Origin of the sequence: Aureimonas altamirensis (assembly GCF_001463885.1) — a bacterium.
Taxonomy (GTDB): Bacteria; Pseudomonadota; Alphaproteobacteria; order Rhizobiales; family Rhizobiaceae; genus Aureimonas; species Aureimonas altamirensis.
Genome location: NZ_BBWQ01000015.1, coordinates 170699 through 228241, shown reverse-complemented (window position 1 = coordinate 228241; position 57543 = coordinate 170699). Strand labels below are relative to the sequence as shown.

Sequence of the window (57543 nt, the reverse complement as noted above, 5' to 3'; positions counted from 1 at the left end):
GACGCAGATCTCGAAGATGGTTAACGCGTCGGCGGCCAAATGGATCTCGGCTAGCGATAAATTGATCGCCGCGCCCAAGGAACTTCCTGCCCGCCCCTTCAAGTGAAGGGCCGCTCGATCCTATATCGCTGCAAGCAGTTACAAGAATCGGAGGCCGCAGCATGGCTGCACTGCACAAATATCGTTTCGGGGCCCTGCTCGCGATCTTCACGCTCGTCTTTTCCGTCGTGGCGGTGGACTACGCAGAGGCAAGGCGCGGCGGAAGCTTCGGCAGCCGTGGGGCGCGGACGTTCCAGTCGGCGCCCGCCACCAACACGGCGCCCTCGGCCGCACCCGTGCAGCGCTCGATCACGCCGGGCACAGCGGCGCAGCCCAATGCCGGCCGCGCGGCAACCGGCGCTGCCGCCGGTGCCGCGGCCAACCGGGGCCTCTTTGGCAGCCCGCTGATGCGTGGCCTGATGCTGGGTGGCCTCTTCGGCCTTCTGATGGGCGCCGGTTTCGGCGGCCTTGGCGGTTTCATGGCGCTTCTGGTCCAGATCGCACTGATCGCCGGCGTCATCTGGCTGGCGATGCGCCTGTTCCGCTCGCGCCCGCAGACAGCAGCGGCCGGCAACCAGCGCGCCGCCGGAATGAACTATCAGGGGCAGCAGCCGGCTTCCGGCGGCGGGCAGGATTTCCGCCACCTCGGTGCGGGCCTCGGCGGCGGCGCAGCCACAGGCACAGCGACTGGCGCGGCGTCCGCGCCGGCCCGCAACGGCAACCCGGACGAGCTCGGCATCACCCCGGACGATCTCGGCATTTTCGAGCAGCGCCTGTACCAACTGCAGGACGCCTTCGGACGTGAAGACTATGCCGCGATCCGCGAGATCACGTCGCCGGAGATCATGTCCTACCTGTCGGAAGAGCTGTCGCAGAACGCCACGCGCGGCGTGAAAAGCGACGTGCGCGACGTCAAGCTTCTGCAGGGCGACATCGCCGAAAGCTGGAAGGAAGGCTCGCGCGAGTTCGCCACTGTGGCGATGCGCTACTCGATGATCCAGGTTCTGCGGGACAGGCAGAGCGGCAAGATCGTCGAGGGCTCGGACAGCGAGCCGGTCGAATCGACGGAAGTCTGGACGTTCCTGCGCGATCACCACGACGAGTGGAAGTTGACCGCGATCCAGGAAGCCTGAGGCTTATCCCGAAGTGCTAAGTTTGGGCCGGTCGCCAGCGACCGGCCCTTTTTTATACCCCGGCGAACCGCGCAACGATCACGATGGCTGTCCCGATGGCGACGGTGGACAGAAGCGACAGGCGAATGGCCAGTACACCGCACAGGACAAGCACACAGCGCTCCAGCCAGCCGCCATCCACGAAGGCCGGCACGACGATGGTGGGCAGCACGGCAGCAGGAACGGCGTTCAGCACCGCGTCGAGGCGCGGCGATATGCGGCCCATCCGCTGCAGTACGAGATAGCCGCCGACGCGGGTTGCGTAGGTGGTCACCGCCGCCAGCACCACCAGAAGCCAGATCTCGCTCATGCGGGGTCTCCCGGCAGGGGCCGGACCGCCGCCACGATCAGGCCTGCCAGCCCGCCCAGCGTCACGTGCCAGGGCGCGCCGATCGTCATGTAGACAAGGGCGGACACGGCGAAGCTTGCTCCGGCCACCGGAAAGAACCCATCGCGCTTCTGGAAGGCCATGGTCTGCGCCAGGAAGTAGACCGGCAGCACGAAGTCCAGCGCAAAGACACGGGGATCGTCGATCAACCCGCCAAAGACGACGCCAATGGCGGTGGACAATTGCCACACCACGTAAAGCACCAGCGCGTAGCCGAAGTAATAGGTCTTCGTCAGGCGGCCGCCGAGCGCCCGGCCCTCGGCCGCGGCATAGGAGGGGTCGACCAGGAAGAAGAAGCCGATCGTCTTCTGGAGCGGGGTGAAGGCGCCCAGATGCCGCCCGATCGACGCCGAGTAGAGCACATGCCGAAAATTGAGGATGAACATCGACAGGACCACCGCCCAGAGCGGTGATTCGATCGCCAGCAGTTGCAGCGCCACAAGCTGTGCGGCCCCGGCATAGACGAAGGCCGACATGCCGATGGCCTCGGCCACGGTGAAGCCGCCATCCATCGCCAGCGTGCCGTACAGCGCGCCGAAGGGCAGCATGGGCACCAGCACGGGCGCCACGTCGCGCACGGCGGCGCGCAGTTCGCGGGTGTCGAGCATATCCGTCAGCGCCCGACGAGGGTGAACCAGCCGTCCTCGTCGATGACCTCGATGCCGAGTTCCGTCGCCTTCTTCAGCTTGGAACCGGCACCCGGCCCCGCCACGACGAGATCGGTCTTCTTCGAGACGGATTCCACCGCCTTGGCTCCGAGCTCGTCCGCCATCGCCTTCGCCTCCTCCCGCGACATGCGCTCCAGCGAACCGGTGAAGACGATCGTCTTTCCGGCAACCGGAGAGCTCACCGAGGCCGCCGGCCGCGCCTCGTCCTGCGGGTGCACGCCAGCCGCCAGCAGCGCATCGATGGCATCCCTGTTATGCGCTTCGTGGAAAAATTCCACCACGGCGCCGGCGACGATGGAGCCGATGCCCTCGACGCCGTTCAACTCCTGCCAGGCCTCGTTACCGGCATCCTTGCGGTCGTCGGGCACGATGGCGGCCTCGGCCGCCGCCCGGAAGGCGCTGAAACTGCCATAATGGCGGGCAAAGCGGCGGGCGTTGGTTTCCCCGACATGCCGGATGCCGAGCGCGTAGAGAAAGCGCGGCAAGGGCGGGTTGCGCCGCTGATCGATGGCCTCGAACAGGTTTTGCACCGAGCGTGCGCCGAATCCGTCGAAATTCTCCAGACGGGTCAGCGACTTTTCCTGCCGCCTTTCCAGCGTGAAGATATCGGCCGGAGAGCGTATCCAAAGGGCAGGATCGTCCAGCCCATGGAAGAACTCCACCTGCCTGTCGCCAAGCCCTTCGATATCCATGGCGCTGCGCGACACGAAGTGGCGGATGCGCTCTACCGCCTGCGCCGGGCAGATCAGGCCGCCGGTACAGCGTGTTACCACTTCGCCTTCTTCGCGCACGGCATGGCTGCCGCAGGTTGGACAGCGATCCGGAAAGACGAAGGGGGCGGAGTCGGCGGGACGCTTCTCCAGCACCACGTCCAGCACCTGCGGGATCACGTCGCCGGCCCGCTGCACCACCACCGTATCGCCGACGCGGATATCGCGCCCTTCGCGCAGGGTCTGCCCGCCCTGCCCCGTACCCTTGATGTAATCCGCATTGTGCAGCGTGGCATTGGAAACGACGACACCGCCCACGGTAACCGGGTCCAGCTTGGCAACCGGTGTCAGCGCGCCCGTGCGCCCGACCTGAATGTCGATGGCGCGCAGCACCGTCATCGCCTTTTCGGCCGCGAACTTGTGGGCGATGGCCCAGCGCGGGAAACGGGATACGAAACCCAGCCGCTTCTGCAGCGCAAGGTCGTCGACCTTGTAGACCACGCCGTCGATATCGTAGCCCAGCGCGGCGCGCTGCTCTTCGATGGCATGGTACTGCCCGATCAGCCCGTCGACGCTGTCGAAGCGTTTCATCAGCGGGTTGGTCGGAAAGCCCATGCGGCCGATGGAGGCGACAACTTCGGTCTGCGTATCGCCGGGCACGGCGCTGCATTCGCCCCAGGCATAGGCAAAGAACCGCAGGGGACGGGCTTTGGTGATGGACGGGTCGAGCTGCCGCAGAGAGCCGGCAGCCGCATTGCGCGGATTGGCGAACAGGGGAAGCCCCGCTTCCGCGCGCCCTTCATTGAGCCGGGCGAAATCCGCGTGGCTCATATAGACCTCGCCGCGCACTTCCAGAATATCCGGAACCTTGCCCTTCAGCTTTACCGGGATATCATCCACGGTGCGTGCGTTGGCAGTCACGTCTTCGCCGACGCTGCCGTCGCCGCGCGTTGCCGCGCTGACCAGTACGCCGCCTTCGTAGCGCAGCGACAAGGAGAGACCGTCGATCTTCGGTTCGGCGGTGATGGCCAGCGGCGCATCGTCGTTAAGCTTCAGGAAGCGGCGCGCGCGTCTTGCGAAATCGGCGACGTCTTCGTCGGAAAAGGCGTTGTCGAGAGACAGCATTGGCACCGAATGGGTGATCTTGCCGAATTTCTCGGACACCTGTGCGCCGACCGTTTCGGATGGCGTATCCGCGCGCTTCAACTCCGGGTATCGCGCCTCGATTGCCAGGTTGCGTCGGCGCAAGGCGTCGTAATCCGCGTCGGATACCTGCGGGCTGTCCTTCAGATAGTAAAGCTGGTCGTGATGCCGGATTTCACCGGCCAGCGCGGCGAGTTCCTCTGCCGCCTCCTCCAGCGTCAGGTTTTCCACCGGCTTGTCCCGCAGCATCACCGCCCCCGCTTCCTTCGCCCATCAATTGCGCGGCAGCAGCGCGCGCAGCCTCGGTGATGCGCTCGCCAGCCAGCATGCGGGCTATTTCCTCCCGCCGCGCATCCATGTCCATTTCCGCAACGCGAGTCGACACGCGTTCCTCTCCGGATTTGGAAATCAACAGATGCGTGTCGGCCCGCGCCGCGACCTGCGGCGCATGGGTAACGGACAGAACCTGCACCCCTTGGGCCAGGCGGGCAAGCCTGCGGCCGATGGCATCGGCAACGGCGCCGCCGACACCCGTGTCGATCTCGTCGAACACCAGTGTCGGTGCGGAGCCCCTATCGGCCAAGGCCACCTTGAGCGCCAGCAGAAAGCGCGACAACTCGCCCCCGGACGCCACCTTCATCATCGGTCCCGCGCGCGAGCCGGGGTTGGTGCGCACCCAGAACTCCACCGTATCGAAGCCGAAGGGCGACGGCGTCTGCGTGTCGGTGCCGATTTCCACGATGAAGGCGGCCCGCTCCAGCTTCAGATCCGGCAGCTCGGCCATTACGGCGCGCTCCAGCTCGGCCGCAACCGCCGTCCGCCGCTCCGAAAGGTCCGATGCAAGGCCGCGATAGGCGTCCAGCGCTTGCTCTGCTTCCTGCTCCAGTGCGGCCAGCCGCTCTTCCCCGGCGTCGAGCTCGGCCAGCTCTGCGGTCATGCGCGCGCACAAAGCGGGCAGTTCGTCCACCGGCACGGAATGCTTGCGGCCGGCGGCGCGCAGCGCAAACAGCCGCTCCTCGGTGGCTTCCAGCGCACGCGGATCGAACTCGATCCGGCGCAGGGCCTCTTCCAGTGCGGTCTGCGCATCGGAGAGCTGATCCAGCGCGACATCCAGCCGTTCGATGGCGCTGTCCAGAAGGCCCGGCAGCTCGTCGCGACGCCGATCCAGCCGCCGCAGCAGGCTGGCCAGCCCCGGAATGGGCGATCCCGCACCGGACAGCTCTTCATTGGCTTCGTTGACGTCGCCGGCGATCTTCTCGGAGCGCATCATCGTCTGCCGCCGCTCGGCAAGGATGTCTTCCTCGCCCGTTTCGACGGCCAGGTCGGACAGCTCCTCGACTGCGGCGCGCAGGTAATCCGCTTCGCGCGCGGCCGCGTCGATGCGCTCGCGCTGGTGGCGTATGGCTGCCTGCGCGCTGCGCCACGCCTCGAAGGCGGCGGCAACGGATTCGGCTTTGGACGTCAGGCCACCGAAGGCATCCAGCAAAAGGCGATGCGCACCGGTATCCACCAGCGCGCGGTCGTCATGCTGGCCATGGATCTCGACCAATGTCTCGCCAAACGCCCGCATCAGGGCCACGCTGGATGGGCGATCGTTGACGAACACCCGCGTGCGGCCGTCCGCGTTCTGCACCCGGCGCAGAATGATGTCGCCATCGTCGTCCAGCCCATTGCTGGTCAGCAGAAGCCGGGCGGCATGGCCTGCCGGCACGTCGAAGACGGCCGTCACCTCGCCCTGCTGGGCGCCGTGCCTGACGAGAGAGCCATCGCCGCGCCCGCCGAGGGCCAGCGAGAGGGCATCGAGAAGAATGGATTTTCCGGCGCCGGTCTCACCCGTGAGGACGGACAGGCCGCCCGCAAGGGAGAGATCCAGCTTTTCGATCAGGACGATGTCACGGATCGCGAGGTGTACGAGCATCTATCGCGCCACGCCCGCCGAACCGTCAGCCCTGTGGCGCGGCCGGAGGCTGTGCGCCGCCGCCGACAAGCCGGCGCGATGCGTTGCTGAACCAGGAGCCGGCGCCAGCCGCCTGCGGGGCAAGCCCGTCGCGCTGCAGCAGGGCATAGGCATCCTTGTACCATTCGGATTCGGGGAAGTTCTGCCCCAGCACGGACGCCGCGGCCTGCGCCTCGGGGCGGATGCCCATGGCCAGGTTTGCCTCAACCAGGCGGTAGAGAGCCTCTTCCACGTGGCGCGTCTGGCTGTAGTTGTCGACGACGTTCTTGAAGCGGTTCACCGCGCCGATGTAGTTGCGCCGCTCCAGGTAATAGCGGCCGACCTGCATTTCCTTGCCGGCAAGCTGGTCGCGCGCCTGGCGCAACTTGGTGCGCGCATCTTCGGCATATTCGGAATTGGGGTAGCGGTCCACCACCTCCTGCATGGCCAGCGCCGCGCGTGCGGTATCCGTCTGGTCGCGGGTGACCTCGGGCATCTGGCGGAAGTAGGAAAGGCCGATAATGTACTGGGCGTAGGCCGCTTCCTCGGAACCGGGGTAAAGCGACAGATAGCGCCGCGCCGAGGACACCGCCTCGTCGTAGTCGCCGTTGCGGTAGGAGGTGAAGGCGCGCATCACCAGCGCCTTGCGTGCCCACTCCGAATAGGGGTGCTGGCGGTCGATCGCCTCGAACTTGGCGGCAGCTTCGCCAAGGCGCCCGGCTTCCAGATTGGCAAGCCCCTGATTGTAGAGGACGTCGGCCGGCTCGGTCTGCGAAGCGAGGGCCAGCGCGTCGATGTCGTTGTCCTTGCCGGACATGCAGCCGGCGAGGCCGGAGACGGCGCCCGCCAGTAGAACGACGGCAAGCGGCCGTACGATGCTGGACCGGCCGATTGTGGGCAAGAATTGGCGCATTAGAACGTTCCCCTGCTGCATCCCCGGCGGCGGATCGCCCGCCCTGACGCCCTTCTACTTGCAGCGAAGGGAGCCGACAATGTTTCAAGGCCGTTCAACGCGCCTTTTTTGAGGCGGCCCCCATAGCCATCCACGACGGGACTAGATTTTCTGGGCTTCGAAAGCCGGCACGGCGACGGCCACGGCGGGCTCCGCACGGGTGCGGCCACCCGAGCGCACGGGCACCTCGACGATCTCGAACGCCGCCGGATCGGACAGAAGTGCCTGCAGCGCCATGGCGTTGAGGCGATGGCCACCGCGATACGACCGGTAGCACCCAAGGATACGGGCACCGGCAAGGGCCTGGTCGCCGATCGCGTCAAGCGTCTTGTGACGCACGAACTCGTCCACGTAACGCAGTCCACCGGGATTGATGACCTTGTCGTCGTCGCCGATGACGACCGAATTCTCGAGCGAGGATCCGAGCGCATGGCCGGACGCCCACAGGCGCTCGACATCCTTCATGAAGCCGAAGGTGCGCGCGCGGGAAATCTCGTCGCGGAACAGCGAGGGGGTGAGATCGCCGGCAAAGCTCTGACGCCCGATAGCGCCGGAAGCAAAGTCGATATCGATTTCGAATCGCGTGCCGTCATGCGGCCGATACTCGCCAAAGGCACCGCCCATTTCGACGCGAACCGGCTTCAACACGCGGATATGACGCCGCGCAGCCAGCTGCGACACGAGGCCCGCCTCGTCGATGGCTTCCACGAAGGCCGTCGAGCAGCCGTCCATGATGGGGATTTCGCCGCCATCCATCTCGACGATGACATTGTCGACGTCCATCGCGTACAGCGCGGCCATGAGATGCTCGATCGTGGCGACGTGCGGTCCGCCCGGCTCTCCGACCACAGTTGCGAGGTCGGTGGAGGAGACGTTGGCCGAAACGGCTGCGATCTCGCGCACCCGCCCTGCCCCGTTGCCGAGATGGAAAACGATGCCGGTGTTCGCGTCGGCCGGATGAAGCGTCATCTCAACGGCCGAACCGGAATGAACGCCGACACCGCGAAAGCCGATGCTGGCTCCAATCGTTTGCTGCTGCTTCGCCACACTCGTATCCTTGAAATCGCCCATGGTCCGCCAATGGCATGCATTCGATGAAAAGCATGTCGGGCTGTGGCCCGGGCGCCGGCCGCCATATACGCGCAGCCGAAACCGATTTTGTTGCTGGGAAACTAGGAGTTACGGCCTTTCGGGCCAAATCACGCTTCTTTTCCCCATGTTACCGGCGACAAGCTTAACCGAGTGTAAAATCCAGTCTTTTCATAACCTTAATAGAAAGGGCCCGCCCCTTTCGAGGCGGACCCGGTCATCTCATGCGACTATTTTGTGAAGACTGCTGAAAAAGCTCAGCTCGATTGACGGCGCAGGAAGGCCGGAATCTCCAGTTGTTCGTCTTCCGACTGCGGCCGCACCTGGCTGACGGGGCGTGCCGCCGAGTCTGCCGCAACGCGCCGCGGCGCATAGGGGCTGTGCTCGGGCTGCTGGCGACGCTCGCCGTGATGAGGCTCCACTTCTTCCACCTCGCGGCGGGAAAGGCCGCTGGTCAGCTTGCGGATGAGGCCGAGTGCACCACGCTCTTCTGCGCCGTCGTCGTGGCCGCTGCGACGGTCCATCTCCGACTGCACGACCGGCGGGAACTCGTCCACACGGGGCATGCGGGTCTGCTGCTGGACAGCCTGTCGTGCCGGAGCCGGCGGGGCGACTTCCGAGATTTCCTCGGTCAGCATGCGGCTGAAATCGTCATCCAGGTCGAAGCTGGAGGCAGCAGGCTGCGGCGCCGGCGTCGCCGGCTGCTGGTAGGCCGGAGCCTCCTGCGTCGGACGGGCGGCCGGGGCTGCCGCAGCGGCCTGGCGGGCGACGGCCGCCGGACGCGTCTCGGGCTGGCGGTCGAAGGCTTCGGCTGCCGTCTTGTCGATGCCGGTCGCCACGACCGACACGCGGATGACGCCTTCCAGGCTTTCGTCGAAGGTGGCGCCCAGGATGATGTTGGCGTCCTGGTCGACTTCTTCGCGGATGCGGGTTGCCGCCTCGTCCACCTCGAAGAGGGTCAGGTCACGGCCACCGGTGATGGAGATGAGCAGGCCCTTGGCGCCCTTCATGGACGTTTCGTCCAGCAGCGGGTTGGCTATGGCCGCCTCGGCTGCGGCCATGGCACGGCCTTCGCCGGAGGCTTCGCCGGTGCCCATCATGGCCTTGCCCATCTCGCGCATGACGGAGCGTACGTCCGCGAAGTCGAGATTGATGAGGCCTTCCTTGACCATCAGGTCGGTGATGCAGGCAACGCCCGAGTAGAGCACCTGGTCGGCCATGCCGAAGGCATCGGCGAAGGTGGTCTTGTCGTTGGCGATGCGGAACAGGTTCTGGTTCGGAATGACGATCAGCGTATCGACGTTCTTCTGCAGCTCCTCGATGCCCAGCTCGGCGATCCGCAGGCGGCGCTGGCCTTCGAAGTGGAACGGCTTGGTCACGACGCCGACGGTCAGGATACCCTTTTCACGCGCGGCGCGGGCCACCACGGGTGCGGCGCCGGTGCCGGTGCCGCCGCCCATGCCGGCCGTCACGAAGCACATGTGCGAGCCGAGCAGGTGATCGCAGATCTCGTCCAGCGATTCCTCGGCGGCGGCGCGACCGACTTCCGGCTGCGAGCCCGCGCCAAGTCCCTCGGTGACGGCGACGCCCATCTGGATCACGCGCTCGGCGCGTGACGAGCGCAGTGCCTGCGCATCGGTGTTGGCGATGACGAACTCGACGCCTTCGAGGCCGGCGTTGATCATGTTGTTGACGGCATTGCAGCCGCCGCCGCCAACGCCGAACACGGTGATGCGGGGCTTGAGTTCCGTGATGTCCGGCTTCTGCAGGTTGATGCTCATGTCAAAGGTTTCCTTTTCGCAGTTGGCCGCCTCGGCGCGCGCCTCAGTTCGTTTCAAAGTTTTGCCAGTGCGTATGAGTGCACCGTACAATCGGTGGCCCGCCTGAAACTTGCGGACCGGTTATGCGGACCTCAAAAACTGCGCCGGAGCCAGGAGCCGATCCGACCGACCCGCGTGGTTTCGTCGAAGGCGAAATCCAGCGGAGACGATTCGGCGACATATTCCTGCCAGGCAATCTGGGGGTAGATCAGCAGCCCGACCGACGTTGCGAAGATCGGGCTCTTGTTGGTCGTGCTCAGGCCGGCAACCCCGACGGGGCGCCCCAACCGCACGTTGCGTTGCAAGATGTCGTGGGCCGCGCCGGCCATGCCCGCAAGCTGGCTGGCGCCGCCGGTCAGAACGACGCGCTTGCCGATGACGTGGCCAAGGCCGGAGCTGGCCATGCGGTCGCGGATCAGTTCCAGCGTCTCTTCCACGCGGGGACGAACGATGCGCGCGATAAGAGAGCGCGAGACATGCACCTCGCCCTCGCCGTCATCCTCGGCCAGCGGCTCCACCGTGACCGGCTCGCCATCGTCCATCAACTGGGTCAGCGCGTTGCCGTGCATGACCTTCAGCCGCTCGGCCTGCTCTGGGCGGATCGACAGGCCGCGCGCCAGATCCATGGTGATATGCTGGCCGCCCATGGCAATGGCGTCGGCATAGGCGAAATGCCCGTTCTGGAAGATGGAGATGGTGGTGGTGCCGGCGCCCATGTCGATGCAGGCCGAGCCCATCCGCGCTTCATCCTCGACCAGGGTGGCAAGGCCCGACGCATAGGGAGCGGCCACGAAGGCCTCGACCACCAGATGCGCGCGGTTGATCGCGGCCTCCAGGTTGCGCAGGGGCGTTTCTTCCGCCGTCAGCACATGCAGCTCGGCGCCCAGCATCTCGCCCATCATGCCGATGGGATCGTCCAGCCCACCCTCGCCATCGAGCGAAAGATCGAAGGGTACGGAGTGCAGGGCGACGCGGCCCTGCGACATCTGCGTGCGCGCCGCCTGGTTGAGGACGCGGCGCAGGTCGGCCGGGCTGACCTCGGCGCCGGCCACGGTTAGCTCCGCCTTGCCGCGCAGGCTCTTGAGCCGGCCCGCCGTGACCGACACGATCAGGCTTTCGATGGTCAGGCCGGCCTGGCGCTCCGCCGTATCGACGCAGGCGCGGATGGACTGCTCCGCCGCTGCGATGTCCACCACCACGCCGGACTTGATCCCGCGCGACCGCTGATGCCCGATGCCGATGACCTCGGCCACATGCGTACGGTTTGGCAGAACCTCGCTTTCGGGGCGCGGACGCAACCGCGCGATGAGGCAGGTAACCTTCGACGATCCCACGTCGAGGATGGAGAACAGATGCGTCCGCCGCTGCGAAAGCTTTTCGATGCGCGGCAGCGCACCCTTTCCGCCCAAAAACAGGCTCATGCCGGATTCCCCCTCTTGGCCTGGCGTGCGAGCTTTGCTCGCTCGGCGGCCGCGTCGTCGCGCCGCTGTTTCGCCTCCGGCGTAAGCTTGATGGTGATGCGGTCGGGAAGACGCATGTCGACCGCCGCGATATCGCGGGCGAGAAGCCCGTAGCTGCGGTCCATGCGCACCACTTCGGCGGCGGCTTCCACTGGGTTCTCTTCCGGCAGACGGACGGTGACGCCGTTGTCGAGTCGAAGGTCCCAACGCCGCTCGCCGATGCGGACATAGGCGCGGATGCGAGGCTTCAGTTCGGGCACCAGCTCGATCTGGTCCAGAAGGTCGGCCGCGGCGGTATCCGCACCGACGCCGACGACCAGCGGCAACTCGGTGTAGCGCGTCGTTGCAAACGGCACGATCGGCACGCCATGGCGATCGATGATCGTCAGGTCCTGCCCGCGCTGCCAGATGGCAAAGGGCTGCTTCTCGACCACCTCGACCAGCAATTGGCCGGGATACACCTTGGAAATGGATGCCGTCTCGATCCACGGCATCGCTTCCAGCGCGATACGGGCCGCATCGACGTTGAGCGCCGGCAGCGTCTGTGCGCCGACGCCGTACACGGTCTGCAATATGTCGATCTGCGACGTCTCGGAAGCGCCGGTCACATCCACCCTGTCGATGGCGAAGCCGACGGGCTCGGCCAGGGTGTCGATAACCTTGGTCGTGTGTCCGCCACTGGACATGCCGTAAAGCGCGCTGGAGCCGAGGACGACGGTGGCCAGAACCGAGAAGCTCGGCAGCGGCAATGCCTGCAGGCGGCGCGCATAGCCGGAAACCCGGCGCAGCGCGATCTGGACGCGCATCGCCAACCGGCCGGCGGGCCGCATGTCGGAATGGTCGTGGCGCTGTCTTACCGGCGGCATGACGCGTCCCTCACCATCCAGTCGAGCAGCTTTCCGAACTCCAGGCCGCGGGCGCGGGCGATATCGGGCACCAGCGACGTCGGCGTCATGCCGGGCTGGGTATTGACCTCAAGCCACACGACTTCGCCGGCCGCACCGTTGCGGTCGTCGTAACGGAAGTCGGATCGCGAAACGCCCCGGCAGCCGACGGCGCGGTGCGCGGCAAGGGAAAATTCGGCCACCGTCGCGGTGATCTCGTCCGGCAGCTCGGCCGGCACGATGTGGGAAGAGCCGCCCGGCGCATATTTGGCGTCGAAATCGTAGAAGGCATGGTCGTTGGAGACGATCTCGCAGACGCCGAGAACCTCGTCGCCCATGACGGCGCAGGTCAGCTCGCGGCCCGGCACATAGCGCTCCACCATCACCATATCGCCGAAGGTCCACTCCACCGCCGACAGTTGCTGCGGCGGATGGGCCTCGCCCTCGCGTACGATGACGACACCGAAGCTGGAGCCTTCCGCCACAGGCTTCACCACATAGGGCGTGGGCATCGCATGCTGCCTGGCGATCTCCATTCGATCGACAAGGATGGACTCCGCCACGTTGACGCCGAAGCCGGCCACGACCGCCTTCGCCTTCTCCTTGTTCATCGCAAGGGCCGAGGCCAGGACGCCCGAATGGGTATAGGGAATTTCCAGATATTCGAGGATGCCCTGTATGGTGCCGTCCTCGCCGAACGGGCCGTGCAGCGCGTTGAAGGCGACGTCAGGACGCAGCTCGGACAGGACGGAAGCGACATCGCGCCCGACATCGATGCGCGTGACACGGTAGCCCTCTGCCTCGAGGGCATCGGCACATGCCTTGCCAGAGGAAAGGCTGACGGGTCTTTCACTGGAAAGGCCGCCCATCAGAACCGCCACGTGCCGCTGCATCGACTCCGCACTCCATCAACAGAAGGTTACGCACCCCCATTCATGCTGTGCGGATGGTTAAGCGGTGGTTAACCCGGCGCGGCGCTGGCAATAAAATCGTAAGCCAATTTCTTAAGAGGCCCGGTCACGTGCTTCGTTCACGGCTTGAACGGGGCCACGTCCTGCCCCGGCCGGAACCGGCCGACGCGCTGGATTTCCCATTCCAGGAGGATGCCCGACGTCTCGAACACCCGGCGGCGCACCGTTTCTCCCAGAAGCTCCAGATCGTGGGCCGTTGCCGAGCCGGTATTGATCATGAAGTTGCAGTGCATCTCGGACATCTGCGCATCGCCGATCCGCAGCCCCCGGCATCCGGCGCGGTCGATCTCTTTCCAGGCCGAGGTGCCCGGCGGGTTCTTGAAGGTGGAGCCGCCCGTCTTTTCCCGTACGGGCTGGGTCGTCTCGCGGTGGTGCTGGACGGCGTCCATCGCGGCGCGGATGGATTCGGCCCCGTCCGACGGACCCGCCAAAAGGGCCGATGTGAAGATCAGCCCATCATCCGCGCCGGAATGCCGGTAGCGGAACGCCATGTCGCCGGAAGTCAGCTCAACCAGCCGTCCCTGTCTGTCGACGGCGGTGGCCGACACGAACCGCTCGGATGTCTCGACGCCGTTTGCCCCCGCATTCATCCGCAAGGCGCCGCCGATAGAGCCGGGTATGCCGTGCAGAAAGTGAAAGCCGCCGAGCCCCAGGTCCAGCGCAACGGCGGCGACCCGCTTGTCGGATGCGCCGGCACCGGCGCGCAGCCGGCCATCGCCCGCAGCCTCGACCTGCCCGAAGCCCTTCGGGGGCAGGCGGATGACGATCCCTTCGATGCCGCCATCACGAACCATGAGGTTGGAGCCGATGCCGACCACGGTGACCGGGATGTCCAATGGGACAACACCCAGAAATTGCGCCAGATCCTCTTCGTCGGCGGGCTGGAACAAGAGTTCCGCCGGACCGCCCGTGCGGAACCACGTCACCTTTTCCATGGCTGCGTCGGGCGTCAGCCGGCCGGCAAGCGGCGGCAGGCGCAGGCGCTCCGCGAGGCCGGTTGCGTCCATCAGGCGGGTTCCGACGCCAGTGCCTCGAGTTCCTTCGGCAGCGCATAGGCCCATTGGGTGACGGAGCCGGCGCCGAGGCACACGACCATATCGCCCGGTGTCGCGATGCTGGCCACAAGCGGCGCCAACTCGGCCGGACCGCCGATCAACCGCGCGTCTCGGTGGCCACCGAGTTTCAGCGTATCGAGCAGCGCGCGCGAATCCACACCGGGGATCGGCTCCTCGCCCGCGGCATAGACCGGCGCCAGGATGACCGTATCCGCATCGTTGAAGCATGCGGCGAAATCGTCGAACAGGCTTTGCAGCCGGGAAAAACGATGCGGCTGCATGACCGCGATCACCCGCCCCTTGGCGGCCGAGCGCGCGGCCGACAGCACGGCGCGGATCTCGACCGGATGGTGCCCGTAATCGTCGAACACCTCGATGCCGTTGGCCGTACCGGTATGGGTGAAGCGGCGCTTGACGCCGCCGAACTGCCCTAGGCCCTTGCGGATATCCGCCTCCGACATGCCGATGCGATGCGCCGTCACGATGGCGGCGGTGGCGTTGGACACGTTGTGCCGCCCTGGCATCGGCAGCACCAGATCGCGCATTTCGATCGCCTCGCCGGTGATGCGGTCGCGTATGGCGACATCGAAGGTCGAGCGTGCGCCGGAGGCCCGCACATTATGGAAACGCGCATCCGCCTGCAGGTTTTCGCCATAGGTGATGACGCGCCGGTCTTCGATCTGGGCCACCAGCTTCTGAACTTCCGGATGGTCGAGGCACATGACGGCAAAGCCGTAGAAGGGCACGTTCTCGACGAAGGCGCGGAAAGCCTCCCGAACCTTGTCGAAGGTGCCGTAATGGTCGAGATGCTCGGGGTCGATATTGGTGACGACGGCCACGTCTGCGGGCAGCTTCAGGAATGTGCCGTCCGATTCGTCGGCCTCCACCACCATCCAGTCGCCGCCGCCCATGCGGGCATTGGTGCCATAGGCATTGATGATGCCGCCGTTGACCACGGTCGGGTCCAGCCCGCCGGCATCCAGCAGCGTCGCCACCAGCGATGTCGTCGTCGTCTTGCCATGCGTACCGCCGATGGCGATGGCCTGGCGGAAACGCATCAGCTCGGCCAGCATTTCGGCGCGGCGCACAATGGGCAACAGCCGCTCGCGCGCGGCGGCCAATTCGGGGTTGTCGCGGCGGATCGCCGTCGACACGACCACCACTTCCGCCTGGCCAAGATTGGCTGCGTCGTGGCCGACATGCACCGTAACGCCCTTGGCGCGCAGGCGCTGCACATTGGCATTTTCGCTCTGGTCCGATCCCTGCACCGTATAGCCGAGATTGACCAGCACCTCGGCGATGCCACTCATGCCGATGCCGCCAATGCCGATGAAATGCACCGGGCCGATATTGCGCGGCATCTTCATGGGAATTTCCTTTCCAAGCATTCGATCTATGACCGGGCCGTTCGGGGCGGCATAGCTTCTACGAGATCGGCGAGCAACTCCGCCGCATTGGGAATGCCGGTTGCGCGTGCCGCCTCGGCCATGCGGGCAGCCTCGTCCGGTGCATCGGCCAGTTGCGCCAGGATCGTGGCCAGCCGCTCGCCCGTCAGGTCGGCCTGCCGCGCGACGATGGTGCCGCCCTGCGCCTCCAGCCGGGCCGCGTTGGCGGCCTGGTCATGGTCGAGCGCATAGGGATAGGGCACCAGGATGGACGGTCGGCCGATGACGGCCAGTTCCGAAACGGTGGACGCACCGGAGCGGCTGATGACGAGGTGGGCGGCGGCCAACCGGTCGGCCATGTCGGAGAAGAAGGGCGAAACCTCTGCCGGGATGCCGGCGTCGGCATAATAGGTCCGCACGCGCGCTTCGTCGTCGGTGCGTGCCTGCTGCGTCACGCGCAGGCGCTCGCGCACCGAAGGCTCCAGAAGCGAGATCGCCTCCGGCAGAACCTGCGAGAAAAACGCCGCCCCCTGGCTTCCGCCGAACACGACAAGGTTGAACGCCTCTCCGGAAGCGCTTGGACGATATGGTGTTTTTGCCGCTTCCAGCACCGCCGGTCGCACCGGGTTGCCGGTCACCACGATCTTGTCTCGCAGCTCCGCCGCCGCCTTGTCCTGCGGGATACCGGCGGCGATGCGGCCCACGCGGCGCGCCAGGAAGCGGTTGGCGCGGCCCATCACGGCGTTCTGCTCGTGGATCATGCTGGGCCAGCCGGCCTGCGTTGCCGAAAGCACGGGCGGAACGGACGGATATCCGCCAAAGCCGATCGTTACATCAGGCTTGAGGCGGCGCAGCAGGGCGCTTGCGGTGCGCAGGCCCGTCCACAGCTTCAGGAGAGAGCGCGCGACCGCTACGGGATTGCGCGATCCGAATGTGGCAGAAGGTACGATATGCGTTTCCGCTGCCGGAAAGCCGCCGGAAAACCGTCCGGCCCGCTCATCCGTGGCCAGATGGACCTCGTGCCCGCGCCGCGCCAGTTCGTGCGCCAGCGCCTCTGCGGGGAAGAGATGGCCGCCGGTTCCGCCGGCGGCCAGAAGGATGCGTTTTGTCATGGACGAGCCTGTCTTCAGCGCGGCTGCAACGTGCCGCCGAGAGCCAGCGTGCGCGTCATCAGCCTGTCGATCTGCGACGAGTTTTCGGCGCGCTTGCGCGTCAGCGCCAGAACGAAGCCGGCCGAGATGGCGACGGCCAGCATGGACGAGCCGCCATAAGAGATGAAAGGCAGCGTCATGCCCTTGGCGGGCATCAATTGCAGGTTCACCGCCATATTGATGATCGACTGCATGCCGAACAGCATGACGAGGCCGGATATGGCCAGCCTGGCAAAGGTGTCGCGCTGCTGGAAGGCCACCTGCAGGCCACGCATGACGACGAAGCAGAACACCGCTGCCAGAAGCATGCAAGTGATGATGCCGAACTCTTCCGCGATGACGGAAAAGGCGAAGTCGGTGTGGCTGTCGGGCAGGATGCGCTTGACGGTACCCTCGCCCGGGCCCTGCCCAAGCCAGCCGCCGCGCATGATCGCCTCGCGCGCGGTGTCGGTCTGGAAGGTGTCGCCCTCGCCCGTCAAAAAGCGGTCGATACGGCTGGCGACGTGCGGAAAGGCGACATAGGCGCCAAAGAAGCCCACCCCGCCGATGCCGCCCAGCACCATGATCCAAAGCCATGGCATGCCCGCCATGAAGAACAGGCCGCCCCACGCGCCCGCCGTCAGGATGGTCTGGCCAAGGTCCGGTTGCGCCACCAGCAGCGCCGCCACCACGATCAGCAGCATCAGGGACAGAAGATTGCCAGGCACGTCGGGCCGACGCGCACGCTCGGCAAACAGCCAGGCGCAGACGATCACGAAGGCCGGCTTCATGAACTCGGACGGCTGGACGCTGAACGGGCCGAACGACATCCATCGCCGGGCACCCTTGACTTCCATGCCGAAGAACAGCGCCAGCACCATCGTCACCAGCGCCGCGCACAGCATGATCAGCGACATGCGGCGGATGCCGTGCGGCGTCAGAAGCGAGGTGGCCAGCATCACCGCGATCGAGGGAAACAGGAACAGCGCATGGCGCTTGACGAAGTGGAACGGCTCAAGCCCGATCCGTTCCGCAACCGGAGGGCTGGCCGCGAAGGACAGCATCATGCCGCCCAGCATCAGAATCAGGAAGGCGGCCAGAAGCCAGCGGTCGATAGACCACCACCAATCGGCAATCAGGCCTTTTTTCGCGCGGCTCACGGCCATGCCACACCCCCTTTTGTCGTGTCAGATGGGCCTGAAACCCGGCAATGCGGAAACCGCATCGCGAAAGGCCGCGCCACGAACCTCGAAATTGCGGAACTGATCGAAACTCGCACAGGCCGGAGACAGAAGAACGACTTCCTCCCCGCCCGTGCCCGACGCATCACGCGCGGCGCTTGCCACCGCTTGCTCCAGAGTACCGGATATTTCGTAAGGAATTCGTTTACCAAGAGTGGCCGCAAAGGCCGGCGCCGCCTCGCCGATCAGGTAGGCCTTGGCCACATGATCGAAGAGCGGCTCCAGCGGAGCGATGCCGCCCTCTTTGGGCAGTCCGCCGGCGATCCAGTGGATCCTGTCGAAGCTGGCAAGCGCCGGTGCTGCGGCATCGGCGTTGGTGGCCTTCGAATCGTTGATGAAGAGCACCTGCCCGACATGGCCTACCTGTTCCATGCGGTGGGCAAGCCCCGGAAACACGGCAAGCCCGGCGTCGATCTCCGCGTCCGAAAGCCCGGTTGCCGAGAGCGCGGCGATGGCGGCGGCGGCGTTCTGCCCGTTGTGGCGGCCGCGCAGCGAGCCGATGCCGGCAATGCGAAAGCGCCCGGCTTCCGCGCCGCCGACCCGGCGCACGACATCCGTTCCATCGAAGCCGTAGCCATTGGCCGGCAGCTCCTGCCGGGAAATGCGCAGCACATCGTGTCCGGCGGCCTCCAGCCTGTCGGCGATGGCGGCGCAATAGGGATCGTCGATGCCGATGACGGCGGTCTGCGCGCCGGCCACCAGCCGTTCCTTGATGGCGGCGTAGTTTTCCATCGTCCCGTGCCTGTCCAGATGGTCGGGCGACAGGTTGATGAGGATGCCGACGGTGGGCCGCAGCGACGGGGCAAGGTCGATCTGGTACGACGAGCACTCCACCACATAGCAGGGGTCGCCTTCCGGCGGGGCGAGCGTCAGCACCGGCACGCCGATATTGCCCCCAAGCTGCGCATTGCGGCCGCTGGCTGCGATGCAGTGGGCGATCAGCGCCGTGGTGGTGGACTTGCCATTGGTGCCGGTGATGGCGATGAAGGGCGCGTCGGGGGCCCTTTCCGCCCGCTCGCGCGAGAATATCTCCACGTCGCCGATGATCTCGACGCCGGCCTGACGGGCAAGCTCGGCGCTCCAGTGCGGGCGCGGATGCGTCAGCGGCACGCCCGGCGCCAGAACCAGCGCGTCGATGGCGCTCCAGTCCAGATCGTGCAGGTCGCCGACCGGAAGGCCGGCCGCGGCGGCAGCGGCCACCGCCGCCGGATTGTCGTCGAAGGCGGTCAGCAGCGCGCCGCCCTCGGCCAGCGCGCGCGCCGTGGCGTTGCCGGAGCCGCCGAGGCCGAACAGGGCGATGGAGCGATCCTTGAAGGTGCGTGCCGCGATCATGCCCGCCTCACCGCAGCTTGAGCGTGGACAGGCCGACGAAGGCCAGCATGAAGGCGATGATCCAGAACCGCACCACCACCTGGCTTTCCGTCCAGCCGAGCTTTTCGAAGTGGTGGTGGATCGGCGCCATCAGGAAAACCCGCTTGCCCGTCAGCTTGAAGCTGGCCACCTGGATGATGACCGATAGCGCCTCGATGACGAACAGGCCGCCGATGATGGCAAGCACCAGCTCGTGCTTGGTGGCGACGGCGACGGCGCCGGTCAGCCCGCCGAGGGCCAGCGACCCCGTATCGCCCATGAAGATGGCAGCCGGCGGCGCGTTGAACCAGAGGAAGCCGAGCCCGGCACCCAGCACCGCGCCGCACAGCACGGCCAGCTCGCCCGTGCCGAGCACGAAGTGGATCTGCAGATAGTTGGCAAAGTTCACGTTGCCGGCGAGATAGGCGATCAGGCCCAGCGCGGCGGCGGCGATCATGATCGGCACGATGGCCAGCCCGTCCAGCCCGTCGGTCAGGTTGACGGCGTTGCCGGCCCCCACCATCACGAAGGCGGCGAAGCCGACATAGAAGATGCCGAGATCCAGCAGGAACTGCTTGAAGAAGGGCACCGGAATGGACGTCGCCAGATCGTCGGAGCCGGCATAGACGATGATGGCCGAGGCGATGCCCGCGATCAGAAATTCCAGCGCCAGCCGGGCCTTGCCCGAAAAGCCCTTGTGGCTCTGCTTCGTCACCTTGAGGTAGTCGTCATAGAAGCCGATCGCCCCGAAGCCGACCGTCACCAGCAGCACCGCCCACACATAGAGATTGCGCAGGTCGGCCCAGATCAGCGTCGCCGCGATGACGCCGGACAGGATCATCAGCCCGCCCATGGTGGGGGTGCCGGCCTTCTTGAAATGCGTCTGCGGACCATCGGCGCGGATCGGCTGCCCCCGTCCCTGCCTGATGCGCAGCGTCGCGATGATCGACGGGCCGAACAGGAAGACCACGATGAACGAGGTGATCATCGCCGCACCGGTGCGAAAGGTGATGTAGCGGAACACGTTGAAGACCTGCGCGTCTTCCGCGAAATGGGCAAGGTATGTCAGCACGCTCAGGCCTCCGGCGCGGGCACGCGCGGCGCCGCTTCCTGTCTTGTCGAACTATCGGTCCGGGGCTCTACCATCGCGTCGACCAGCCTGGAAAGGCCAATGCCGTTCGATGCCTTGAACATCACCACGTCGCCGGGGCGCAGGTAAACGGCCAGCGCCCGCCCAAGCGCATCGAGGTCGGGCAGCCATTGCACGTCGGCCTGGCCGGCGATCGTATCCAGCAGCGGGCGGATCTCCGGCCCCGTCAGGAAGACCGCGTCCACCGCCGCCGCCAGCAATGGCTCTGCCAGCTCGGCGTGCAGCCGCGCGCTGTTGTCGCCCAGTTCCCGCATGTCGCCCAGCACCGCCACGCGCCGCCCGTCGCTGCGCGGCTCCGCCCCAGCCAGAACGGCGATCGCCGCGCGCATGGAGGCGGGATTGGCGTTGTAGCTTTCATCGATGACGCGGATGATGCCGCTGCCGGCCGGCACGTCGTGGCGCGCCCCGCGCCCCTTGCCCGTACGCCAGCCCGACAGCGCCTCCGCCGCCTTGGCGAGATCGGCCCCGACGAGGTCGACCGCGCCCAGCACGGCCAGCATGTTCTGCGCGATATGGCGCCCGGCGGAAGCGATGCGCACATCGACATTGGTGCCGTCGATCCGTGCTTCCATATTGGCTCCGTCATCCAGCTTCTGGAAGCGGATCAGGCGGAAATCGGCGGTGCCCGCCTCGCCGAAGCGGGCAATGCGCGTGACGCCCGCCGTCCGGGCCAGGTCTGCCAGATGCGGCCCATAGGGGTCGTCGGCATTGATGATGGCGCTGCCGCCCGGCACGACGCCCTCGAATATCTCGCCCTTGGCGTCGGCGATCTCTTCAAGGTCGCGGAAATGGCCAAGATGCGCCGGCGCAATCAGCGTTACGATGGCAACATGCGGCTGCACGAGCTTGACCAGCGGGCGGATTTCGCCCGGATGGTTCATGCCGATCTCGAAGACGGCATAGTCGGCATCCTGCGGCAGCCGCGCCAGCGACAGCGGCACGCCCCAATGATTGTTGAAGGAGGCGGCAGAGGCATGCACCGTGCCGCAGGCCCCCAGCGCGTGGCGCAGCGCTTCCTTCGTCGTCGTCTTTCCGACGCTGCCCGTCACGGCGATTATCTGTCCCGTTGCACGCATGCGCGCAACGGCGGCAAGCCGCTCCAGTGCCTTCAACACGTCGTCCACCACCAGCAGCGGGGTGGTCAGCCGCTGCAGGGCCGGCAGCTTGCGCTCCGAGACGACAAGCAGGCTCGCCCCGGCGGCGGCGGCGGCACTGAGAAAATCATGCCCGTCGAAGCGGTCGCCCTTGATGGCGAAGAAGGCTTCGCCCGGCCCGACGCTACGCGAATCGATGGAAATGCCCGTTACCGAGGGCGGCAGGCTGCCGATCGGGCGGCCACCCGTGGCCGCCAGCAGCGCCTCGCCTGTCCAGAGCGGCTCCGTCATCGGCTGTTCTCCGAAATAGCCCGCGCCACTTCCTCGTGGTCGCTGAAATGGTGGGTCGTTTCGCCAACGGTCTGCCCCACCTCGTGTCCCTTGCCGGCCACGACGACCGTATCGCCGGGCACGGCCAGGCGCACCGCTTCCACGATGGCGGCCCTGCGGTCGCCGATCTCGATGGCGCCCGGTGCGGCCGCCAGTATCTCGGCCCGTATGGCATCAGGATGTTCGGAGCGTGGATTATCGTCGGTGACGATGACCGTATCGGCCAGACGCGTGGCGATCTCGCCCATGATGGGGCGCTTCAGCCTGTCCCGGTCGCCGCCGCAGCCGAACACCACGATGACCTTGCCGGTGGTAAAGGGGCGCACCGACGACAGGACATTCTCCAGTGCCTCGGGCTTGTGCGCATAATCCACGAAGACCGGGATGCCGCCGGGCTTTGTGCCGGCAAGATCCAGTCTACCCGGCGCACCCTGGATATGCTCCAGCGCAGCCAGCGCCTTGCCGACAGGCGTCCCGGTGGCGATGGCCAGCCCTGCGGCCACAAGCGCATTCGACATCTGGAACTCGCCGGCCAGCGGCAGCACGACCCGGTGGATGGCGCCGCCGCCCTCGATCTCGGCGATCTGCCGTGCGCGCTCGAGTTCCAGCCGCTTCAGACGCAGAAGGTCTCCGCCGCGCCCCACCAGATGCACCGTCAGCCCTGCCTCGCGCGCGGCCCGCGCCGCCGGCTCGGAGAAGGCGTCGTCGGCAAAGATGACGGCCGGCGCGCTCTTGGGCAGCAGCGTATCGAAAAGCCGCATCTTGGAGCGGAAGTAATGCTCGACCGTGGGGTGGTAGTCCATGTGGTCGCGGCCGAGATTGCTGAAGCCGCCGGCGGCAAGCCGCACGCCATCCAGCCGACGCTGGGTCAGCCCATGGCTGGATGCTTCCATGGCTGCGTGGGTGACGCCTTCGTCGGCCAGTTCCGCCAGAAGCCGCGCCAGATCGACCGGATCGGGCGTCGTCAAGGTTCCGTATTCGTCGCGCGTCGGGCTGACGACCCCTGTGGTGCCGATGGATGCGGCGGCCTGCCCGCAGCGCGCCCAGATCTGCCTAATAAACGCGGCGATGGACGTCTTGCCGCTGGTGCCCGTGACGGCCACCAGCGTGCCGGGCTGCCGCTGGTAGAAGCGGGCCGCCATCACGGCCAGGGCATGGCGGGCATCGGCGGCCCGCAGCACCGGCAGCCCATCGGCCACATGGACATCGCCTTCCACCAGAACGGCGGCGGCCCCCTTGCGCCGCGCCTCCGCCACGAAGACAGATCCGTCGAGCCGGGTTCCGGACAGTGCGGCAAACAGGAAACCCGGCTCCACCTTGCGCGAATCGGCGGTCATGCCGGCCACCGGGATCGCCGCCGTTTCGGGCGCCATGTCGGCCAGACCGTCGGCCAGGTCAGATAGCTTCATGTCAGGCATATCGGGCGTTCTCTTCACTTATGCCGGGCTGCGACCAGCGGCTGCCGGCAAACGATTCGCCCGATAGCATAGAATCAGTAGCTCACCAGAAGCTGTCGTCCGCCGGTGCCGAAATCGGGACGAATATCCAGAAAGGCGGCGGCGCGGCGTATGATATTGGCCGTCGTGGGCGCGGCGTTCCAGCCGGCCGTGGCATAGGGCTCTCCGGCGGCACGCTGCGGCTCGTCGATCATGACGAAGACGACATAGCGCGGGCTCGCCATCGGAAAGGCGGCCATATAGGCGTTCAACCGCTTGTCCGTGCGATAGCGCCCAGCGATCATCTTTTCGGCCGTTCCGGTCTTGCCGCCGACGTCGAAGCCGTCCACGCGGGCGGACTTGCCGGAGCCCTGCTCCCCGTTCAGGCGGAACAGATAGCGCATTTCGTCGGATGTCCGGCCGCTGACCACCGGTACGCGGACGGCTTCCGCCTCCGCCCGGGAGCGGGCCAGAAATGTCGGCTGGACCAGATAGCCGCCATTCATCAGCGCGGCGCCGGCCGCGGCAGTCTGCAACGGGGTGGTGGCCACGCCATGCCCGAAGGAGGCTGTGATAGAATGGACGGCCTGCCATTGGCGCGGCTGCACGGGCGTCGCCGTTTCGGGCAATTCCGTCTGCAGACGCGACAGAAGCCCGATGCGCGACAGGAAGGCGCGATGCCCCTCCACACCCACGGCCTCGGCTTCGCGCGCGGCACCGATATTGGACGAGTACATGAAGATTTCGGGCACCGTCAGCGACCGCTTCTGCCCGCCCGTATCGGAAATGGTGAAGCCGTCGATGCGGATCGGCGCGCGGGCGTCGAACGTATCGTCCAGGTCTACCTTGCCGCTTTCCAGCGCCATCGCCGTGGTGAACGTCTTGAAGGTGGACCCCATCTCGTAGGTCGCAGCCGACATGCGGTTGACGCCGCTGCCGGCCGCGGCGCCGTCCGGGTTGTTGGGATCGTAGTCCGGCAGCGAGGCCATGGCGACGACCTCGCCCGTCTCGACGTCGAGGACGACGCCGCCGGCAGCCATTGCCTGATACTTCTTCATTGCGGAGGCGAGCTCGTCCCGCAGAACGTGCTGAACCCGCAGGTCGACCGACAGGCGCACCGGCTCCGGCTGGCCGGCTGCATCGATGCGGCGTCCGTTGCGGGCCTCCGCGTCGACGAATTTCTCCATGCCCGCGACGCCGCGATTGTCGGCATCGACATGGCCGACCACATGGGATGCCGTGCTGCCGCCCGGATAATAGCGCCGCTTTTCCGTGCGAAGGCCGATGCCGTCGAGACCGAGCTTCGAAACCGCCTGCGCCTCGGCCGGTGTGACGTTGCGCTTGATCCACGCGATGCCACCGCGCTGCGACAGCCGCTTGCGCACCGTTTCTCCGTCGAGGCCGGGCAATGCGGCGGCCAGGCGCTCGGTTGCGACATCCATGTCGCGTATGCGGCTTGGCTCGGCGAAGACCGACGCGCTGCGGATATCCGTTGCCAGCACCTCGCCGTTGCGATCCAGAAGGTTCGGACGCGCTGCCGGCTCCATCTGCCGCTGGGCCGACGCCTCGGCCTCCGGCATCGTGCCCCATGCCATCAGCCGCCCGCCGATCACCGCGTAGACGCCGCAGAATACGATCATGGCAATGGCGAGCCGCGACTTGTTCAACGGTGGCTCATCGCGAAGGCGGCGGCGCAGCTTCATCGAAGGACACCTCGCTGATTGGCGGCCAGGCCGCCCTCCAGGGCGCTCGGCTCCGGGGCAACCGGCACCGGCTCGGACGGCAGGTCTTCAGGGCCGACGATCTGCGTCGGCGAAATGGTCTTCAGGTTCAGGTCGTCGGCGAAGATGTCGGCCAGCCGCTGCAACCGGTAAGGCTGGTTGAGCAGGCTCCAGTCGGCCTCCAGCAGGGAGATGGTCTCGCGCTCCATGGCGATCTCGGCATCGACCTTGCGCAAACGCTCTTCGATGGATTCCGCTTCGTGCTTGACGCTGAACGTCCATGTGGCCGCGCACAGCATGATGGCGACGAGGATGATATCGAGCGTCTTCAGCATCAGCGTTGTGCTCCGGATTGCGGCAAAGCCGCCAGCGCAGGTAAATCGAAGAACCGGTAGGCATGCGGCCCCTGCCGCGCCGGAACGGAGGTACGCACCGCGGAACGAAGCTTGGCGGAGCGGGCGCGCGGGTTTTCCGCGATCTCTTCCGCCGTGCCGCCTTCAGCCTTGTTGCGCGTCGCGAATGTCGCATCCTCATGGCTAAGATCGGGTAAATGCCGTGACTGTGAAGCAGCTTGCGAGCGATCGCGCAGAAACCGCTTCACGATCCGGTCTTCCAGAGAATGGAATGTCACGACCACCAGCCGGCCGCCCGGCTTCAGAATGGCCTCGGCAGCCACCAGCGCATTCATCAACTCGCCCAGCTCGTCATTGACGTAGATGCGCAGCGCCTGAAACGTCCGGGTGGCCGGATCGATCTTGTCCTGCGGTCGGCGGCCCAGCACCTTGCCCACCAGCCCGGCCAGATCCGCCGTCGTCTCGAAGGGGCGCTCGGCGCGCCGTGCCTCGATGGCGCGGGCAATGCGACCGGCCTGGCGCTCCTCGCCCAGAAAGGACAGCACCCGGGCAAGATCACCCGGCTTGAGGCGGTTGACGACATCGGCGGCAGAAGGCCCGGCCGCTTCCATCCGCATGTCCAGGGGGCCGTCCTTCTGGAAAGAGAAGCCGCGCTCGGCCGTGTCGATCTGCATAGAAGAGACGCCGATATCCAGCACGACGCCGTCGACGGGCCCGTCGACATACTCGGCCATGCGAGAGAAGCGCCCTTCCACCAGGCGCAGCCGCGCGCCGAACTGTGCGCGCATGGCGCCGGCGTCGGCGATGGCAGTCGGGTCGCGGTCGATGCCGATAATCGTGGCACCGGCATCCAGAAGAGCCCGGCTGTAGCCGCCGGCCCCGAAGGTTCCGTCCACGATAATGTCGCCGGGCGCGGCAGCCACGGCCGCACGCACCTCGTTCAGCAATACGGGCAGATGGCGAAGCCCGCTCATTGCGCAGCCCCCGGCCGCATGGCCTGCAGGCGCTGCCGCGCCTCGGCGCGATGCGCCTCGAACCGCTCCGGCTCCCAGAGCTGGAAGAAGTCGTTGCGCCCCACGAAGACGACCTTGTCCGTAATCCCCGTATGGGCGCGAATGAAGTCCGTCACCGTGATCCGCCCCTCGGCATCGAATTTCAGAAACGCCCCGTCGCCGTAAGCGAAGAGCGACATGTCGGCGAAGGTCTCGCCAAAGGGGTCTTCCCGGGCCATCCGGGACTCGTAGCGCTCCAGAAGGTCCATGCCCCCGACGTCGATGGCGGGATGGGCAATGGATTGCAGCGCATAGAGATCGGAAAAGCCCTTCGCCGCCAGAACCTGGCGGAACATCGCCGGGACGGAGACCCGCCCCTTGGAGTCGATGTTGTTGACCGCGTTGGAGAGAAACCGGTTCATCAAGCGTCACACTTGCCTTTCCGACCGGTTGCATCTCATGCCACCCCCGCTTCAGCGAAAAATTCGACAAATCACACCCGACAGCGGCGCGTATGAACGCACCGCACCCCGCGCCGACTGCGCCCGAATGCCGAAATTTCGAACTGATGTTCGCCCGCCAAAGCAGGCACCCCGAATTGTCATTTGGTTTACCATGGGATCACGTGGGCGTCAATGGGAATTGCCCCCACGCCTCACCTCGCCGAACGGTGTCGGTCGACATGACAATCGGCATTACCGTAATTGAAACAGATGCTTACAACTGCCAATAGACAACGGGAGGGTGCAGAACGCACCTCGGTTGTCGCGCACCTGACTCTGTAAAAAACTGAAATAATTCATGCGCCTGGGGCTGGCGGCTGCAGCCATCCCATGGCCACCCATTTTAATGGGGCAGAAATTTTCGGAGCAGATCGGGGGCTTTGGGTCGAAGAGCCAGCCGGCCTGTAAGCCGGGTTCTGTGCACCGGCCTTGCAGCCGGGCGGCGACCATTCATCTGGGACGCGGCTCGCACCGCGCCTCAAGCAACCTACCCGAACGACGGACCCGGAGAAGGCTGGCGCAAGCGCCGTGTCGTTCCTATTCGGTTTTGCTTCCGGTGGGGTTTACCTTGCCACGCCTGTTGCCAGGCGCGCGGTGGGCTCTTACCCCACCCTTTCACCCTTACCGGCATGCCATGCGGCGCGCCGGCGGTTTGCTTTCTGTGGCACTTTCCCTGAGGTCACCCTCGCCGGGCGTTACCCGGCACCGTTTCTCCGTGAAGCCCGGACTTTCCTCTTCCGCGGCCTTTCGGCCCTTGCGGCAGCGGTCGCCCGGCCGGCTGGCGCGCGGAACCTGTGCCCACGCGCCGCCAATGTCAAGCGAGCTCGGCGCTCAGTAGCTTGCCATCTGCACCTGCACCTTGCGACAGTACTGGCGAGAGGTCGGGTTGGAGCGCTTCGCATAGTGGCCGGCATTGTATTTCAGGATCGTGCCGCACAGGGTGCCGCCGCCCTTTTCCTTGGCGCCCGCCAGATAGCGCATGCCGTAACGAAGGTTGGTGGCCGGATCGTACAATTGCTTGCGGGTGCCCTTGAAGCCCATGTCGCGGGCGGTGGCCAGCTTGATCTGCATCAGGCCGACCTCGCCCGCCGAGCCGGTCACGTCGGGCCGGTAATTGCTTTCGACGAAAATCACCGCATGGGCGAGCTCCAGTCGCACGCCGGCACGCTCGGCCTCGGTAGCGATCAGCTCGGCATAGGGCATGTCGGTGAAAGGGGTTTCCACGGTTCTTGTCGGCTCTCCGGTTTCCATCGGCGCTGTGGAGGTGGAAGAAGCGGTATCGGCACGAGCGGCTGGGATGAGGGCAAGCGACATCATCACGACCCCAGCCAGAAGGGGCAGTCTGTTCATCATCGTCCTGTCGATATCGCCGGCTGCAGAACACGCATTGATGCCGGCACACTGGTTGTTGCGGCGGCAAGAAACGCTGCGACGCCGAAGCGGCATCGGCGCCGCAAGCGACGCCAGTGCCGTTAGGGCGGTTTCTCGTCAGGAAAAGAAACGGCAATGTGTCGGTGCGTTCACGGAATGTTAACGCCCGTTACAATTACGGCGCAGGATGGGGCTTCGGCTTGATCGATAGACGCTGCGACAGAAGCCGGTGCATCGTGCCGACCGTGCTCGTATCGGCGATGCCGTCCAGCAGCGTCGGGCGATGATGGCGCTGGAAGGCCAATGTGGCCAGACGCGTTGCATCACCGTAGTTTCCGTCTGCCGCCATATCGAAACCATAGGCCGCCAGCATCGCCTGCCAGGCCGCGACGGGCTCGCCCTTGTCCCCGTGCGACAGGAAGCGCCCACCGGACACCGGAACCGGCTCCACGGTCATGCCGATACCGGCCGCCGAGAGTTGATCCCACGGAAACAATTCGCCGGGATCTTCCTTGCGGGACGGCGCGATATCGGAATGCGCCACCACGTTTACGGCAGGGATTGCCCATCTGACGACACAATCCCTGCACAATTCGATCAGGCGGGCGATCTGCACGGGCGGAAACGGCCTAAGGCCGTGATTATGGCCCGGATTGACGATCTCGATGCCGATGGACCTGGAATTGATGTCACGTTCGCCGCGCCAGAAGCTTTCCCCTGCGTGCCAGGCCCGGAGCGCTTCCGGCACCATCTGGACGATCTCGCCGTCCTCCATCACCAGATAATGGGCCGACACCTCACTCTGCGGGTCGGTCAGGCGCTCCAGGGGAGAATCGCCCGGCCGCATGCCGGTATAGTGCAGCACCAGCATATCGGGCTTGCGGATGCCGCCGCGACGCTCTCCATGGTTGGGGGATGGCACGACCCGGTCGACACTTGCGCTGTCGCTGCGAAAACTCACGTGGCCGGCACCCGCGAGATGCTATCCCAGGCGGCGTTGATCGCCTTCATCCGCTCTACCGCGATGGACATGAACTCCTGCGGCACTCCCCTTGCGGCCAGTCGGTCGGGATGGTTTTCGCGCACCAGCTCAAGGTAGCGACGGCGGATCACCGGCATCGGGTCGGTGGGAGAAACACCCAGCACGGCGTAGGAACTGCCCTCGCCTTCATGGACATGCAGCGCCTTGATGCGTGCGAACTCGGCTTCGCCGAGGCCGAAGATCTGGGCAACCCGCTCCAGAAACGCCAGCTCCCGCTCGTGCACGATCCCGTCGGAGCCGGCAATGAAGAAAAGCCCGTCGAGGATATCCGTCAGCATCGCGCATTCGCCATCGCAGGAATTGCTGCAGAGGCCGCGTAGCTTGGCTGCATAAAGCTCGAAGCCGGCCGTATCCTGCCGCGCAAGATCGTAGAGGCGAAAGACGTTGCGCTCTTCCTCGGCGGGAATTGCGAAGATGCGGCGAAATGCGGAAATCTCGTTCTGCGTGACGACGCCATCCGCCTTGGCCATCTTGGCGGCAAGGGCGATCATCGCAACGGAGAAGGCAACGCGGCGGCGTGTTTCCGCGTCGCGCTCGTACAGCGCGCGCAGCCTTTCGAAGATTGCCTCCAGTGCCTGCAGACCCTGAATGGCAACGTCCCGCATCAAGGCGCCGAGAGTGGACAGAATCGACATGCGGCAGTTTGCACCCTTACGCCGGACAGACCGGCTCGGAATCACGGCGCCCATCATAAACGGTTGGCGTCGTGGATTGAAACCTACCGAAGATAGCAAAGAGCCGGCAGCGATATCGCTGCCGGCCCAGTCAGGCGTACAAGCCGATTGTCTTACTGGTTGGTCGTCCCGGTGGAACCACCCATGGTTCCGCCCGTCGTGCCGCCTGTGGTGCCACCCGGGGCCGGCTCGGCAGCAGGCGGAGCCGTCGTGGCCGGCGGGGTGGTCGTCGTCGCGGGTGGCGTCGTACCGCCGGCAGGCGGTGCAGGCTGTTCAGCCGAATTGTTGTCGGAGCACGCTGCAAGGCCAAGCAGCGCAGCAGCGCCAAGAGCGATAAGGGGCTTCCTCATAATTTTCTTGTCCTGTTCAGTTCGTCCTTCAGCACCACAACAGTGCCAGACACGCAGGAGTTGCAGTTTCCCGATCAAAGCATGTTGCAGAATCTTACGAACGTGATCGCCTCGGCCGCAAATTCGGCTCAAGGCTGACGAAAGGCTGCTTGGCCATTTTCCAGGGATATCGGGCAGGATCGGGATACCGCATGAAACTGAACAGGCGCGTCATCGCGACAGGAATCCTGCTTCTGGCGGGCGCGCTCGGCATTACGGGGTGCCGCACGGCAAGCCTCGATCCGGTCGAGCTTGGCCTTACCCGCATCGCCGGAGAGCGGCCGGATCATTACCCCGTCCACGGTATCGACATTTCCAAGTATCAGGGCGATGTGGATTGGCGCGCAGCGCGGGCCGATGGCGTCGAGTTCGTCTATATAAAGGCCACCGAAGGCGGCGACCGCCTCGACGAGCGTTTCCACGAAAACTGGCGCGGCGCCCGCGATGCCGGCATTCCGCATGGCGCGTACCACTTCTTCTATTGGTGCCGGCCGGGCATCGAGCAGGCGCGGTGGTTCATCAAGAACGTGCCGCAGGACGCACTCTCCCTGCCGCCCGTCCTCGACGTGGAATGGACACCCCATTCCCCCACCTGCACCCGCAGGCCAGACAGGGCCGAAATGCAGCGCGAAATGAGCGCCTTCATGGATGCGCTGGAGCGCCATTACGGCATGCGCCCCATCATCTACGCACCGATCGACATTCATCGCGACCGGCTGGTGGGCACCTATCCCAACCACCGCTTTTGGCTGCGGGCCGTGGCAGACCACCCGGACAATGTCTACGAAGCGCGTGATTTCCACTTCTGGCAGTACACGGCAACGGGCACCGTGGCCGGTATCAAGGGCGACGTCGACCGGAACGCGTTTTCCGGATCGCGCCAGGAATGGCAAAGGTGGCTGGCGTCGCACACACGGCGATAAACCGCCCGTGCATTGCGATGGTCATCTTCAAACGGCCATGATCGCGGCGTTCAGCCCTGTCAATTCGATATGTCGGGAACCGGAATCATGAAAACCGTCAAGCGGCTCGGCGCCGCGCTTCTTCTTCTGGGGGCCAGCTCCTCGATCGCCATGGCGCAGGGCGCCGCATGCGGTGGCGATTTCGGCGCCTTCATGCAGGGTGTCCGCACTGAGGCCATCGGCCGTGGGCTTTCCCAGGCCGGCGTCGACAAGGCGCTGGCTTCGGTGCGGCAGGACCCCAAGGTCCTGCAGCGTGACCGCGCCCAGGGCGTGTTCCAGCAGGCGTGGCTTCAGTTTCAGGGCCGCATGGTGAACAAGAACCGTCTGGCCAACGGCAAGCAGCGTATGCAGAAATACGCATCCGTCTTCCGCGAGGTGGAAGCGCAGACCGGCGTTCCGGCCGCCGTAATCACAAGCTTCTGGGGCCTTGAGACCGATTACGGCGCCGTGCTGGGCGATTTCGACACGCTGAACGCACTGGCCACCCTGTCGCATGATTGCCGCCGGCCGGACCTGTTCCGCCCGCATCTGATGGGCGCGATCGCGCTGGTCGACCGCGGCTATCTGCAGCCATCCGAAATGCGCGGCGCCTGGGCGGGAGAGCTCGGCCAGACGCAGATGCTGCCCGAGGATTACCTGGCCTTCGGAACCGACGCCGACGGCAACGGCCGCATCAACCTTTTGACCGACGTGCCGGATGTGTTGATGACGACCGGCAAGTTCATCCAGCATCTGGGCTGGCAGCGTGGCCAACCCTGGCTGGAGGAAGTGCGTCTTCCCGCCGACTTCCCCTTCGACCGGGCCGCCCTCGTCGCCAAGGAGCCGCGCGGCAACTTCGCGGCACTCGGCGTCACCAAGGCCGACGGCACTCCGCTGGAGCGCGACAACGTCCCCGCTTCCATCGTGCTGCCGCAGGGGCGCGGCGGGCCGGCCTTCCTGGCCTTCCCCAATTTCGACGTGTACCTGACCTGGAACAACTCGCTCGTCTACGCCCTGACGGCCGGCTATTTCGGCACGCGCCTGGCGGGGGCGCCCGCCGTGCATGAGGGCAACCCGCAGCCGGGCCTGGACGGCGACCAGATGAAGCAGCTTCAGCAGCGGCTGGTTTCACGCGGATACGATGTCGGCAAGGTGGATGGCATCCTGGGCGCCAACACACGCGCCGCCGTACGGCAGGAGCAGATCCGGCTGGGCATGCCGGCCGATGGCTGGCCGACGCGCCAGTTGCTGTCCGCCCTCTAAACGAAGGGCTAGAGCGGCGGCCGGAACCGAAATCCGGTCGCCGCCTCTTTTTACTGCTGGTTGCAATGCCCACATCTGCAACGTCAAGTTGCTGATGGGAGCGCCAGATGGCCACTGTCGAATATATCCTGCCGGGTGAAGCCGTTCGTGGCATGAGCCGCGACGAAAAGCTGCGTCGTATCCGCCGTCTGGCGATGGTGGCGCGCGTCATGGACACGGCCTTGCGCCTGCCCGGCACCAATATTCGCTTCGGTGCGGATGCGCTGATGGGCATGGTGCCGATTTTCGGCGATGCCGCCGGCGCGCTTGTCGGCCTTTTGATCGTCAACGAGGCGCGGCAGCTTGGCGTGCCGAAGCGCAAGCTGATGACCATGCTGTACAATATCGGCGTGGACACCGCCTTCGGGGCGGTGCCCGTCGTGGGCGATGCCTTCGACGTCTACTACAAGGCGCATCGCCGCAACATCCAGATCATCCTCGATCATCATGGCCTGGAAGAGGGCGACACCCGCCGCTGACGCTCAGTCGGCCATCGTTTCAAGGCTGGCATAGCCTTCGGCGGCATCGCCGGCACCGAACGGTGTCGTCACATGGACGAACGTATCGGGATAGAAACCATTGAAGCGCGTGCGCAGCGACAGCGAGTACGCGCCGATGTGGCCAATCTCGATCCAGTCGCCGGTGTCCACCGTCTCGGGCAGCCAGAACGGGCGTGACAGGATATCGACACTGTCGCAGGTTGCGCCGCATACCTTGAAGGCGGCGATCTTGCCCGCATCGCCATGGCGACGCTTGCGCGCCGGATCGGGAATGAACCGCGCCGGCAGGGTGATCTTTCCCGTCCAGGAATCCGACAGCGAAGCCCAGATGCCATCGTTGATGTATAGCCTGCGCCCCTTGCGCAGCAGCACGCGCACGATCAGCGAAAAGGCCCTGGCAACGATGACCCTGCCCGGCTCGGCCACCAGCGGGACATTCGAAAAGCCCCATTCGTTCAGGTCGGCCCGCAGCCGCGCCATGATCTCCGGAAAGCCCGGCATGTCCGGCTTGCGCCTTTTGGGGTCGTATCCATACTCGGCCGGGAAGCCGCCGCCGACATCCAGCCCGGCCAAAGGCACATCGGCGCGGTTGCGCACCCAGTCGGCCGAGGCCAAAGCGCGCTCGTAGGTCTCCGGGTCTTCGATCTGCGAGCCGACATGGAAGCACAAGCCGGTCTTGAAGCCGATGCGGTGGCACCGTTGCAGCAGCTCCACCGCATGGGCGGGCGCGGCGCCGAACTTCTTGGACAGTTCGTAGGCGGCATGCCCCTTGGTCTGCAGCCGGACGAACAGGGTGATCGTTGCCGGGTCCATATCCAGCGCACGCACGACACGCAGGATCTTGGCGACCTCGTCTTCGTGGTCGAGAGACATGACCCGGATACCGTAGGTTTCCAGCGCCAGCCTGATATCCGACTGCGCCTTGATCGGGTGCATGTACAGCATGCCGGCATCGGGGGCGACGGCCCGCACCGCAGCGAACTCTCCCGGCGAGGCGACGTCGAACAAGGTTACCCCTGCCTTCGCCAACGTATCCAGAACCATGGGTTCGCCGTTGGTCTTTACCGCATAGGCTGTTTCGCCGGGAAACGCGTCCATGAAAGAGCTCGTATCCTGCGTCAGCACCTCTGGCCTAAAGCAGTATACGGGAACGTCCGGACGCAAGGTATGAACGGCCTCGATGGCTGTATCGAACTTCTGCAACGCGACCCTCTCTCATGCGAATCCAGACACCCTAGATGGTGCATACTGCGGCAGGATGAAGCCGATTGCGTGACGAAGCCGTGCTTTTGCACCGCAAAAGACGGGAGGCCGGCGATGTCGTTCACGGAAAAATATCGTCGGATATTATCGTTTTAAATTAGGCGATTGCGACATTTGCGCCCATGGATGCCGCCCTGCCGCAACGTTTTGCCCTTTACCGTCATTCAGGATTGATTAACACTGTAACACACCGTGAGAAGGGAGTTACATCCGATGGAAATCACGCGATCGCTCAACATAGCTATGATTGGGGCCGCATTCTTTTTTATCGGTGCGTTGGTCACCGGGGTCATCTCCTGATACCCCTTTCGGCTATTGCCGCTGCTCCTGATAATCGACGATAAGAAACCGGGGTCATGTACTGGCCCCGGTTTTTTAATGCCCGCTCATTGCCGATGACGCCTGCTCAGGCGGCGGCCTCACCCGGTGCCGGCACGGCATCCGACCTTGGGCGCATGCCCAGGATATGGCAGATCGAGTAGACGAGGTCGGCGCGGTTCATCGTATAGAAATGGAAATCGGAAATACCGCGCCGCGTCAGGTCGAGCACCTGTTCGGCGCATACGGCGGCTGCCACATGCGCCCGTGTCTGCGGATCGTTTTCCAGCCCCTCGAACCGCTCGGCCAACCAGATCGGAATGCTGGCGCCAATGGCGGAACAGAAGCGCTGTATCTTGGTGAAGTCGTGGATCGGGACGATGCCCGGTACGATCGGAACGTAGATGCCGGCGCGCCGCACGCGCTCGACGTAGCGCTCATAGGTGTCGTTGTCGAAGAAGAACTGCGTAATCGCCCGGCTGGCGCCATTGTCGACCTTGCGTTTCAACAGGTCGATGTCGGTTGCGAAATCCGGGCTTTCCGGGTGTTTTTCCGGGTAGGCGGAAACGGATATCTCGAAAGACGGGTCGATCGCCTTCAGGCCCGCCGTCAGCTCCGCCCCGTTGCGATAGCCATCCGGCCGGGCGACGAACGCGGTCCCTGCCCCCGCCTGGCTGTCCCCCCGCAGCGCCACGAAGTGGCGCACGCCCGTATCGCGGTACTGGCGGACGACGTCGTCCACCTCGCCCTTCGAGGCGTCGACGCAGGTCAGGTGGGCGGCCGGTGCAAGATCCGTCTCTTCCAGGATGCGCTTCACCGTCTGGTGGGTTCGCTCCCGCGTCGACCCTCCCGCACCGTAGGTAACCGAAACGAAGCTTGGCTCCAGTGGCGCAAGGCGCTGGATGGAAGACCAGAGCGTTTGTTCCATCGCCGGAGATTTCGGCGGAAAGAACTCGAAGGAGACACGGAGGTTCGACCGTTGGGCCGGTGACGTAGCGGACATGAGGTTCGTTCCTGTCATGCGTATCGAGCCGGCGGCGCCGCTTCGACCAGGTTGGAGCGGGCGGGTTTGCGGGCGGTGGATATGAGTACGGTGAGCTGCCCGCGCTCGCCGGGATGCAGCGCACGGACGTCGGTCGCCTCCAGGCCGGCCGCTTCGAAATAGCCGGCCAGCATCGTCTGGCTGAAGCCCAGCCGCGCATGGGCATGGTCTTCGCGCAGGAATTCGCAGTCATGGGCGTCGAAATCCACCACCACCAGGCGTCCGCCGGGGCGCAACGCCCGCGCCGCTTCCTGCAGCGCCGTGGCCGGCTCGTCCAGGAAGTGCAGCACGTGATGCAGGACGATCAGATCGTGGCTGAGCGGCTCGACCGGCAGATTGTAGGCGTCGCCCTGCCGGACAGAGACATGCGATAGGGACGCACCGTCCAGCTTGGCGCGGGCGATGGCCAGCATCTCGCGCGAGGCATCGACGCCGACGGCCTGGCGGGCACGCGGTCCGATGAGTTCGAGCATACGGCCGGTGCCGGTGCCGATATCCAGAAACCTGTCTATCGGATCGTCGCCGAGAACGTCCAGCAACGCGGCTTCCATCTGGGCATCGGGCACATGCAGGGCGCGGATACGGTCCCACTCGGCGGCGTTGTCGGCAAAGTAGGCCGCCGCCCTTTCCGCCCGCTGCGCACGCACCACGGCCAGCCTGTCCCTGTCGTGGGCCGGCGGGCCATCCGCCGCGCCCACCAGCGGCAGCATCCGCCGCACGAGCTCGGCACTGTCGTCTCCGCTCAGCCGGAAGTAAGCCCAGGCCCCCTCCTGGTAGCGTGCGACGACGCCCGCATCCACCATCAGCTTGAGATGGCGCGATATGCGGGGCTGCGATTGCCCCAGGATCTTCACCAGATCGCTGACGGTCAGGTCGCCCTGCAGCAACAGAAGGGCAAGCCGCAGCCGGGTCGGCTCGGCGACCGCCTTCAGCATGTTGACCGTTTCGTCGAATGGCAGTGACGATGCCACGACATCTCCGTTGCATTATGATATAAGGAAATCCTTATATCTCCTGCCAGGAAGGTGCAAGTCTGTTTCGCACGGCCCTGCCCCCGTGCCATCATACGACCGACAGTCGACGGTGGGGACGGATATGGCGACGGAACGTCAACGGGCGATCGACAGAGCCATGCGGGCGACGACGCCGCGCATTCCCTTTCTGGATGCCGAAACGGTCCGCTCGGCCGCGCGCTCGCGGCACCTGCGCACCGTCGGGCCGGACCAGGCATTCTGGCTGGCGGCCATTGCCCATATCCGCCACAGCTACACCGATTACGACCAGCTTCGCGATGAGGGCTACGACCGCGATGCCGCTTTGTATTTCATACTGGACGACATCAACGACATTCTCGACCGCTGGGGCTCGACCCGCAGGCTGGACTCCTACCCGGAGGCGGAGCCCGACGACGGCGCAGGCGCGCCGCCCGGCTGATCACTCGGCGCGCGACGGTGCCCGGCGGCTTTCCGGCTTGAAGGTGATGACCCGGTAGACATACAGGACCACGATCGACAGGACGATGAGGTTGGAAACCGGGCCGACATATTCGTCGATCAGCTCGTAGCTCTGCCCCAGGAGATATCCCGACAGCGCCAGGAACGAGGTCCAGATCAGGCTGCCGATGGTGGAGAACAGCAGGAAGGCCGGCAGCGGCATTTCCGCAAGGCCCGCCGGAATGGAGATCAGCGTGCGGACGGTGGGCACCAGGCGGCCGAGAAACACGGCGAGGTAACCGTATTTGCGAAACCAGCGGTCGGCAGCGCGGACATCGGACGGCGCCAGGGTCATCCAGCGGCCGAAGCGCTCCGACAGGCGGATGATGCGCTGCTCGCCGAAGAAATAGCCGAGATAGTACCAGGGCATGATGCCGAGCACCGTGCCGATCGTGCCGGCCAGGATGACCGTGTAGATGGACATCTGCCCCTGGGCGGCCTGGTAGCCTGCCAGCGGCATGATGATTTCCGAGGGTATGGGCGGAAAGATGTTCTCGAGGAACATGAGCAGTCCGATACCGAAGGCCCCGTAATTTTCCATCAGGCTTTTGACGAACTCGTCCACGGATCATCCTCGCTTCGCGTTTTCCGAAGGCTCTGCCTGTAGTGCAATGCGGCACCAGTTTAAACTGCCTTGCGGCGCCCGAAAGGCGAGATCGCCATTCGGCAATGGAAAAGGGCCGACCGGATCATGACCGGCCGGCCCTTTCAGATTGCGCATATGAGTTGCGGGAACGCCGGTTATTCGGCGGGAATCACGCTCTCGCTGTCGATGATGTCGAGAAGCGCCTTCTCGAAGTTGCGGGTATGCGCGACAGGGTCCCAGGCCGGACGGGCCAGAAGCTTCTTGCGCATGCCCTTCTTGAGGTTCAGCAGTTGCTTGCGGTTCTTTGTTTTGGCGACGGCCACCGCCACATAGGCATCTTCATTGGCGGCCACCCAATCTTCCAGGCCGGCGGCGCGGACGAAGCTGGCTCCCATCCGCGACACGAACTGGTGGCCCTCCAACGTGATGACGGGCACGCCCATCCACAGGGCCTGCATGGTGGTGGTGCCTCCGTTGTACGGATGCGGATCCAGAACCACGTCGATGTCGGCGTAAGCGGCCATCATGTCCGGCATGGCCACCGGGGGCAGGAAGGTCAGCCGTGAAAGGTCGGTTCCCAGTTCTTCGAAGCGCTGCTGGAACAGGGCGACGGCCTGCTTGTCGCCAAAGCTCGGCGCCCGGATGATCATGCGGGAGTTAGGTACGGCCTCCAGCACGCGGGCATACAGCGCCAGCGTCTTGCGGCTGAATTTCGCCGCGTTGTTGACGGCGCCGAACGTAAGCTGCCGGGTTTCCATTTCGGCGTTGAAGGTAGGAAGCGGGTATTCTTCCTCCGGCGCGTAGCAGAAGACCGTTCCGGGCAAACGCGCGATCTTCTCAGAGTAGAATTCCTCGGCGCCCTCGGGCGTGACGACGCCGTCGCTGATCAGCCAGTCCATGTTGGGCAGGCCCGTTGTGCCGGGATAGCCGAGATAATTGACCTGATAGGGCGCGGCCCGGCGTGCAAGCATGGCGCCGCGGGAATGGGCGGTATGACCCAGAAGATCGACCAGTATGTCGATCTGATCCTGCTCGATCCGGGCGGCAAGCTGGGTGTCGGACCAGGCCTCGACCTCGAGCCAGTGTTCGGCGCGCTCGCGCGCCAGGCGTGTCTGGTCGTCGAAGAGCCCGCCGCACGCATAGACGAAGCATTCGAACTTTTCACGGTCGAGCTCGCGCAGGATCGGCTGCATGAAGATGTTGACCGGATGCTGGTAATGAAGGTCGGCGGCAATGAAGCCAAGGCGGATGCGACGCCCCTTCAACGGCTTCCTGCGCAGCGACGACCGGTCGCGGGCATGGGCGGCAAGCGGCTCGAAAAGCCATTTGTGCAGATCGAGAATGCCCTTCGCGTCGTATGTGTCGCAATAGAGCGACGTCATCGCGACGCGCGAGCATTCGCGTCCACCCGTGTGATTGGCCTTCGCCTCTTCGATGAGAATGTTGACGGCGGCTTCGGCATCGCCCCGGCGGATATCCATGTTGGCACGGATACCGGCGGATTCGGCGTTGGGACCGAAGGCGTCGACCTTGTCCAGCAGTTGCTCGGCTTCGGTGATGTTCCAGCACTCGGCAAGATGCTTGGCAAGCGCCAGCAGCGAATGCGGGCTTGCGGGGTTGAGCTCGGCGCTGCGGCGCAGGACGTCGCCCGCCTCGACCCATAGATTATGCGCGTAGGATACCTGGGCAAGGCGCTGCAAGGTTGCCTCGACCGTCGAGGCCGATGCCGCGCCGAAGGCCTTGTAGGCGCGCTCCTTCTCGCCCATCAGCATCAGCGCGTTGCCGCGATCGAGCTGCCACTCGCACAATTCGTTGACATCGGCGCCGGCGTCGGCGGCGATGCGGATGCCCACCTCAAGCGAGGCGAGCGCGCGCTCAGGCATCTTCTGCTCGATCCGGTATCGGGCCATCATCCGGTGCACCATGGCAACCGTTTGCATGGATGTCGTACGTGCCGCATCCAGCGCCTTGGCGAGCGTTTCGTCGGCGGCGTCGAAATGCCCGAACTCTTCCTGAAGGCGCGCCAGGGAGACGAACGCCTCGTGCCGGTTCGGCGCCAGCCCCGCCGCGCGCCGATAGGCCGCTTCCGCGTCGTCGAACAGGCCGAGGCGGCGGCAGGCGTGGCCGCTTTCCAGCCAGGCGGTGTAGCTTGACGGGTTGATCATGAGCACACGCGCGAAAGCGTCGCGCGCAGCGGCCCAGTTTCCAAGATTGGCATGGCAGCGGGCTGCCTGGATGCCAGCCGGCTCGAGTTGCTCGTCCAGGACGAGCGCTGCTTCGAACCCTTCGAGGGCGACGGCCCAGCGACCCTCCCTGAAGGCCGCATTGGCGCCGTTGAAGCGTGCCGCGATTTCCTGTCCGGCTTCTGAAGTCTGCGACATAATGATTATCGTACCGTCACATTAAACATACGATGCAGGTTACATTATTCATGACTTCGCTGTCCTGCTACCTACGGTTGCATTCTGTCCGATATCGAAACCGTGCTTCTATTGAACGTCGGCTTCGCGGCGTGCTCCGGCCCGCGCCATTGCGAACATGGCGTCCTCGACGGCGCGCGTATGCCGAACCACGTTCCACGCCTCGTGCCCGATCAGCCTGGAACGCAGGTTCCGTCGCAGGTCCGCAAGGCGGGTGCGGTCGTTTGCCAGGCTCTCCGCCACGGCCAGATATCCGGCGTCGTCAGTTGCGACGAGGTCGGAGAGGCCGGCCGCCGACAAAAAGCTTGCCCCCATTCGGGCGGCGAAGCCCTCCCCCATCATGGTGACCACCGGCACGCCCATCCACAACGCCTGATGCGTCGTCGTGCCACCGCAATAGGGTACCGAATCCAGCACTATGTCGATGTCGGCAAAGGCAGCCATCATCTCCGGCAGCGGCAGCGGCGGATGAAAATCGACCCGGCCGAGATCGGCCCCGGCCGCCCGCAGGCCGGCCCGGAAATGCTCGATCGCCGCATCATCGACGAAGCTTGGTGCACGGAGCGAAAGCCGCGACTGCGGAACCGCCGATAGCACGCCCGCGTAGCATCTAAGGGTCCGCGCATTGAGTTTCGGCGCGTTGTTGATCGAGCCGAACACGATCGGCCCCGCACGCTCGCCTGCGGCAAGCGGCGGAAAATCGGTCTCCGGCGCAAAGCAGAAGACGGTGCCAGGCAGACGGAACACCCGCTCGGTATAAAGGTGATCCAGCTCCGGGGGCGTCACGATGCTGTCGCCGAGGATCCAGTCGACATTGGGCAGGCCTGTGGTGCCGGGATAGCCGAGATACATCGCCTGCACCGGGGCGGCGCGCCTGGCCAGCACCGGCGCGCGGTTTGTGCTCGTGTGGCCGACAAGGTCGATCAGAAGGTCCAGGCCGTCCCTGTCCATCTGGACGGCCAGCCGTTCGTCCGACCATTCGGCCACTTCGTGCCAATGCTCCACACGCTGGCGCGCCAGATGGGTCTGGTCGTCGTAGCCCGTACTGCAATGGTAGAAGAAGACCTCGATCCGGCTTCGGTCGAGTTCCCGTAGAACCGGTTGCATGAACATGTTGACCGGGTGAAAGCGCTTCATGTCGGCGCCGAGCATGCCCACCCTCAGCCGCCTGCCCTCCAGGGGCGGACGGACGAACGAGCCGGCCTGTCGCGCGCCGCTTCCCATCGTGGCAAACAGCATCCTGTGGGTGTCGCGGATTTCGGCTGCCGACAGGCGGTCGCTGTAAAGGCTCGTCATCGCGATGCTTGCCGGCACCTCCGCGTGGCCGACGAGGCCGGTGTTCAGGGCCGAATAGGCATTGAACGCAGCATCGGCGTTGCCGCTTCGCCAGTGCATCGCCGCCTTGGTGATGCCGATCTCGGCCAGCATCGGCTGATTGCCGGCAACCCGGTAGAGGTGCTCCGCGCGATCCAGGATCGCCTGGGCCTCCGCCACCTTCCACCGCGTGGACAGGATTTTGCCGAGGTTGAAGGCCGCATTGGCGCTGTCTGGGTGCAGAAGCCAGGCACGGCGGAACACCTCCTCCGCCTCTTCCATCATGCCATGCTGGTACGACACGTCGCCAAGGCGGGCCAGGACATCCTCGGCAGTGGCGGCCGAAGAGGCCGAAAACGCCCTCCACGCCTCTTCGGTACGACCCAGCATAAGCAGCGCTTCGGCCTGCCGGATCAGCCAACGGCAGATCTCGTTTTCGTCCTGCCGAATCGTCGTGGCATGGTGAAGGCCCATGTTCGATGCTTCGAGCGCCCCGGTGCCGTCGCGGCGCGCCAGGCGGCGTATGGCGATGAGGCGAAGCACCTCCGACAGCGCCGCCGCGCCCTGGCGGCCGGCCTGGGCCACGGCCCCGCGCAGCACGGCGGGCCCCTCGCCGTCCTGCATGTCCTCGAGCAGCAGGCCCAGTTCCAGCATCGGCTCGAACTTGTAGGTCGCGGCAGCGCCGGCGTTGCGGAAATCGGTCAGCGCATCCTGCTGCCGGCCGCAGGCCGCATACACCCGGCCGCGCTCCATCAACGCCGTATAGTGCCGGGGCGCGTCGGCCAGAAGCTCCGAAAGGATGGCGATGGCCGAAGTCGCGTCCCCGACCCGCATGAAGCAGCGGCACGCGGATATGGCCGCAGACTCAAGGCGTCGGTTGCTTCGGAAGGATCGTTCGTACAGGCGCGCCGCGGCGCGCCAGTCGCCGGCCCGGGCCGCCGCATCCGCCGCGACCGCAAGATGTCCGGGGTCGTCGGCGAAACCGGCGACCGGGCTAAGGTTGGACTGGCTGGACAGGGACATCGTCCTTCATGATGAATATGATTTCATATGAAGGGATGCGATATTTCATGCGACGTCAAGCCGGTGTGCGAGACGCTGCTTCAGCGCCGCGCGCAGAGGTTGCGGGGCCCGGTCCTCTCGGCCGGGCCCCGATGCATCAGCGGGTGAGCCGCTTGTAGGTCGGGCGCTTGGGATTGACGGAATCCGGCCCGAGACGGCGGATCTTGTCTTTCTCGTAATCCTCGAAGTTGCCTTCGAACCATTCGACGTGGCTGTCGTCCTCGAAAGCCAGGATATGCGTGGCGAGCCTGTCCAGGAACATGCGGTCGTGGCTGATGACCACGGCGCAGCCGGCATATTCCTCCAGGGCATCCTCAAGCGCGGCCAGCGTTTCGGTGTCGAGGTCGTTGGTCGGCTCGTCGAGCAGGATCACGTTGGCCCCGGACTTCAGCATCTTGGCCAGGTGCACGCGGTTGCGCTGACCGCCCGAAAGCGTGCCCACCTTCTGCTGCTGGTCCGGACCCTTGAAGTTGAAGTTGCCGACATAGGCGCGCGAGTTCATCTCGTACTTGCCGAGCTTCATGATATCGACGCCGCCGGTGATTTCTTCCCAGACGTTCTTGGAGGCGTCCAGATCGTCGCGGCTCTGGTCGACATAGCCGATATCGACGGTCTCGCCGATGGAGATCTCGCCCGAGTCCGGCTTCTCCTTGCCGGTCAGCATGCGGAACAGCGTGGTCTTGCCTGCACCGTTGGGGCCGATGATGCCGACGATGCCGCCTGGCGGCAGCTTGAACGTCAGGTTCTCGATCAGGACGCGGTCGCCGTAGCTCTTGGTGAGGTTTTCGACCTCGATCACACGGTTGCCCAGCCGCTCGCCGGTCGGAATGACGATCTTGCCGTCCGCCGGCTTGCGGTTCTCTGCCAGCTCGACCAACTCGTGGTAGGCACGGATACGCGCCTTCGACTTGGTCTGCCGGGCCTTGGCGCCCTGCAGCATCCATTCGCGTTCCCGCGACAGGGCCCGCATGCGGCTGTCGGACTCGCGGCCCTCCTGCTCCATGCGCTTCGACTTCTTCTCAAGATAGGTCGAGTAGTTGCCTTCGTAGGGCACGCCGCGGCCGCGATCGAGCTCCAGGATCCAGCCCGTGACATTGTCGAGGAAGTAGCGATCGTGGGTAATCATCAGCACGGCGCCTTCGTATTCGCGAAGGTGCTTTTCGAGCCAGGATATGGTCTCGGCGTCGAGATGGTTGGTCGGCTCGTCCAGCAGCAGGATGTCGGGCTTCGACAGAAGCAGCTTGCACAGCGCCACGCGGCGCTTTTCGCCGCCCGACAAAGCGGCGACGTTGGCCTCTCCCGGGGGGCAACGGAGCGCGTCCATCGCCATCTCGACCTGGTTTTCCAGGTCCCACAGGTTCTGGCTGTCGATGACGTCCTGAAGCTTGGCGCCCTCTTCCGCCGTCTCGTCGGAATAGTCCATCATCAACTCGTTGTACCGGTCGAGGATGGCCTTCTTGTCGGCAACGCCTTCCATGACGTTCTCGAAGACGGTCTTCGTCTCGTCCAGCTTCGGCTCCTGCGCGAGGTAGCCGACCGTGGCTCCCTCGGCGGCCCACGCCTCGCCGGTAAACTCGGTGTCCGTGCCCGCCATGATCTTCAACAGGGTGGACTTACCCGCGCCGTTCGGACCGAGAATGCCGATCTTGGCGTTCGGGTAGAAGGACAGGTTGATGTTCTCGAGGACCTTCTTGTTGCCATAGGCCTTCGAAAGGTCGGACATGTGATAGATGAACTGACGAGCCATGGGCCGTTCCGGAATCCTGAAAATCGGTTCGTTGGGTTGCGCCCTATATGGAGGAGGCCGCGGCGGATTGCAAAAGCTGCGTGTCGGGCGCTACACGAGGCCCATGATGCACGACAGATCGAAGCGGAATGGTTGAATGATACGTCACATCGTCTTCTTCAGTGCCCGGGACAAGGCCGATATACCGGCCATCGTGTCCGGCTTGAGCAAACTTGGAGACATCCCCCATTCCCGCCATTTCGAGGTACGCCTGAACGGCAAGGTCGATCCGATGGGCAATGATGTGGACGTCATCGTCTATGCCGAGTTCGACGATGCAGAGGCCCTCGCCGCCTACAAGGCCGACCCGATCTACGCCGAATCAACCCGGACGGTGCGCCCCATGCGCGAGCTTCGATACTCGGCCGATTACGAAGTCTGACCTCTTCAGTCGCGTTGCGGGCCGGGCGCGTCCACTTCGCCGCCGCGGCAGCCGGGCGGCTGGCGCTCGCCCTGCGCGATCAACCGCTCCAGCGGTTCATCGGACAACGGCCCCAGCGCTATCCGCAACTCGCTGATAAGCCTGCGGCCGCCCACCTCGTTGCAGTCCACCAGCACACGCTGCCCCGCCCCCTTCCCGAACGCCTCGTCGAACGTGTCGCGGATCAGCGCGGATGAAAGTTCGTCGCCGATCGCACCGGCAAACAGGCGTCTGACCGCAGACGCGTTGAGCGCGTCGATCAGCCGGACGGCCTCGATGAAATAGGCGTCGGCGGCCATGCCCGAGCATGTCCCGTGCTTGGCCCACTGGTGCCGGTCGAGGCCCGACTGAACCCCCGGCATGACGCGCGCCAGCTCGCTTTCGGTCCGGCTTGCGACAGGCGTCGCCGGCAGGTCGCGCCAGCGTGTTTCCGCCATCCTTTCGGCCGCCTCGTGCGACAGGTCGCAATAGGCCCGCCCATCGGCGGTCTGCGGCCACAGGCCATGCAGCGCAAACCGGCTGAACGAGCGGCCGGCGCGGCACTCCCGCGCATTCGGCTGCTCTTCGCAGAAGGCGGATGGCCAGCTTGCCGCAAGCACGTAGCCGCCGACCGCGGCCGCCTGTTGGGCGGTGTCGCCGACCCGTCCGCAGCCATAGGCAACCCAACGGCGTTCCGGCTCGGCGCCCGGGATACGGATCAGGTAATGGCTGCCCGGTGTCGCGTTGCGCCCGAGAAGTTCGTAGCTTTGTCCGGACACCACCCGGACATTGCCCGGATTGTCGTCCGGTGTCCGAATGGACGGGGGCGCGGAGCACGTGGCCTCCGCCCGAAAGCTGCCGGTCATCGGCTGCTGCGCCGACGCGCCGGCAAGCGCGATTATCCAGATGGCGATGGCAAGTCCTGTGATACGCATGGCGCAGATCATAGGCGAGCGCGCCGGCCGCCGCCATACCCAGGGAGGGGCGATGTTCGACAGGATCGAAACGACGACGAGCCCGGGCGGCGCGCATCTGGCAATCCGAAGCCAGGAAGCGTCCGGCCACCCGCGCGGCATCCTTCTGATACAGCACGGGCTTGCCGAGCACTCCGGTCGATATGGCCGGTTTGCGGCAGAGCTGGCGGCGCTTGGCTTCCATGTCGTCGCGCACGATCACCGCGGCCACGGCGCCACCAGGGCGCCGGATGCGCCGCCGCGCCGCTTCGCCGCGCAGGATGGCGCGGCCTGCGTCGTCGCCGATAGCGCGTTTGTCGGACAATGGGCGCGCGCGCGTTTCGGGCCGTTGCCGCAAATCGTCTTTGGCCACTCTATGGGTGGCCTGGTCGCGGCCAATCTGGCGGCACGCCACGGCACCGCCTTTGCAGGCGTCGCGATCTGGAACAGCGATCTTGTCGACGATCTGCGCCTTGCCGCCGGACGCCTCCTGTTGAAGGTGGAAAGGGCCCTCAAGGGCTCCGACACGGCCAGCATGGCCTTCCGTCGCGCGACATTCGATGTCTGGAGGCGATCGGTTCCGAACAGGCGGACGGATTTCGACTGGCTGACGCACGATCCGGCAGCCGTGGACGCCTATTGCGCCGACCCGCTCTGCGGCTGGACACCGACGAACTCCATGGCCGTCGATATTCTGGACCTGATCCGCAACGGCTGTGCGCCATCTGCGCTATCCGCCTGGCCCAGACAAATGCCGGTTCATCTTTTGGGTGGCTCGGCCGACCCGGCAACGAGGGGCGGCCAGGCGCTCGCCGCCTTCACCGACAGGATCAGGCGTTCGGGCTGCTGCAATGCGACCCTGTCGATCATCGAGGGCGCACGACACGAGACGCTGAACGAAACCGGGCCCTACCGTGACCCGGCCATGGTTTGCTTCTTATCCTGGCTCGACACCACCATCGACGCCGAGCCAGGCCGATAAGCCGTCACACGCTGGCGGCGTAGATCAGGTCGTCGCCGAGATGGCATACGGCGTAACGCAGTTCCAGCGGCGTGTTCTCGTAAGAGTAGATGACCCGCTCCAGCATCAGGACGGGGGTGCCGGCGGAAATCTTGAGCCGCTTGGCATCGTCCGCGCTGGCCTTGCCCGAAGACACGCGCTCGCGCTTGCGGGTGGCAAGGCCGGTTGCCGTCCATCCGACTTCGGCGAGGGCTAGCAGCTTGTCTTCCGAAAGTGCCTTCTTGCCCTGCTCGTAGCGCATGTACACGATCTCGGCCAGAACGGGCTTTCCCTCATAGCTGCGCACGCGACGGAAGCGCAGCACGCTGCTTTGTTCCGGAACCTCGAGCGCCTTGGCCACCTCGCCATCGACCTTGACGATCTCCGGCTCCGAAACATCGCTGGCGAAGAGAATGCGTTCTCCCTCGGCCGTCACGACATTGCAGAACTTGGATTGCATGCTCTCCGAGCTGAGGTCGGCGACGATGGTTCCGCGGCCCTGCTGGCGCTCCAGCACGGCATAGTCGGCCAGCACATCGAATGCCTTGCGCACGGTGCCGATGCTGATACCAAGAGAACGCGCTATGTCGGACTCGTTTTCGATAATCTGCCCCGGCACCCACTGGCGCGACACGATCCGCGAGATAAACTCATCCGCCACCTGCTGGTACAGCGGCTTGACGTTGAATTGCTTAAGTGCGGGCATCGCTCATTTCCCTGCCAATACGTGGTGAATTCGACCAAGGATATACATATAGGTTAGAAAATCAACGTCTAATTGTATGCTGACAATAGTCATAGCTATGGGTTTTTGGCCGTCGGCGTAGCCCCACGCGTGTGCCGCCGTGGCCGCGTCAAGGCGACGCAGAGTCTAAAACCAACCTGAATTTTATCCTGCTTGCTATTGTGGCGTATGCGTTTTCCGCAACCACTGCGCCAGGCGCGCCTCCGGGCTTGCCGCCCGCAGCACGTCCGTCACCACCGCCGCGCAATCCGCGCCATTGTCGAATACCGCATCGGCGCGCTCTACCGTCAGGCCGCCGATGGCTACCAGTGGTAGTTCCCCGATGGCATCCTTCCATTCGCGCAGGCGCCGGGGCGTCTGCGGGTCCCACTTCATGGCCTTCAGGATCGTCGGCCAGATCGGGCCCAGCGCCACGTAATCCGGGCGCACGGCCAGCGCCGTATCGAGTTCGGCCCGGTCATGGGTGGAAAGGCCGAGTCGCATGCCGGCCCGCCGGATCGCCGGTATGTCTGCCTCGGCCAGATCCTCCTGGCCAAGGTGGACGAAGTCGCAGCCTTCATCCATCGCGATCCGCCAATAATCGTTGATGACGAGTGTTGTCCCGTAGCGGGCACAGATATCCCGCGCGCGGCGCACCTCGGCCCGCAAGGCCTGCTCTTCCATGTCCTTGATGCGAAGCTGAACGAGCTCGAGCCCGTGCGGCGCCAGACGCTCGCACCAGTCGGCGCTGTCGACGATCAGATAGAAACGGGGCAACCGGATCATGAAAAAGCCCTTCCCAGAACCGGTGTCGACGGCACCCCGATGTCCTGCGGCTCCATTGCCCCGGCGTCGAATGCCAGGCGCCCGGCCTCGACAGCCATGGCAAAGGCCCGCGCCATCGCGGCCGGCTGCCGTGCGCGTGCAACGGCAGAATTGAGGAGGACGCCGTCATAGCCGATCTCCATTGCCTGCGCCGCATGGGAAGGGACGCCCAGCCCGGCATCCACGATCAGGCAATGGTCGGGAAAATGTGCGCGCAGGCTGCGCAGGCCGTGCAGATTGTTCAGCCCGAGGCCGGAGCCGATCGGCGCGCCCCACGGCATCAGCACCTCGCAGCCGGCAGCGGCGAGCTTGTCGCAGACACCCAAATCCTCGGTTGTATAGGGCAGCACCTTGAAGCCCTCCGAAATCAGGATCCGCGCGGCCTCCACCAGCCCGAACACGTCGGGCTGCAATGTCTGCGCATCGGCGATCACCTCCAGCTTGACGAGATCGGTGGCAAAAACCTCGCGCGCCATCTGCGCAGTGGTGACGGCTTCGCGCACACCGAAGCACCCTGCCGTATTGGGCAAAACGGGAAACCCCGCCTCCCGCACCAGGGCCCAGAAGGCCGCGCCCGCCTTGCCGCCGGCAGCCTCGCGCCGAAGGCTCACCGTTACCATCGCCGGTTGTGCGGCGTCGAGCGCCTCCACCATGACCGCAGGCGAAGGATAGGCGGCGGTGCCCAACATCATCCGGGATTGAAAGTCGGTTCCGTAGATGCGCATGGTTTTCAGCCTCCCTGCATCGGAGAAACGATCTCGACCGCGTCATTCTCGCTCAGCCGGGTATGGCGGCGCGCCGCGCGCGGTACGAAATCCTGATTGAGGGCCGTGGCCACCAGGGCCTCGTCATGCCCGAGTTCCAGCAACAGGCCGGCGATGTCCGACGCGGTGCTTTCCTTCATTTCTCCGTTGACGATCAGTCTCATGCGGCAATCCCTTCCTGCAGCGCCATGCGCACCGCCTGCCCCGCAAGGTCCGGGGCAAGCAAAAACCCATGGCGATAGGCGCCGGCCAGCGCCAGAACCGGCCCGTTCCTTACGATCTTCGGCATGTTGTCGGCAAAGGCCGGCCGCAGGCCGGACCGGGCCTCCAGCAGCTCGGCATCGGCGAAGGCCGGATGCAGAGCGTAGGCGGTGTTCATCAACTCGACGGCAGAGCGCAGGGTGATGCCGCGCCTGTCTTCGCTTTCGATCATGCTGGCCCCCACCATGAACCGGCCCTCGCCATGCGGCACGACATAGACGGGCCAGCGCGGATGCAATATCCGCACCGGTCTCGACAGCGAAACATCGGGGCAGCGCAACAGAAGCATCTCGCCGCGCACGCAGCGCAGTCCGGGCGCGTCGGCCCGCGCGCCCCGGCAATCCAGCACCATGCCGCCAATTTGCCGAGGGTCGGCCACCGTGCCGAACTCCATCGACGCCCCATGCCGGCGGAGCCCGGATCGCAGCTCCGTCAATGCCGCTCTTGGCTGCAAATGGGCTTCATCCGCAAAAAACAGCGCGCTCTGGAACCGGCCCTCCAGGGCCGGCTCCAGAACAGCGATTGCCTCGGCATCCAGCGTATCATGCGTCGTGGTGCGGGCTGCAAAGCGCCGCAACTCGGCAGCGCCGCGCCCCGGATCGACAACCAGCGTGCCGTTCCGCGATACACAGCCTGCATGGCTGTCCCACCAGTCGATCGCCTTCAGCCCCGGCGCGACGATGGCGGCGGATGCCGACTCCGCCTCGCAATGGGGTGCAAGCATACCGCCGGCCAGCCAGGAGGCCGCATCGCCGCCCAGATCGGGCGTCGCCTCGACAAGGCGTACATCGAAGCCCGCCTCGGCAAAACTGGTTGCGGCAACGAGGCCGCAGACGCCGGCGCCGACGATGGTGACGATGCTCACTCGGCGGCCTCTTCCGGCCGCGCTTCGACGTAGAGGTCGCCGCCGTCCCGATAGCGCTCCGCCATTGCGGCCATGCCGGCAGCGCGCGCCTCGGCCTTGATGTCGTGGCTGATGCGCATGGAGCAGAATTTCGGCCCGCACATGGAGCAGAAATGGGCCAGCTTGTGCGCCTCCTTCGGCAGCGTCTCATCGTGGTAGGCGCGTGCCGTTTCCGGGTCGAGCGACAGGTTGAACTGATCCTCCCACCGAAATTCGAAGCGCGCGCGCGACAGGGCATCGTCGCGCAGGCGCGCCGCCGGATGCCCCTTGGCAAGGTCGGCCGCGTGGGCTGCGATCTTGTAGGTGATCACGCCAACCTTGACGTCGTCGCGGTCCGGCAGGCCGAGATGCTCCTTCGGCGTCACGTAGCAAAGCATGGCGGTGCCGAACCAGCCGATCATCGCCGCACCGATGCCGGAGGTGATGTGGTCGTATCCGGGCGCGATGTCGGTGACGAGCGGTCCAAGCGTATAGAAGGGCGCCTCGCCGCAGGTGGCCATCTGCTTGTCGACGTTCTCCTTTATCTTGTGCATGGGCACGTGGCCCGGCCCTTCGATCATGACCTGGCAGTCGCGCGCCCAGGCGATCTGCGTCAGCTCGCCCAGCGTATCCAGCTCGGCGAACTGGGCAGCGTCGTTGGCGTCGGCGATCGAGCCGGGCCGAAGCCCGTCACCGAGCGAGAACGACACGTCGTAGGCGCGGCAGATTTCGCAGATTTCCTCGAAATGCTCGTAGAGGAAGCTTTCGCGGTGATGATGCAGGCACCACTTCGCCATGATGGACCCGCCGCGCGAGACGATGCCCGTCACGCGGTCGACGGTCAGCGGAATATGCTGCAGCCTGACACCGGCATGGACGGTGAAATAGTCCACGCCCTGCTCCGCCTGCTCGATCAGCGTATCGCGGTAAACCTCCCAGGTGAGGTTTTCGGCGATCCCGTCCACCTTTTCCAAAGCCTGGTACAGCGGCACGGTGCCGATGGGCACGGGTGCGTTGCGGATGATCCATTCGCGGATGTTGTGGATATTGCGGCCAGTGGACAGGTCCATCACCGTATCGGCGCCCCAGCGGATGGCCCACACCATCTTCTCGACTTCCTCCGCCATCGAGGAGGTCACGGCCGAATTGCCGATATTGGCGTTGATCTTCACCAGGAAGTTGCGGCCGATGGCCATCGGCTCCAATTCGGGGTGATTGATGTTGGCGGGAATGATCGCCCGTCCGGATGCCACCTCGTCGCGCACCCATTCCGGCGTGATGAAATCGGGGATCGTCGCGCTGAAGGGGTTGCCGTCCCGCGCCAGGGCGGTCCGCATGCGTTCCCGGCCGAGGTTTTCCCGTATCGCGACGAATTCCATCTCCGGCGTCACGATACCCTGGCGCGCAAGCGCAAGCTGCGTCACCGCCTTGCCGGGCAAGGCGCGATACGGCCGATGCGTGAGCGGAAAGACGGGTGTCGCCTTGGCAGCGGAAACGAAGCCGTTATCCTCGGGCTTCACATGCCGCCCATCATACTGCTCGACGCGGCCCTCCAGCCCGCGCCAGCCGTGGCGAAGCCGCGGCAGGCCGGCCGAGATATCCGTGGTGACCGACGGGTCGGTATAGGGGCCCGACGCGTCGTAGACGGTGACGGGCGGCTCGTTCGCCGTCGGATGAACGGCGATCTGCCGCAGCGGCACGCGGATTTCGGGGTTCAGCGTGCCGGGCCGATGAACTTTGGTCGATGCTGGCAACGGCCCGCATGTGACGGTGGGGGTGATGGCATCCATGTGAATCTCCCTATTGGAGATCCAGCCGTGGGCAGTGATCGAAAGGGGCCGCCCGGCGCGGGCGCACGCCGGTCCATCGGCCGGAGGCCGGATGTACGGCGACACGATGCACGGAAGAGCGGCTCACTCCATCCCTACGCCAGTGTCAACTGGATCAGGTTCGTAGGGTCGCCGCGCGCTGACGTCGGCCTCTCAGTTCCTTGCCGGAACTCCCCTTGGACGCGCACAGGCTAACCATTGGGCCGGTCAAGTCAAGGCGCCTGCACGCCGATCCAGGCGGCGGCGGGCCGGATGCGTCAGCCTTCCCGGCCTGCCCGCCATGGCGGCATGCCAAGGCAGATCACGATCAGGATGCCGTTGATAGCGACCACGCCCAGCAGGAAGTAGGGTATCGCCGCCAGCCCCATATTGTCTGCGATGATGCCGGCCACGGCCGGCGTTACGATACCGCCCAGCATGGCGGCGGACACCTGGAAGCCGATTGCGTGCGGCGCCGCCAGCCCCAGCATCCGGGGGGTGCGGTGCATCAGCAGCGGAAAGATCGGCGCCAGCATGAACCCTGCGATCACCAGGCCGGCCGGCCCGAGACCGGCGGGGTCCACGGCAAAAAGCACGTAGCCGACGAAGGCGCCCAGGACCGCCATCCGCAGCAGCCTTTCGGCGCCGATCCTTTCGGCCAGCGCACCCAGTATGATGCGGCCCGCAAACAGGGCCAGCCAGAAGGCGCCTGCCCAGAACCCGGCCATCTCGATGGAGTAGCCGCGCGATTCCGTCAGGATCGCGTAGGTCCATTGCCCAAGCGATATCTCTGCCCCCACATAGGTGAAGAAGGCGAAGACCTGCAGCCAGACAAGGCCGATCCGCATCGCCTGCCCTGCCGAGATGCTGGCTTCGTCAGCGGCGGCGTCATGGCCGACGGCCGTGCCCCAGACGCCGCGCGTCACCACGAAAAGCGTTGCGAGCGCCAGCATCACCAGGGCCAGCGCACCATAGCCGAACCGCCAGGATGCAAGGCCCACGGCTGCCGTCATCGCAAAGGGGCCGAGCCCGGCCCCCAGGCCGAAGGCGGCATGAAGCCAGTTCATGTGCCGCGCCGAGAGGCGGCTGGCGGCATAGGCGTTGAGGCCCGAATCGATGGCGCCGCCGCCGAAGCCGACCAGCAGGCCGAAGGCCAGGAAGGCGGGCCAGCCGGGCGCCAGGGCAAACCCGGCAAGGCCGATGCCGGTGATGGTGGTGGCCAGCGCCAGCAGGCGTCCGACGCCCATTGCCGCCAGAAACCGGCCCGCGAAGCTGCTGGCGACCAGAAATCCAGCGCCGATGAAGGCGAGCGCCACGCCGAACTGCGACTGCGGCAGCGCGAAAGCATCGCGCAAGGAAGGCCACGCCACGCCGAAGGCTGCATCCGGAAGGCCGATGGAAACGAAGCCGAGATACAGAAGAAGCAGCATGAACATGCCGACGGCCGGCGCCTTTACCGACACCTGTTCGCGACCATCCATTCCCTGCCCTCCCGCTTGTGGATGTCGCTCCAGTGTCAGCAAGCGGGGCGCCATTCAAGCCGACGCGCAATTACTTATGGTTTCAGCCTGAAATGTCTGGGCGGTAACGCCTGAGGGGCAGCGGGAACTGTTTCCATCCTGCCGCGCGATGTTCTAGTTTGCGCCCACCGATCGACTGGGAGGGCATCGATGAACGGCGAACTACTCTGGCAACCCACGCCCGAGCGCGCGGCCAGGACCGCGATGGCGGATTTTAGGCGCTTCATCGCAGAACGGACAAACCAGGTCTTCGGCGATACCGCCGCGCTGCACCGCTGGTCCGTGGACCAGCCGGACGCCTTCTGGAACGCGATCTGGGACTATTTCGACGTGATCGGCCACAAGGGCGAAACCATCCTTGCCGATGGCACGCAGATGCCCGGCGCGCGCTTCTTTCCGGAAGCGCGGCTGAACTTTGCGGAAAACCTTCTGGCGCGGCGCGGCCAGGGCGATGAGGATGCGCTCGTCTTCATCGCCGAGGACAAGGCCGCCGACCGCTGGAGCTGGTCCAGGCTCGTGTCCGAGGTATCGCGGCTCCAGCAGGCCTTTGCGGCATCCGGGGTCGAGCCGGGCGACAGGGTTGCCGCCTACCTGCCGAACATGCCCATCGCCATCGCGGCGATGCTGGCCGCAACATCCCTCGGTGCGGTCTGGTGCTCCGCCTCGCCCGATTTCGGACCGCGCGGCGTTCTGGACCGGTTCGGACAGATCGAGCCCAAACTTCTCATAACGGTCGATGCCTACTGGTATGCCGGCAAGAAGAACCCGCTCGGTGATCGCCTGGCTGAGATCGTGGCCGCGCTGCCGAGCGTCGGCAAGGTTGTCGTGGCGGATCTGTGCGGCGATGCCGCGACCGTGGCCGCAAACCTGCCCAACGGCACCACCCTGGAAGCCTATATCGCGCCGTTCGAGGCGGGTGAGCCGACATTTAAGCGGCTGCCCTTCGACCACCCCGTCTATATCCTCTTTTCGTCCGGCACGACCGGCGTGCCCAAATGCATCGTCCATCGTGCCGGCGGCGTGCTGCTGCAGCATCTGAAGGAGCATGCGCTGCATGCCGATGTGCGTGCCGGCGACAGGCTGTTCTATTTTACCACGCTTGGCTGGATGATGTGGAACTGGCTTGCCTCTGGCCTTGCCACCGGCGCGACTTTGCTGCTTTACGACGGCTCGCCCTTCCACCCGGGCCCGGCGGTGCTGTTCGACTACGCCGAAAAGGAGCGCATGACGCATTTCGGCACCTCGGCAAAATATATCGACGCCGTCAAGAAGGCCGGCCTGACCCCGCACCAGACGCACGACCTGACCAGCCTGCGCGCCATGATGTCCACCGGCTCGCCGCTGGTCGCCGAAAGCTTCGACTTCGTCTATCGCTCCATAGGCCCGGACCTGCATCTGGCCTCCATCTCCGGGGGCACCGATATCGTCTCCTGTTTCGTGCTGGGGGATCCGACGCAGCCCGTCCGGCGCGGCGAGATACAGGGGCCCGGTCTTGGCCTGTCGGTCGAGGTGTGGACCGAGGACGGAAAGCGGGCGCCGACCGGCGAGAAGGGCGAGCTCGTCTGCACGAAGCCCTTTACCGCAATGCCGCTGCAGTTCTGGAACGACCCCGGCGACGTCAAGTATCGCGGCGCCTATTTCGAGCGCTTCGAGGGCGTCTGGTGCCACGGAGATTTCGCGGAGCTGACGGAGAGTGGCGGTTTCATCATCCATGGCCGCTCGGATGCCACGCTGAACCCGGGCGGCGTCCGCATCGGCACGGCCGAGATATACGCGCAGGTCGAGAAGATACCCGACATCATGGAGTGCATCGCCATCGGCCAGGATTTCGACGGCGACGTGCGCGTGGTCCTCTTTGTCCGGATGCGCGACGGTGCCGCCTTCACGCCCGAGATCGAAAAGCGCATTCGCCAGGAAGTCCGCAGCGGCGCCTCTCCCCGGCACGTGCCGGCCCGCATCGTGCCGGTGGCGGATATCCCGCGAACCAGGAGCGGCAAGATCGTGGAACTGGCGGTGCGCGACATCGTGCATGGGCGGCCGGTGCGCAATCAGGAGGCGCTGGCCAACCCCGAGGCTCTGGACCTGTTCCGCGACATACCGGAACTGGCAAGCTGAGCGGACGCCGGGCGCGGCGAAAGGCGGCGATGTCGCATTTATACAAATGGCAAGCCGCTTTCATCATCGCCGCATGGGATGCAACGATGCCATGCTCGGCACACAGGAACGGGTACGGCTGACATGCAGAGATTTTCCGGCTTCAATATTTTCGCCAAGGGCCTGTCGGGCAACAAAGGCTGGGGGCAGCAATGGCGCTCCCCGCAGCCGAAGGCAGAATACGATGCCGTCGTCGTCGGCGGCGGCGGCCACGGGCTGGCTTGCGCCTATTACCTGGCGAAAGAGCATGGGATCACCAATGTCGCCGTCCTGGAAAAGGGCTGGATCGGCGGCGGCAACACCGGCCGCAACACTACCATCATCCGCTCCAACTACCTGTTCGAGGAATCGGCAGCGCTCTACGACCACGCATTGAAACTGTGGGAGGGCCTGTCGCAGGACCTGAACTACAATGTGATGTATTCGGCGCGCGGCGTGCTGATGCTGGCCCATAACATTCACGACATCCAGGTCTTCAAGCGGCATGTGCATGCCAACAGGCTGGCCGGCGTGGACAATGAGTGGCTCGATCCGCAGCAGTGCAAGGATTATTGCCCGCCGCTCAACATCGATGCCTCGACCATGCGTTATCCGGTGCTGGGCGGCGCGCTGCAGCGACGCGGCGGTACCGCGCGGCACGACGCCGTCGCCTGGGGGTATGCCCGCGCGGCTTCGGCACGCGGCGTCGACATTATCCAGAATTGTGAAGTCACCGGCATCACGCGTGGGCCGGACGGCAGCGTGACGGGGCTTCAGACCACGCGCGGCGCAATCCGCACGCGGCGCATCGGGGTATCCACCGCCGGCAACTCGTCGGTGCTGATGGCCATGGCCGGCGTGCGCATGCCGCTGGAAAGCTTCCCGCTGCAGGCGCTGGTGTCGGAGCCGGTGAAGCCGGACTTCCCCTGTGTCGTCATGTCCAACACCATCCATGCCTATATCAGCCAGTCGGACAAGGGCGAGATGGTGATCGGCGCCGGCACGGATGCCTATACCTCCTATACGCAGCGCGGCGGACTGCACATCGCCAACCATACGCTGGACGCCATCTGCGAACTCTTCCCGCAGTATCGCCGGCTGCGGATGCTGCGCAACTGGGGCGGCATCGTCGACGTGACGCCGGACCGCTCCCCCATCATCGCGAAGACACCGGTGCCCGGGCTGACCGTCAATTGCGGCTGGGGCACGGGCGGCTTCAAGGCGACGCCGGGCGCCGGGCACCTGATGGCGTATACGATGGCGCGCGGCGAGCCGCACCCGATCAACGCGCCCTTCACCATCGAGCGCTTCCGCGACGGACACCTTATCGACGAGGCCGCCGCGGCGGCCGTGGCGCACTGACAGGACGGGCCCCATGCTTCTCATAAACTGCCCCTATTGCGGCCCGCGCCCGGAACTCGAATTCCGCCATGCCGGCGAAGCGCATATCGCCCGACCGGCCCTGCCCTCCGCCACGTCCACGGACGAATGGGGAGACTATCTCTACCAGCGCAGCAACGAGCGCGGGCTGCACGCCGAGCGCTGGCGCCATATCCACGGCTGCGGACGCTTCTTCAACGCCTTGCGTGACACGCAGACAGACTTCTTCACCGCTACATACAAGACCGGCGAGCCCAGGCCCGACCGGCCTTCGGGCGACGGAGGCGATGGCCGATGAGCACGTTTCGCACCCCGCTTGGCGGCCGCATCGACCGGGACAAGCCCGTTTCCTTCTCGTTCGACGGCAAGCCCCTGTCCGGCTTTGCGGGCGATACGCTGGCCTCGGCGCTGATCGCC

At 65.4% G+C, this 57543-nt stretch carries 51 protein-coding genes, 1 other RNA gene, 1 pseudogene and 1 riboswitch (1 of these 54 running past the window's edge); of the genes and pseudogenes, 11 read left to right on the top strand and 42 right to left on the bottom strand.

Going from position 1 to position 57543, the window contains the following annotated elements; genetic code table 11:
• Positions 1 to 161: 161 nt before the first annotated feature.
• Positions 162 to 1172 (top strand): TIM44-like domain-containing protein, encoded by a 1011-nt coding sequence (locus AUL31_RS12390; protein WP_060606773.1) that lies wholly within the window; start codon positions 162 to 164, stop codon positions 1170 to 1172.
• Between the two features lie 52 nt (positions 1173 to 1224).
• Here the strand turns inward: AUL31_RS12390 and AUL31_RS12385 are convergent, their stop codons facing one another.
• From AUL31_RS12385 to AUL31_RS20335, 27 genes and pseudogenes are all read right to left on the bottom strand, one after another.
• A complete protein-coding gene (locus tag AUL31_RS12385; RefSeq protein WP_060606770.1) occupies positions 1225 to 1521 on the bottom strand; it encodes an AzlD family protein in 297 nt (98 codons plus the stop codon).
• Positions 1518 to 2207 (bottom strand): AzlC family ABC transporter permease, encoded by a 690-nt coding sequence (locus AUL31_RS12380; protein ID WP_060606767.1) that lies wholly within the window; start codon positions 2205 to 2207, stop codon positions 1518 to 1520. Before AUL31_RS12380 ends, AUL31_RS12385 begins: the two co-directional genes overlap by 4 nt.
• 5 nt (positions 2208 to 2212) lie before the next feature.
• Entirely contained in the window at positions 2213 to 4366 is a 2154-nt protein-coding gene (gene ligA / locus AUL31_RS12375; RefSeq protein ID WP_060606922.1) for an NAD-dependent DNA ligase LigA, read from the bottom strand.
• 19 nt (positions 4367 to 4385) lie between these two features.
• Positions 4386 to 6038 (bottom strand): annotated as a pseudogene (gene recN / locus AUL31_RS12370) (DNA repair protein RecN); the annotation flags it as partial.
• Between the two features lie 25 nt (positions 6039 to 6063).
• Complete coding sequence (locus tag AUL31_RS12365) at positions 6064 to 6969, bottom strand: outer membrane protein assembly factor BamD (protein ID WP_060606764.1); 906 nt, start codon at positions 6967 to 6969, stop codon at positions 6064 to 6066.
• 141 nt (positions 6970 to 7110) lie between these two features.
• A complete protein-coding gene (gene lpxC, locus AUL31_RS12360; protein ID WP_244489394.1) occupies positions 7111 to 8055 on the bottom strand; it encodes a UDP-3-O-acyl-N-acetylglucosamine deacetylase in 945 nt (314 codons plus the stop codon).
• Positions 8056 to 8354: 299 nt separating this feature from the next.
• Positions 8355 to 9878, bottom strand: coding sequence for a cell division protein FtsZ (gene ftsZ, locus AUL31_RS12355; protein WP_060606757.1), 1524 nt, complete (start codon positions 9876 to 9878; stop codon positions 8355 to 8357).
• Between the two features lie 131 nt (positions 9879 to 10009).
• Positions 10010 to 11338: a cell division protein FtsA gene (gene ftsA, locus AUL31_RS12350; protein ID WP_060606754.1), complete on the bottom strand. Its 1329-nt coding sequence runs from the start codon at positions 11336 to 11338 to the stop codon at positions 10010 to 10012.
• On the bottom strand, positions 11335 to 12243 hold the full coding sequence (locus AUL31_RS12345; protein WP_060606751.1) for a cell division protein FtsQ/DivIB: 909 nt from the start codon (positions 12241 to 12243) through the stop codon (positions 11335 to 11337). Before AUL31_RS12345 ends, ftsA begins: the two co-directional genes overlap by 4 nt.
• Positions 12231 to 13154 carry a D-alanine--D-alanine ligase gene (locus AUL31_RS12340; protein ID WP_060606748.1) on the bottom strand — a complete coding sequence of 308 codons (924 nt, stop codon included), beginning with the start codon at positions 13152 to 13154 and terminating at the stop codon, positions 12231 to 12233. The genes AUL31_RS12345 and AUL31_RS12340 overlap by 13 nt, the downstream gene beginning before the upstream one ends.
• 137 nt (positions 13155 to 13291) lie before the next feature.
• Positions 13292 to 14239, bottom strand: a complete 948-nt coding sequence (gene murB, locus AUL31_RS12335) for a UDP-N-acetylmuramate dehydrogenase (protein ID WP_060606745.1) — start codon at positions 14237 to 14239, stop codon at positions 13292 to 13294.
• Positions 14239 to 15654 carry a UDP-N-acetylmuramate--L-alanine ligase gene (murC, locus tag AUL31_RS12330; RefSeq protein WP_060606742.1) on the bottom strand — a complete coding sequence of 472 codons (1416 nt, stop codon included), beginning with the start codon at positions 15652 to 15654 and terminating at the stop codon, positions 14239 to 14241. Before murC ends, murB begins: the two co-directional genes overlap by 1 nt.
• Positions 15655 to 15680: 26 nt before the next feature.
• Positions 15681 to 16784 (bottom strand): undecaprenyldiphospho-muramoylpentapeptide beta-N-acetylglucosaminyltransferase, encoded by a 1104-nt coding sequence (murG, locus tag AUL31_RS12325; protein WP_060606740.1) that lies wholly within the window; start codon positions 16782 to 16784, stop codon positions 15681 to 15683.
• A 14-nt stretch (positions 16785 to 16798) separates the two neighbouring features.
• A complete protein-coding gene (gene ftsW, locus AUL31_RS12320) occupies positions 16799 to 17968 on the bottom strand; it encodes a putative lipid II flippase FtsW (RefSeq protein ID WP_060606737.1) in 1170 nt (389 codons plus the stop codon).
• Between the two features lie 21 nt (positions 17969 to 17989).
• Positions 17990 to 19375 carry a UDP-N-acetylmuramoyl-L-alanine--D-glutamate ligase gene (murD, locus tag AUL31_RS12315; RefSeq protein WP_060606733.1) on the bottom strand — a complete coding sequence of 462 codons (1386 nt, stop codon included), beginning with the start codon at positions 19373 to 19375 and terminating at the stop codon, positions 17990 to 17992.
• A gap of 7 nt (positions 19376 to 19382) precedes the next feature.
• On the bottom strand, positions 19383 to 20465 hold the full coding sequence (mraY, locus tag AUL31_RS12310) for a phospho-N-acetylmuramoyl-pentapeptide-transferase (protein WP_060606731.1): 1083 nt from the start codon (positions 20463 to 20465) through the stop codon (positions 19383 to 19385).
• A 2-nt stretch (positions 20466 to 20467) separates the two neighbouring features.
• Positions 20468 to 21928: a UDP-N-acetylmuramoylalanyl-D-glutamyl-2,6-diaminopimelate--D-alanyl-D-alanine ligase gene (locus tag AUL31_RS12305; protein WP_060606728.1), complete on the bottom strand. Its 1461-nt coding sequence runs from the start codon at positions 21926 to 21928 to the stop codon at positions 20468 to 20470.
• Positions 21925 to 23376, bottom strand: coding sequence for a UDP-N-acetylmuramoyl-L-alanyl-D-glutamate--2,6-diaminopimelate ligase (locus tag AUL31_RS12300; protein WP_060606725.1), 1452 nt, complete (start codon positions 23374 to 23376; stop codon positions 21925 to 21927). Before AUL31_RS12300 ends, AUL31_RS12305 begins: the two co-directional genes overlap by 4 nt.
• A gap of 83 nt (positions 23377 to 23459) precedes the next feature.
• On the bottom strand, positions 23460 to 25106 hold the full coding sequence (locus AUL31_RS12295) for a peptidoglycan D,D-transpeptidase FtsI family protein (protein WP_060606722.1): 1647 nt from the start codon (positions 25104 to 25106) through the stop codon (positions 23460 to 23462).
• Positions 25103 to 25459 (bottom strand): cell division protein FtsL, encoded by a 357-nt coding sequence (gene ftsL / locus AUL31_RS12290; RefSeq protein ID WP_060606718.1) that lies wholly within the window; start codon positions 25457 to 25459, stop codon positions 25103 to 25105. Before ftsL ends, AUL31_RS12295 begins: the two co-directional genes overlap by 4 nt.
• Positions 25459 to 26451, bottom strand: coding sequence for a 16S rRNA (cytosine(1402)-N(4))-methyltransferase RsmH (rsmH, locus tag AUL31_RS12285; protein ID WP_060606715.1), 993 nt, complete (start codon positions 26449 to 26451; stop codon positions 25459 to 25461). Before rsmH ends, ftsL begins: the two co-directional genes overlap by 1 nt.
• Complete coding sequence (gene mraZ / locus AUL31_RS12280) at positions 26448 to 26891, bottom strand: division/cell wall cluster transcriptional repressor MraZ (protein ID WP_060606711.1); 444 nt, start codon at positions 26889 to 26891, stop codon at positions 26448 to 26450. The genes rsmH and mraZ overlap by 4 nt, the downstream gene beginning before the upstream one ends.
• A gap of 470 nt (positions 26892 to 27361) precedes the next feature.
• An RNA gene (gene rnpB, locus AUL31_RS12275) (RNase P RNA component class A) lies at positions 27362 to 27754 on the bottom strand.
• A 49-nt stretch (positions 27755 to 27803) separates the two neighbouring features.
• The gene (locus AUL31_RS12270) at positions 27804 to 28322 is read right to left on the bottom strand and encodes a lytic transglycosylase domain-containing protein (RefSeq protein ID WP_073469344.1); all 519 of its coding nucleotides are present in this window, start codon (positions 28320 to 28322) and stop codon (positions 27804 to 27806) included.
• Positions 28323 to 28518: 196 nt separating this feature from the next.
• Positions 28519 to 29304, bottom strand: coding sequence for a peptidoglycan recognition protein family protein (locus AUL31_RS12265; RefSeq protein ID WP_060606706.1), 786 nt, complete (start codon positions 29302 to 29304; stop codon positions 28519 to 28521).
• On the bottom strand, positions 29301 to 30011 hold the full coding sequence (locus tag AUL31_RS12260) for a J domain-containing protein (protein ID WP_192842525.1): 711 nt from the start codon (positions 30009 to 30011) through the stop codon (positions 29301 to 29303). Before AUL31_RS12260 ends, AUL31_RS12265 begins: the two co-directional genes overlap by 4 nt.
• Before the next feature lie 161 nt (positions 30012 to 30172).
• Positions 30173 to 30409: a hypothetical protein gene (locus AUL31_RS20335; RefSeq protein WP_143190243.1), complete on the bottom strand. Its 237-nt coding sequence runs from the start codon at positions 30407 to 30409 to the stop codon at positions 30173 to 30175.
• Positions 30410 to 30606: 197 nt separating this feature from the next.
• Here AUL31_RS20335 and AUL31_RS12255 point away from each other — a divergent pair, with 197 nt between their 5' ends.
• From AUL31_RS12255 to AUL31_RS12245, 3 genes are all read left to right on the top strand, one after another.
• Positions 30607 to 31371 carry a glycoside hydrolase family 25 protein gene (locus AUL31_RS12255; protein WP_409359967.1) on the top strand — a complete coding sequence of 255 codons (765 nt, stop codon included), beginning with the start codon at positions 30607 to 30609 and terminating at the stop codon, positions 31369 to 31371.
• An 87-nt stretch (positions 31372 to 31458) separates the two neighbouring features.
• The gene (locus AUL31_RS12250; protein ID WP_060606700.1) at positions 31459 to 32652 is read left to right on the top strand and encodes a lytic murein transglycosylase; all 1194 of its coding nucleotides are present in this window, start codon (positions 31459 to 31461) and stop codon (positions 32650 to 32652) included.
• Between the two features lie 107 nt (positions 32653 to 32759).
• A complete protein-coding gene (locus tag AUL31_RS12245) occupies positions 32760 to 33170 on the top strand; it encodes a DUF4112 domain-containing protein (RefSeq protein WP_143190244.1) in 411 nt (136 codons plus the stop codon).
• Positions 33171 to 33173: 3 nt separating this feature from the next.
• Here AUL31_RS12245 and AUL31_RS12240 read toward each other — a convergent pair whose 3' ends face one another.
• The 3 genes from AUL31_RS12240 to AUL31_RS12230 all read right to left on the bottom strand — a co-directional run bounded on the left by AUL31_RS12240 (position 33174) and on the right by AUL31_RS12230 (position 36785).
• A complete protein-coding gene (locus AUL31_RS12240) occupies positions 33174 to 34394 on the bottom strand; it encodes a type III PLP-dependent enzyme domain-containing protein (RefSeq protein WP_060606697.1) in 1221 nt (406 codons plus the stop codon).
• A gap of 466 nt (positions 34395 to 34860) precedes the next feature.
• On the bottom strand, positions 34861 to 35775 hold the full coding sequence (gene metF / locus AUL31_RS12235; protein WP_060606694.1) for a methylenetetrahydrofolate reductase [NAD(P)H]: 915 nt from the start codon (positions 35773 to 35775) through the stop codon (positions 34861 to 34863).
• Between the two features lie 14 nt (positions 35776 to 35789).
• The gene (locus AUL31_RS12230) at positions 35790 to 36785 is read right to left on the bottom strand and encodes an ArsR/SmtB family transcription factor (RefSeq protein WP_244489393.1); all 996 of its coding nucleotides are present in this window, start codon (positions 36783 to 36785) and stop codon (positions 35790 to 35792) included.
• A gap of 124 nt (positions 36786 to 36909) precedes the next feature.
• On the opposite strand from AUL31_RS12230, the gene AUL31_RS12225 reads away from it, so the two are divergent.
• Positions 36910 to 37248: a DUF2293 domain-containing protein gene (locus AUL31_RS12225; protein WP_060606693.1), complete on the top strand. Its 339-nt coding sequence runs from the start codon at positions 36910 to 36912 to the stop codon at positions 37246 to 37248.
• Here AUL31_RS12225 and AUL31_RS12220 read toward each other — a convergent pair whose 3' ends face one another.
• The 4 genes from AUL31_RS12220 to ettA all read right to left on the bottom strand — a co-directional run bounded on the left by AUL31_RS12220 (position 37249) and on the right by ettA (position 44436).
• Positions 37249 to 37872, bottom strand: coding sequence for a DedA family protein (locus tag AUL31_RS12220; RefSeq protein WP_192842524.1), 624 nt, complete (start codon positions 37870 to 37872; stop codon positions 37249 to 37251). It lies immediately after the preceding gene.
• Between the two features lie 176 nt (positions 37873 to 38048).
• The gene (locus tag AUL31_RS12215) at positions 38049 to 40274 is read right to left on the bottom strand and encodes an O-linked N-acetylglucosamine transferase, SPINDLY family protein (protein WP_060606689.1); all 2226 of its coding nucleotides are present in this window, start codon (positions 40272 to 40274) and stop codon (positions 38049 to 38051) included.
• A 108-nt stretch (positions 40275 to 40382) separates the two neighbouring features.
• Positions 40383 to 42650, bottom strand: coding sequence for a tetratricopeptide repeat protein (locus AUL31_RS12210; RefSeq protein ID WP_060606686.1), 2268 nt, complete (start codon positions 42648 to 42650; stop codon positions 40383 to 40385).
• A gap of 136 nt (positions 42651 to 42786) precedes the next feature.
• Positions 42787 to 44436, bottom strand: coding sequence for an energy-dependent translational throttle protein EttA (ettA, locus tag AUL31_RS12205; RefSeq protein ID WP_060606683.1), 1650 nt, complete (start codon positions 44434 to 44436; stop codon positions 42787 to 42789).
• Positions 44437 to 44572: 136 nt separating this feature from the next.
• Between ettA and AUL31_RS12200 the strand changes: the two genes are divergently transcribed.
• On the top strand, positions 44573 to 44857 hold the full coding sequence (locus AUL31_RS12200) for a Dabb family protein (RefSeq protein ID WP_060606681.1): 285 nt from the start codon (positions 44573 to 44575) through the stop codon (positions 44855 to 44857).
• Between the two features lie 5 nt (positions 44858 to 44862).
• Here AUL31_RS12200 and AUL31_RS12195 read toward each other — a convergent pair whose 3' ends face one another.
• Positions 44863 to 45810: a ribonuclease T2 family protein gene (locus AUL31_RS12195; RefSeq protein WP_060606678.1), complete on the bottom strand. Its 948-nt coding sequence runs from the start codon at positions 45808 to 45810 to the stop codon at positions 44863 to 44865.
• On the opposite strand from AUL31_RS12195, the gene AUL31_RS12190 reads away from it, so the two are divergent.
• Positions 45809 to 46810, top strand: coding sequence for an alpha/beta fold hydrolase (locus tag AUL31_RS12190; protein WP_244489392.1), 1002 nt, complete (start codon positions 45809 to 45811; stop codon positions 46808 to 46810). The two genes, AUL31_RS12195 and AUL31_RS12190, sit on opposite strands and share 2 nt — an antisense overlap.
• 4 nt (positions 46811 to 46814) lie before the next feature.
• Here AUL31_RS12190 and AUL31_RS12185 read toward each other — a convergent pair whose 3' ends face one another.
• From AUL31_RS12185 to AUL31_RS12155, 7 genes are all read right to left on the bottom strand, one after another.
• A complete protein-coding gene (locus AUL31_RS12185; RefSeq protein ID WP_060606674.1) occupies positions 46815 to 47534 on the bottom strand; it encodes a GntR family transcriptional regulator in 720 nt (239 codons plus the stop codon).
• 195 nt (positions 47535 to 47729) lie between these two features.
• Positions 47730 to 48335, bottom strand: coding sequence for a thiamine phosphate synthase (locus AUL31_RS12180; RefSeq protein ID WP_060606902.1), 606 nt, complete (start codon positions 48333 to 48335; stop codon positions 47730 to 47732).
• Entirely contained in the window at positions 48335 to 49102 is a 768-nt protein-coding gene (locus tag AUL31_RS12175) for a thiazole synthase (RefSeq protein ID WP_060606672.1), read from the bottom strand. Before AUL31_RS12175 ends, AUL31_RS12180 begins: the two co-directional genes overlap by 1 nt.
• Positions 49103 to 49107: 5 nt before the next feature.
• Entirely contained in the window at positions 49108 to 49305 is a 198-nt protein-coding gene (thiS, locus tag AUL31_RS12170; protein WP_060606669.1) for a sulfur carrier protein ThiS, read from the bottom strand.
• Positions 49302 to 50267, bottom strand: a complete 966-nt coding sequence (locus tag AUL31_RS12165; protein ID WP_143190245.1) for an FAD-dependent oxidoreductase — start codon at positions 50265 to 50267, stop codon at positions 49302 to 49304. The genes thiS and AUL31_RS12165 overlap by 4 nt, the downstream gene beginning before the upstream one ends.
• Positions 50264 to 52075, bottom strand: a complete 1812-nt coding sequence (thiC, locus tag AUL31_RS12160; RefSeq protein WP_060606667.1) for a phosphomethylpyrimidine synthase ThiC — start codon at positions 52073 to 52075, stop codon at positions 50264 to 50266. The genes AUL31_RS12165 and thiC overlap by 4 nt, the downstream gene beginning before the upstream one ends.
• A gap of 114 nt (positions 52076 to 52189) precedes the next feature.
• A riboswitch (TPP riboswitch) is annotated at positions 52190 to 52301 on the bottom strand.
• 70 nt (positions 52302 to 52371) lie between these two features.
• Entirely contained in the window at positions 52372 to 53574 is a 1203-nt protein-coding gene (locus AUL31_RS12155) for an MFS transporter (protein WP_060606665.1), read from the bottom strand.
• Between the two features lie 189 nt (positions 53575 to 53763).
• Here AUL31_RS12155 and AUL31_RS12150 point away from each other — a divergent pair, with 189 nt between their 5' ends.
• The 4 genes from AUL31_RS12150 to AUL31_RS12135 all read left to right on the top strand — a co-directional run.
• Positions 53764 to 55728 carry an acetoacetate--CoA ligase gene (locus tag AUL31_RS12150; RefSeq protein WP_060606661.1) on the top strand — a complete coding sequence of 655 codons (1965 nt, stop codon included), beginning with the start codon at positions 53764 to 53766 and terminating at the stop codon, positions 55726 to 55728.
• A gap of 123 nt (positions 55729 to 55851) precedes the next feature.
• Entirely contained in the window at positions 55852 to 57108 is a 1257-nt protein-coding gene (locus AUL31_RS12145) for a sarcosine oxidase subunit beta family protein (protein ID WP_060606658.1), read from the top strand.
• Between the two features lie 13 nt (positions 57109 to 57121).
• Complete coding sequence (locus tag AUL31_RS12140; protein WP_060606655.1) at positions 57122 to 57424, top strand: sarcosine oxidase subunit delta; 303 nt, start codon at positions 57122 to 57124, stop codon at positions 57422 to 57424.
• A protein-coding gene (locus tag AUL31_RS12135; protein ID WP_060606652.1) for a sarcosine oxidase subunit alpha family protein crosses the window boundary here: on the top strand, positions 57421 to 57543 show its start. The gene runs 2847 nt beyond the window's last position; only the first 123 of its 2970 coding nucleotides appear in the window; it begins with the start codon at positions 57421 to 57423; the stop codon falls past the right edge of the window. The genes AUL31_RS12140 and AUL31_RS12135 overlap by 4 nt, the downstream gene beginning before the upstream one ends.

Bases quoted from the DNA above. Each gene is read 5' to 3' on its own strand.
- AUL31_RS12270 (WP_073469344.1), bottom strand. From the start codon at position 28,322: ATGAACAGACTGCCCCTTCTGGCTGGGGTCGTGATGATGTCGCTTGCC.
- AUL31_RS20335 (WP_143190243.1), bottom strand. From the start codon at position 30,409: ATGAGGAAGCCCCTTATCGCTCTTGGCGCTGCTGCGCTGCTTGGCCTT.
- AUL31_RS12215 (WP_060606689.1), bottom strand. From the start codon at position 40,274: ATGTCGCAGACTTCAGAAGCCGGACAGGAAATCGCGGCACGCTTCAAC.
- AUL31_RS12195 (WP_060606678.1), bottom strand. From the start codon at position 45,810: ATGCGTATCACAGGACTTGCCATCGCCATCTGGATAATCGCGCTTGCC.
- rsmH (WP_060606715.1), bottom strand. From the start codon at position 26,451: ATGAGCGGGCTTCGCCATCTGCCCGTATTGCTGAACGAGGTGCGTGCG.
- AUL31_RS12365 (WP_060606764.1), bottom strand. From the start codon at position 6,969: ATGCGCCAATTCTTGCCCACAATCGGCCGGTCCAGCATCGTACGGCCG.
- mraZ (WP_060606711.1), bottom strand. From the start codon at position 26,891: ATGAACCGGTTTCTCTCCAACGCGGTCAACAACATCGACTCCAAGGGG.
- murB (WP_060606745.1), bottom strand. From the start codon at position 14,239: ATGGACGCAACCGGCCTCGCGGAGCGCCTGCGCCTGCCGCCGCTTGCC.
- AUL31_RS12245 (WP_143190244.1), top strand. From the start codon at position 32,760: ATGGCCACTGTCGAATATATCCTGCCGGGTGAAGCCGTTCGTGGCATG.
- murG (WP_060606740.1), bottom strand. From the start codon at position 16,784: ATGACAAAACGCATCCTTCTGGCCGCCGGCGGAACCGGCGGCCATCTC.
- AUL31_RS12250 (WP_060606700.1), top strand. From the start codon at position 31,459: ATGAAAACCGTCAAGCGGCTCGGCGCCGCGCTTCTTCTTCTGGGGGCC.
- AUL31_RS12155 (WP_060606665.1), bottom strand. From the start codon at position 53,574: ATGGATGGTCGCGAACAGGTGTCGGTAAAGGCGCCGGCCGTCGGCATG.
- AUL31_RS12140 (WP_060606655.1), top strand. From the start codon at position 57,122: ATGCTTCTCATAAACTGCCCCTATTGCGGCCCGCGCCCGGAACTCGAA.
- AUL31_RS12385 (WP_060606770.1), bottom strand. From the start codon at position 1,521: ATGAGCGAGATCTGGCTTCTGGTGGTGCTGGCGGCGGTGACCACCTAC.
- ettA (WP_060606683.1), bottom strand. From the start codon at position 44,436: ATGGCTCGTCAGTTCATCTATCACATGTCCGACCTTTCGAAGGCCTAT.
- murC (WP_060606742.1), bottom strand. From the start codon at position 15,654: ATGAAGATGCCGCGCAATATCGGCCCGGTGCATTTCATCGGCATTGGC.
- AUL31_RS12300 (WP_060606725.1), bottom strand. From the start codon at position 23,376: ATGAAGCTATCTGACCTGGCCGACGGTCTGGCCGACATGGCGCCCGAA.
- AUL31_RS12340 (WP_060606748.1), bottom strand. From the start codon at position 13,154: ATGCAGCGGCACGTGGCGGTTCTGATGGGCGGCCTTTCCAGTGAAAGA.
- AUL31_RS12190 (WP_244489392.1), top strand. From the start codon at position 45,809: ATGGCGCAGATCATAGGCGAGCGCGCCGGCCGCCGCCATACCCAGGGA.
- AUL31_RS12185 (WP_060606674.1), bottom strand. From the start codon at position 47,534: ATGCCCGCACTTAAGCAATTCAACGTCAAGCCGCTGTACCAGCAGGTG.
- AUL31_RS12225 (WP_060606693.1), top strand. From the start codon at position 36,910: ATGGCGACGGAACGTCAACGGGCGATCGACAGAGCCATGCGGGCGACG.
- ftsW (WP_060606737.1), bottom strand. From the start codon at position 17,968: ATGGCCGTGAGCCGCGCGAAAAAAGGCCTGATTGCCGATTGGTGGTGG.
- AUL31_RS12150 (WP_060606661.1), top strand. From the start codon at position 53,764: ATGAACGGCGAACTACTCTGGCAACCCACGCCCGAGCGCGCGGCCAGG.
- AUL31_RS12200 (WP_060606681.1), top strand. From the start codon at position 44,573: ATGATACGTCACATCGTCTTCTTCAGTGCCCGGGACAAGGCCGATATA.
- metF (WP_060606694.1), bottom strand. From the start codon at position 35,775: ATGTCCGCTACGTCACCGGCCCAACGGTCGAACCTCCGTGTCTCCTTC.
- ftsZ (WP_060606757.1), bottom strand. From the start codon at position 9,878: ATGAGCATCAACCTGCAGAAGCCGGACATCACGGAACTCAAGCCCCGC.
- AUL31_RS12345 (WP_060606751.1), bottom strand. From the start codon at position 12,243: ATGCCGCCGGTAAGACAGCGCCACGACCATTCCGACATGCGGCCCGCC.
- AUL31_RS12295 (WP_060606722.1), bottom strand. From the start codon at position 25,106: ATGAAGCTGCGCCGCCGCCTTCGCGATGAGCCACCGTTGAACAAGTCG.
- thiS (WP_060606669.1), bottom strand. From the start codon at position 49,305: ATGAGACTGATCGTCAACGGAGAAATGAAGGAAAGCACCGCGTCGGAC.
- thiC (WP_060606667.1), bottom strand. From the start codon at position 52,075: ATGGATGCCATCACCCCCACCGTCACATGCGGGCCGTTGCCAGCATCG.
- AUL31_RS12175 (WP_060606672.1), bottom strand. From the start codon at position 49,102: ATGCGCATCTACGGAACCGACTTTCAATCCCGGATGATGTTGGGCACC.
- AUL31_RS12380 (WP_060606767.1), bottom strand. From the start codon at position 2,207: ATGCTCGACACCCGCGAACTGCGCGCCGCCGTGCGCGACGTGGCGCCC.
- AUL31_RS12305 (WP_060606728.1), bottom strand. From the start codon at position 21,928: ATGACGGAGCCGCTCTGGACAGGCGAGGCGCTGCTGGCGGCCACGGGT.
- AUL31_RS12145 (WP_060606658.1), top strand. From the start codon at position 55,852: ATGCAGAGATTTTCCGGCTTCAATATTTTCGCCAAGGGCCTGTCGGGC.
- AUL31_RS12390 (WP_060606773.1), top strand. From the start codon at position 162: ATGGCTGCACTGCACAAATATCGTTTCGGGGCCCTGCTCGCGATCTTC.
- ftsA (WP_060606754.1), bottom strand. From the start codon at position 11,338: ATGAGCCTGTTTTTGGGCGGAAAGGGTGCGCTGCCGCGCATCGAAAAG.
- murD (WP_060606733.1), bottom strand. From the start codon at position 19,375: ATGATCGCGGCACGCACCTTCAAGGATCGCTCCATCGCCCTGTTCGGC.
- AUL31_RS12210 (WP_060606686.1), bottom strand. From the start codon at position 42,650: ATGTCCCTGTCCAGCCAGTCCAACCTTAGCCCGGTCGCCGGTTTCGCC.
- ftsL (WP_060606718.1), bottom strand. From the start codon at position 25,459: ATGCTGAAGACGCTCGATATCATCCTCGTCGCCATCATGCTGTGCGCG.